47 protein-coding genes and 2 pseudogenes (1 of these 49 running past the window's edge) are annotated in these 57671 nt (G+C 71.3%); 29 read left to right on the top strand and 20 right to left on the bottom strand.

Annotation, left to right across the window (positions count from 1 at the left end; translation table 11 throughout):
• The 4 genes and pseudogenes from NBY69_RS33745 to NBY69_RS33735 form a co-directional block, all read right to left on the bottom strand.
• Positions 1 to 135, bottom strand: partial view of a tetratricopeptide repeat protein gene (locus tag NBY69_RS33745; protein WP_250305836.1) — the 5' portion only. Its footprint begins 846 nt before the window's first position; the window shows 135 of its 981 coding nt (coding positions 1–135); it begins with the start codon at positions 133 to 135; its stop codon lies off the left edge, out of view.
• On the bottom strand, positions 107 to 1813 hold the full coding sequence (locus NBY69_RS33740; protein ID WP_250305834.1) for a BTAD domain-containing putative transcriptional regulator: 1707 nt from the start codon (positions 1811 to 1813) through the stop codon (positions 107 to 109). The genes NBY69_RS33745 and NBY69_RS33740 overlap by 29 nt, the downstream gene beginning before the upstream one ends.
• A 30-nt stretch (positions 1814 to 1843) precedes the next feature.
• Positions 1844 to 2155 (bottom strand): annotated as a pseudogene (locus tag NBY69_RS37760) (winged helix-turn-helix domain-containing protein); the annotation flags it as partial.
• 55 nt (positions 2156 to 2210) lie between these two features.
• Positions 2211 to 2825: a transposase gene (locus NBY69_RS33735; RefSeq protein ID WP_250305832.1), complete on the bottom strand. Its 615-nt coding sequence runs from the start codon at positions 2823 to 2825 to the stop codon at positions 2211 to 2213.
• 111 nt (positions 2826 to 2936) lie between these two features.
• On the opposite strand from NBY69_RS33735, the gene NBY69_RS33730 reads away from it, so the two are divergent.
• Entirely contained in the window at positions 2937 to 3128 is a 192-nt protein-coding gene (locus tag NBY69_RS33730) for a DUF1059 domain-containing protein (RefSeq protein ID WP_250305830.1), read from the top strand.
• A 12-nt stretch (positions 3129 to 3140) separates the two neighbouring features.
• A pseudogene (locus tag NBY69_RS37755) lies at positions 3141 to 3437 on the top strand (IS5/IS1182 family transposase); the annotation flags it as partial.
• Positions 3438 to 3452: 15 nt separating this feature from the next.
• On the opposite strand, the gene NBY69_RS33720 reads toward NBY69_RS37755, so the two are convergent.
• Complete coding sequence (locus NBY69_RS33720; protein WP_250305828.1) at positions 3453 to 3671, bottom strand: hypothetical protein; 219 nt, start codon at positions 3669 to 3671, stop codon at positions 3453 to 3455.
• A 548-nt stretch (positions 3672 to 4219) separates the two neighbouring features.
• Here NBY69_RS33720 and NBY69_RS33715 point away from each other — a divergent pair.
• On the top strand, positions 4220 to 4699 hold the full coding sequence (locus NBY69_RS33715) for a DUF3515 family protein (protein ID WP_250305827.1): 480 nt from the start codon (positions 4220 to 4222) through the stop codon (positions 4697 to 4699).
• 188 nt (positions 4700 to 4887) lie between these two features.
• A complete protein-coding gene (locus NBY69_RS33710) occupies positions 4888 to 7779 on the top strand; it encodes a PQQ-binding-like beta-propeller repeat protein (RefSeq protein ID WP_250305825.1) in 2892 nt (963 codons plus the stop codon).
• A 240-nt stretch (positions 7780 to 8019) separates the two neighbouring features.
• On the opposite strand, the gene NBY69_RS33705 is transcribed toward NBY69_RS33710, so the two are convergent.
• From NBY69_RS33705 to NBY69_RS33695, 3 genes are all read right to left on the bottom strand, one after another.
• Positions 8020 to 9228 carry a low temperature requirement protein A gene (locus NBY69_RS33705; RefSeq protein ID WP_250305823.1) on the bottom strand — a complete coding sequence of 403 codons (1209 nt, stop codon included), beginning with the start codon at positions 9226 to 9228 and terminating at the stop codon, positions 8020 to 8022.
• A 155-nt stretch (positions 9229 to 9383) separates the two neighbouring features.
• A complete protein-coding gene (locus NBY69_RS33700; RefSeq protein WP_250305822.1) occupies positions 9384 to 9803 on the bottom strand; it encodes a GNAT family N-acetyltransferase in 420 nt (139 codons plus the stop codon).
• A gap of 72 nt (positions 9804 to 9875) precedes the next feature.
• On the bottom strand, positions 9876 to 10853 hold the full coding sequence (locus NBY69_RS33695) for an Ig-like domain-containing protein (protein WP_250305820.1): 978 nt from the start codon (positions 10851 to 10853) through the stop codon (positions 9876 to 9878).
• A 328-nt stretch (positions 10854 to 11181) separates the two neighbouring features.
• Here NBY69_RS33695 and NBY69_RS33690 point away from each other — a divergent pair, with 328 nt between their 5' ends.
• Together NBY69_RS33690 and NBY69_RS33685 are read left to right on the top strand one after the other, a co-directional pair.
• Positions 11182 to 15243, top strand: coding sequence for an amino acid adenylation domain-containing protein (locus NBY69_RS33690; RefSeq protein WP_250305818.1), 4062 nt, complete (start codon positions 11182 to 11184; stop codon positions 15241 to 15243).
• Positions 15244 to 15351: 108 nt separating this feature from the next.
• On the top strand, positions 15352 to 15669 hold the full coding sequence (locus NBY69_RS33685; protein WP_250305816.1) for a hypothetical protein: 318 nt from the start codon (positions 15352 to 15354) through the stop codon (positions 15667 to 15669).
• Between the two features lie 31 nt (positions 15670 to 15700).
• Here NBY69_RS33685 and NBY69_RS33680 read toward each other — a convergent pair whose 3' ends face one another.
• Entirely contained in the window at positions 15701 to 18049 is a 2349-nt protein-coding gene (locus tag NBY69_RS33680) for a LuxR C-terminal-related transcriptional regulator (RefSeq protein ID WP_250305815.1), read from the bottom strand.
• Between the two features lie 403 nt (positions 18050 to 18452).
• On the opposite strand from NBY69_RS33680, the gene NBY69_RS33675 reads away from it, so the two are divergent.
• Positions 18453 to 18845, top strand: coding sequence for a VOC family protein (locus NBY69_RS33675; protein ID WP_250305813.1), 393 nt, complete (start codon positions 18453 to 18455; stop codon positions 18843 to 18845).
• Here the strand turns inward: NBY69_RS33675 and NBY69_RS33670 are convergent.
• Together NBY69_RS33670 and NBY69_RS33665 are read right to left on the bottom strand one after the other, a co-directional pair.
• Positions 18785 to 19477: an AraC family transcriptional regulator gene (locus NBY69_RS33670; protein WP_250306018.1), complete on the bottom strand. Its 693-nt coding sequence runs from the start codon at positions 19475 to 19477 to the stop codon at positions 18785 to 18787. The genes NBY69_RS33675 and NBY69_RS33670 overlap by 61 nt on opposite strands.
• Positions 19478 to 19570: 93 nt before the next feature.
• Positions 19571 to 20704 carry a YihY/virulence factor BrkB family protein gene (locus tag NBY69_RS33665; protein WP_250305810.1) on the bottom strand — a complete coding sequence of 378 codons (1134 nt, stop codon included), beginning with the start codon at positions 20702 to 20704 and terminating at the stop codon, positions 19571 to 19573.
• 17 nt (positions 20705 to 20721) lie between these two features.
• Here NBY69_RS33665 and NBY69_RS33660 point away from each other — a divergent pair, with 17 nt between their 5' ends.
• The 15 genes from NBY69_RS33660 to NBY69_RS33590 all read left to right on the top strand — a co-directional run bounded on the left by NBY69_RS33660 (position 20722) and on the right by NBY69_RS33590 (position 37020).
• A complete protein-coding gene (locus NBY69_RS33660; RefSeq protein ID WP_250305809.1) occupies positions 20722 to 22356 on the top strand; it encodes an acyl-CoA dehydrogenase family protein in 1635 nt (544 codons plus the stop codon).
• Positions 22357 to 22596: 240 nt separating this feature from the next.
• On the top strand, positions 22597 to 23889 hold the full coding sequence (locus NBY69_RS33655; RefSeq protein ID WP_250305805.1) for a helix-turn-helix domain-containing protein: 1293 nt from the start codon (positions 22597 to 22599) through the stop codon (positions 23887 to 23889).
• 112 nt (positions 23890 to 24001) lie between these two features.
• Complete coding sequence (locus NBY69_RS33650; RefSeq protein WP_250305803.1) at positions 24002 to 26617, top strand: GNAT family N-acetyltransferase; 2616 nt, start codon at positions 24002 to 24004, stop codon at positions 26615 to 26617.
• A gap of 75 nt (positions 26618 to 26692) precedes the next feature.
• The gene (locus NBY69_RS33645; RefSeq protein WP_250305801.1) at positions 26693 to 27274 is read left to right on the top strand and encodes a GNAT family N-acetyltransferase; all 582 of its coding nucleotides are present in this window, start codon (positions 26693 to 26695) and stop codon (positions 27272 to 27274) included.
• Between the two features lie 92 nt (positions 27275 to 27366).
• Positions 27367 to 27450, top strand: coding sequence for a putative leader peptide (locus NBY69_RS37750; protein WP_323136651.1), 84 nt, complete (start codon positions 27367 to 27369; stop codon positions 27448 to 27450).
• Between the two features lie 193 nt (positions 27451 to 27643).
• Complete coding sequence (locus NBY69_RS33640) at positions 27644 to 29341, top strand: nitrite/sulfite reductase (protein ID WP_250305798.1); 1698 nt, start codon at positions 27644 to 27646, stop codon at positions 29339 to 29341.
• Complete coding sequence (locus NBY69_RS33635) at positions 29338 to 29526, top strand: hypothetical protein (RefSeq protein ID WP_250305796.1); 189 nt, start codon at positions 29338 to 29340, stop codon at positions 29524 to 29526. Before NBY69_RS33640 ends, NBY69_RS33635 begins: the two co-directional genes overlap by 4 nt.
• A complete protein-coding gene (locus tag NBY69_RS33630) occupies positions 29523 to 30254 on the top strand; it encodes a phosphoadenylyl-sulfate reductase (protein ID WP_250305794.1) in 732 nt (243 codons plus the stop codon). The genes NBY69_RS33635 and NBY69_RS33630 overlap by 4 nt, the downstream gene beginning before the upstream one ends.
• A complete protein-coding gene (gene cysC / locus NBY69_RS33625; RefSeq protein ID WP_266640131.1) occupies positions 30254 to 30823 on the top strand; it encodes an adenylyl-sulfate kinase in 570 nt (189 codons plus the stop codon). The genes NBY69_RS33630 and cysC overlap by 1 nt, the downstream gene beginning before the upstream one ends.
• On the top strand, positions 30820 to 31755 hold the full coding sequence (gene cysD / locus NBY69_RS33620) for a sulfate adenylyltransferase subunit CysD (RefSeq protein WP_250305792.1): 936 nt from the start codon (positions 30820 to 30822) through the stop codon (positions 31753 to 31755). Before cysC ends, cysD begins: the two co-directional genes overlap by 4 nt.
• Positions 31756 to 33114: a sulfate adenylyltransferase subunit 1 gene (locus NBY69_RS33615; RefSeq protein WP_250305788.1), complete on the top strand. Its 1359-nt coding sequence runs from the start codon at positions 31756 to 31758 to the stop codon at positions 33112 to 33114.
• A gap of 237 nt (positions 33115 to 33351) precedes the next feature.
• A complete protein-coding gene (locus tag NBY69_RS33605; RefSeq protein WP_250305784.1) occupies positions 33352 to 34464 on the top strand; it encodes an aliphatic sulfonate ABC transporter substrate-binding protein in 1113 nt (370 codons plus the stop codon).
• Between the two features lie 65 nt (positions 34465 to 34529).
• The gene (locus NBY69_RS33600) at positions 34530 to 35318 is read left to right on the top strand and encodes an ABC transporter ATP-binding protein (RefSeq protein ID WP_250305782.1); all 789 of its coding nucleotides are present in this window, start codon (positions 34530 to 34532) and stop codon (positions 35316 to 35318) included.
• A complete protein-coding gene (locus NBY69_RS33595) occupies positions 35305 to 36183 on the top strand; it encodes an ABC transporter permease (RefSeq protein ID WP_250305780.1) in 879 nt (292 codons plus the stop codon). The genes NBY69_RS33600 and NBY69_RS33595 overlap by 14 nt, the downstream gene beginning before the upstream one ends.
• A gap of 6 nt (positions 36184 to 36189) precedes the next feature.
• Positions 36190 to 37020: a sirohydrochlorin chelatase gene (locus tag NBY69_RS33590; RefSeq protein ID WP_250305779.1), complete on the top strand. Its 831-nt coding sequence runs from the start codon at positions 36190 to 36192 to the stop codon at positions 37018 to 37020.
• Here NBY69_RS33590 and NBY69_RS37470 read toward each other — a convergent pair.
• Entirely contained in the window at positions 36995 to 39643 is a 2649-nt protein-coding gene (locus tag NBY69_RS37470) for a fibronectin type III domain-containing protein (RefSeq protein ID WP_284350042.1), read from the bottom strand. The two genes, NBY69_RS33590 and NBY69_RS37470, sit on opposite strands and share 26 nt — an antisense overlap.
• 288 nt (positions 39644 to 39931) lie before the next feature.
• Positions 39932 to 40942, bottom strand: coding sequence for a ketopantoate reductase family protein (locus NBY69_RS33575; RefSeq protein ID WP_250305774.1), 1011 nt, complete (start codon positions 40940 to 40942; stop codon positions 39932 to 39934).
• 36 nt (positions 40943 to 40978) lie between these two features.
• Here NBY69_RS33575 and NBY69_RS33570 point away from each other — a divergent pair, with 36 nt between their 5' ends.
• Positions 40979 to 41821, top strand: a complete 843-nt coding sequence (locus NBY69_RS33570) for an aldo/keto reductase (RefSeq protein WP_250305772.1) — start codon at positions 40979 to 40981, stop codon at positions 41819 to 41821.
• Positions 41818 to 42636 carry an ABC transporter ATP-binding protein gene (locus tag NBY69_RS33565; RefSeq protein ID WP_250305771.1) on the top strand — a complete coding sequence of 273 codons (819 nt, stop codon included), beginning with the start codon at positions 41818 to 41820 and terminating at the stop codon, positions 42634 to 42636. Before NBY69_RS33570 ends, NBY69_RS33565 begins: the two co-directional genes overlap by 4 nt.
• Here the strand turns inward: NBY69_RS33565 and NBY69_RS33560 are convergent.
• Both NBY69_RS33560 and mgt read right to left on the bottom strand, forming a co-directional pair.
• Positions 42608 to 43156 (bottom strand): DUF1697 domain-containing protein, encoded by a 549-nt coding sequence (locus NBY69_RS33560; protein WP_250305768.1) that lies wholly within the window; start codon positions 43154 to 43156, stop codon positions 42608 to 42610. The two genes, NBY69_RS33565 and NBY69_RS33560, sit on opposite strands and share 29 nt — an antisense overlap.
• 100 nt (positions 43157 to 43256) lie before the next feature.
• On the bottom strand, positions 43257 to 44468 hold the full coding sequence (gene mgt, locus NBY69_RS33555) for a macrolide-inactivating glycosyltransferase (RefSeq protein WP_250305766.1): 1212 nt from the start codon (positions 44466 to 44468) through the stop codon (positions 43257 to 43259).
• Positions 44469 to 44658: 190 nt separating this feature from the next.
• Here mgt and NBY69_RS33550 point away from each other — a divergent pair, with 190 nt between their 5' ends.
• Positions 44659 to 45510, top strand: coding sequence for a phosphotransferase enzyme family protein (locus tag NBY69_RS33550; RefSeq protein WP_250305764.1), 852 nt, complete (start codon positions 44659 to 44661; stop codon positions 45508 to 45510).
• 61 nt (positions 45511 to 45571) lie between these two features.
• Here the strand turns inward: NBY69_RS33550 and NBY69_RS33545 are convergent, their stop codons facing one another.
• Both NBY69_RS33545 and NBY69_RS33540 read right to left on the bottom strand, forming a co-directional pair.
• On the bottom strand, positions 45572 to 46306 hold the full coding sequence (locus NBY69_RS33545; RefSeq protein WP_250305762.1) for a 3'-5' exonuclease: 735 nt from the start codon (positions 46304 to 46306) through the stop codon (positions 45572 to 45574).
• A 96-nt stretch (positions 46307 to 46402) separates the two neighbouring features.
• Positions 46403 to 47635, bottom strand: coding sequence for an SAV2148 family HEPN domain-containing protein (locus NBY69_RS33540; protein ID WP_250305761.1), 1233 nt, complete (start codon positions 47633 to 47635; stop codon positions 46403 to 46405).
• Positions 47636 to 47851: 216 nt separating this feature from the next.
• Between NBY69_RS33540 and glgX the strand changes: the two genes are divergently transcribed.
• Positions 47852 to 49987 (top strand): glycogen debranching protein GlgX, encoded by a 2136-nt coding sequence (gene glgX, locus NBY69_RS33535; RefSeq protein WP_250305760.1) that lies wholly within the window; start codon positions 47852 to 47854, stop codon positions 49985 to 49987.
• A 132-nt stretch (positions 49988 to 50119) separates the two neighbouring features.
• Positions 50120 to 52468, top strand: a complete 2349-nt coding sequence (gene treY / locus NBY69_RS33530) for a malto-oligosyltrehalose synthase (RefSeq protein ID WP_250305757.1) — start codon at positions 50120 to 50122, stop codon at positions 52466 to 52468.
• Here treY and NBY69_RS33525 read toward each other — a convergent pair.
• Both NBY69_RS33525 and NBY69_RS33520 read right to left on the bottom strand, forming a co-directional pair.
• Entirely contained in the window at positions 52428 to 53468 is a 1041-nt protein-coding gene (locus NBY69_RS33525) for a cytochrome P450 (protein ID WP_250305754.1), read from the bottom strand. The genes treY and NBY69_RS33525 overlap by 41 nt on opposite strands.
• Positions 53469 to 53516: 48 nt before the next feature.
• On the bottom strand, positions 53517 to 54443 hold the full coding sequence (locus NBY69_RS33520; protein WP_250305748.1) for a LysR family transcriptional regulator: 927 nt from the start codon (positions 54441 to 54443) through the stop codon (positions 53517 to 53519).
• 96 nt (positions 54444 to 54539) lie between these two features.
• On the opposite strand from NBY69_RS33520, the gene lpdA reads away from it, so the two are divergent.
• The gene (gene lpdA / locus NBY69_RS33515) at positions 54540 to 55976 is read left to right on the top strand and encodes a dihydrolipoyl dehydrogenase (protein WP_250305747.1); all 1437 of its coding nucleotides are present in this window, start codon (positions 54540 to 54542) and stop codon (positions 55974 to 55976) included.
• A gap of 20 nt (positions 55977 to 55996) precedes the next feature.
• Here the strand turns inward: lpdA and NBY69_RS33510 are convergent, their stop codons facing one another.
• Complete coding sequence (locus tag NBY69_RS33510) at positions 55997 to 56560, bottom strand: DUF1707 and FHA domain-containing protein (RefSeq protein ID WP_250305746.1); 564 nt, start codon at positions 56558 to 56560, stop codon at positions 55997 to 55999.
• Between the two features lie 125 nt (positions 56561 to 56685).
• Between NBY69_RS33510 and NBY69_RS33505 the strand changes: the two genes are divergently transcribed.
• On the top strand, positions 56686 to 57669 hold the full coding sequence (locus NBY69_RS33505; RefSeq protein ID WP_250305745.1) for a GNAT family N-acetyltransferase: 984 nt from the start codon (positions 56686 to 56688) through the stop codon (positions 57667 to 57669).
• Positions 57670 to 57671 lie beyond the last annotated feature (2 nt).

The raw sequence follows: 57671 nt of genomic DNA, 5'->3' as shown, positions 1-57671 counted from the left end.
GTGAAACCGGCCCTGTCGGGTGAGGTAGTCGACCAGGCCCTCGGCGATCCAACAGGCCTCGTCCAGATGGCCCACGGCCGCCGCCTGACCGATCACGTCGACCAGTTCACCGCCCGTCGCGTCCAGCCAGGTCACGGCCTCCTCCCAGTCCGCGAATGGTCCGGTGCCCTGCGGGCCGGCCGGGGAGGACGACGTGCCCCAGTCGCTGGAGCAGCGGGCAGCGGGCAGCGGCCACGTACAGCCGGAACACACCGCTCCGGGCTGCCGCGACCTCGTCGGGGAACGCGGCGGCGACACGGCGGGCGTAGACCGCCATCAGGTCGTGCAACCGGTAGCGGTGGGCGGTCACTTGCTGCACCAGATTCGCGTCGGCCAGGCTTTGAAGGGTCTGCTCGGCGTCGGAGGGCGTCCAGCCGAGCATGGCGGCCAGCGCCAGGCGGTCGAGCTGCACCGTGGGCGACAGGCCCAAGGCGCGGAAGGCACACTGCTCGGCGGCCGGAAGCTGACTGTAGGAGATCTGGAACGCAACTTCGACGCTGCGGTCCTCCACAGTGAGCTCGTCGAGTCGACGCTCGTCGTCGGTCAGCCGCGCTGCCAGGGCTTCCACCGCCCACAACGGGCGGTCCTGTATCCGTGCCCCGACGATGCGCAACGCCAGCGGAAGCCGATCGCACAACGTGGCCAGTTCACGTATGGCCACATGCTCGCGGACGGATCCCTCTCCGCCGACGATACGGGTCAGCAGTCCCGTCGCCTCGTCGATGTCGAGAGGGGACAGCGAGATCCTGCGGTCCGCGTCCACCCCCGTCAGACGCTGACGGCTCGTCATCAGCACCATGCTGCCGGAACCGGCGGGTAGCAACGGTCGCACCTGCTCGGCGCAGGAGGCGTCGTCGAGTACGAGGAGCAGTCGGAGGGGAGCGGTCGCCGCCCGCCAGGATGCGGCCAACTCGTCCCGATCCTCGAAGTCTTCCCCCTCACCGGCGTCCACCGCCCGCAGCAACCGGCGCAGTACTCGTTGCTGCCCCACCGTCTCACGGTCTTCGCGGTGCCCATGCAGTTCCACGAACAGGCAGCCGTCGGGGTACTGGTCCGACAGCTTTCGCGCCGCGCGCACCACAAGGGCGGTCTTCCCGACCCCGGCCATGCCGTCCACCGCCCGGACGGTGACCACCCGCGCCTCGGCGGGCGCGACGAGAAGTTCGAGCTCTCGGTCCCGGCCCGTGAAGTTGCCGATTTCGACGGGGAGTTCATGGCGTACTCGGCGCCTGTGGTGAGCAGGACCCAGATGCCGCGGTTCGGTTGGCTGTTTCGCCGGTTGGGCCATCGTCCGGCCCTGCCGTGCGGTGGTGCCGAGGAAGAACGCGTCGTCGCCACGGAGGACCGCCTCGTGTACTCGTCGCAGTTCAGCGCCGGGTTCCACTCCTTGCTCGCCCACCAGACGGCGGCGCACCGTGGCATAGACGTCCAGCGCGTCGGCTTGCCGGTTGCCGGCGCAGAGGGCACGCATGAGCAAGGCGGCCAGCGCCTCGTTGTAGGGATGGGTCGCCGTCAGGGAGAACAGTTCGCCCACGGCCTCATGGTGCCGTCCCAAACGGAGTTGGCAGTCCACCTTGTCCTGCACCAGCACGAGCCGGTGCTCCGCCAGCCGTAACCGTTCACTCTCCGCGAAGGGCCCGGGGACTCCGGCCAAGGGCTCTCCGCGAAACAGCCCCAGCGCCTTGGACCACGCGTCCACCGCGGCGTCCAGGTCTCCGGAATTTCTCGCCGAACGCCCTTCGGCGGTGATCTCCTCCCACCGTGGCACGTCCACACACGCGCTTCGTGGGACGAAGCGATAGCCACCGCGGACGGTGGTGATCACTGAGTCCTCCAGGCCCTTTCCGGGAGCATCCAGGCGTCTGCGTAGCCGGTGCACATAGACCGGAATCACCCTGGCGCCCGTGCCCGGGGGTTGCGTACCCCAAACCCCGTCGAGCAACTGCTGCCGACTGACCGTCCTGCCTGGTCGAAGCAGCAAAGCGGCCAGTAGAGCCTGTTCGCGAACCGGTCCGAGCTCCAGACACGCTTCGCCGCTCCAGGCCTGGGGCGGACCGAGCAGAGCGAACCGCAGTTGCTGGTTTGCATTCGTGGACAACTCGCGCGTGATCGGCACGCGGGGAGTTTATAGAGATTCCGGTTACCTTCGGCGACCATCACAAGACCCGCCCCTATCGCGAACAGTGGCACGACACAGGAAGGCTTACCGGGCCGCCTTGTCGGGGGTGGCGCCCATCCCCGACAACCCCCTGCACGAGGAGTTGCGAGCACCACCAGGCGCCCGCACCGAACGCGCTGCGGGAGGTCGCCGATACGTACCGTTCCACAACGTTGCACTGCTTGTAGATTTCGCCAAGGGCATCGCAGACCAGATGAATCTTGCTGGTCAGCCCACCTCTGGAGCGGCCGAGCGCCGGATTTCGGAGCCCCGTTTTCGGGCCCGGCAGCGTGCTGGTGGGCCCGGAGACGGTGGAGTCGACCGACACCGGCCAGTCGACCTCACCCGCCGCATCAGCCCGCGCCTGGGCTTCCCGGAGCATCCGCTCGAAGGTGCCGTCCCTGACCCACCGGCGGAAGCGGGTGTGCAGCGTGGCCCGGCATCCGTACCACTCCGGCACGTCCCGCCAGGCCGTGCCCGTCCAGAACTTCCGGACGATCCCGTTGAGGACCGCCCGGTCATCCAGCCGCTTCCGCCCCCGCCCCGACCGGGGCAGCAGAGGACAGACGAACTCCCGCTCGGCATCGGACAGTTGATGGCGGCGTACCACCCGACCATGATCCACCACACAAGATCATTTGACGACAGACCCTAGCTGTTCTGTCTCGGGAGGGGGTCTCCGGTGCGACGCTCGCCAGCGGACGCGGCGGGTGGATACTGGGAGAAGGAGGTGTGTGACATGCGCAAAATAGCCGACTGCCGAGATTTTCCCAGCGAGACGAAGTGCACCCTCGCCATCACCGGCGAGGAGGACGAGGTTGTCCGCGCCGCGAGTGAACACGCTGTGTCCGTACACGGGCACGAGGACAGCCCTGAGCTGCGGGACCAGATCAAGGCCGCGCTCAAGGACGAGGCTCCGCAGCACGTCTGACCGGCGCCGGACGACCGGGCCCTCGGCCCTCGGTCCGTGACCCGTGGAGCTATCCGGAGCAGGCCCCGGCAGTCCGGTGTGTCCCACCAGGCAGCCGGGCGTAGCGGGCCGGAACCTCTCCGGCGCGGCCGTGCCGGAGGCCGTCCGCCCCGCTTCGATACCGAGACATGCAAAGAGCGCAACACCGTCGAACGCCGCATCGCACGACTCAAGCAGTGGCGCGGTCCGGCCATGCGAACGGACACACTCGCCATCACCTACCAGGCAGCTCTCCATCTCGCCGCCATCTTCATCTGGACCAGGCGGTGACGACGCGGCGGCCATTCAGTCGTAGAAGAAGAGCTCAAGGTCCTCAATGGAACCCGGCCCGGTGAGGAAATCCTCAGCCTTCGGGATCTCGTCCTCCGGGGGCAGTTCGCCCTTCAGGAGCTGTTTCATCCAGATCTCGCCCTGCTCGCCGACTGCGTAGATGCCGGACAGCAGCTCGGCCATGCCGGCGGCAGAGCGATGCTGCAGGCCATAACGATCGCCTTCATCGGCCACCTGCCAGAGAGTGAAAGTCCGGGCCGGTACTCATAGTTACTGAGGTTGAACTGGTGGTGTCGTAAGGGGTGACGGCCGTTCGTTACTGCGGCGCTCGGCCGGGAGCGGGGCTGTGCGTGCGCTCGGATCACGCCAGAGCCGCCGTGCTCGCGGCGCCAGTTCTTCTGCTCCTGGACACGGCGCGACGCCGACCGGCCAGGCATCGTCATGGCGACGACGAGCCACGTGGCAACCTCAGATTTCCCTCAACTCGCCGCAATTGACTCCGCCCTCTCCCTTTACTGAGCGATGACTCCCTGATGCGGGGGGCCAATCGACCTCAACAGCCTTGTCTCGCACAGCCGTTACCGATCGCGTCGGGACGAAGGCACTGTCCGGAGTCGCGGACAGGTCCGGCGTCAGGCCCCGGCCGAGCCCGGCGGCCTGCTCAGCGTCCGCACCGACTGATCGCCACCCCATGCACGGCGTCCCGGGCCGCCGACGCGACCGAAGAACGCGTCTCGCGTTCCGCGAACCGACCATTGCACAACTCGAACGAGGGATGACTCATGAAGACAACCCCTGTCCGGCGTCTGACGCAGGCCGGCGTGATCACCGTCTGCGTCGCCGCTCTCGCGGCGTGCGGGACCTCATCGCGCTCCTACAACGTCTCGGGAGCTCCGGGTGGCGACAGCGCGGCCTGCTCCCGTCTGATGGACAAGGCGCCGCAGAGAGTGGGGGGCCACGGGCGCGAGGACTCCGGCCCGAAGGGCACGGCCGTGTGGGGTGACGGCGACGTGATCCTGCGGTGCGGGAACATCTCGGACGTCCCCGAGTCGGCTCCCTGCACGTCGGTGGACGGCGTCGACTGGGTCGTGAACGAGAAGAAGAGCCAGGACGGGAAGAAGACGGTGCTCTCCTACGGGCGCGCTCCCACCGCCGAGATCGCGGTGTCGGAACGGGTGAAGGACAAGGACGCCGTCGTCCGCGAACTGTCCGCAGCAGTGTCGGGGCTGGCGAAACAGAAGGCGTGCACGGAGCGGGGCTGACGTGTACGGCCATATCGCCCGTCGCCAGGGACTCCGGCTCGTCCTGGCACTGACGAGGGTAGGGCCGTACGGAGACACCCAATCATCGTGTGCAGTACGCCGCTGCAACACCTACCGGACACTTGCCACGGATGTCCTGCGGTCAGCAAAGTTGTCCAGACAAGTTTCCCGTTCACCAGGAGTGCAGCATGCCACCTTCCCGCTTCCGATCTGCACTGACGGCTGGGGCCTGCGCCGTTGTTCTCGCCGTGGTGGGCGCACCCGTCTCGTCCGCCGCGCCGGTCGGCGGGGCCCCGTCGGCCGTGAGTGCGTCCACTCTCACCCTGGTCACCCAGCAGCCCCAGGTCGGTCAGAAACTCAGCTTCGGCTACACCACGGACGCGCCCGGCGCCACGAACTGGATCGGCATCTATCCCGCGAACCGCAAGCCCGGCGACGGGGCTGCGCTCGTCTGGGTCTACGTCCCGAACGCGACCGGCACCGTGGACCTGGACACCTCCGGCCTGCCCGCCGGCTCCTACTCCGCGTGGCTGCTGGCCAACGACGGGTACCAGGCGCTCGCCGCGCCGGTGAACTTCGACATGGCCCCCCGCCCCGCGCGCCACGCCACCGTCCAGGGCACCGTCTTCGACGACAAGAACGGCAACGGCACCCAGGGCAAGGGTGAGCACGGGCTGGCCGGGGTGTCCGTCTCGGACGGCGCGGTCATCGTCCGTACCGACCGGAACGGCCACTACACGTTCTCCGCCGACCTCAACCAGTGGAACCACACGATCGTCAACATCACCATGCCGCGCGGCTATTCGGCCGCCCTCGGCAGCAACCGGGTCCAGCGCTTCTACTACGATCTCGGTTCGCCCGAGGACGGCGCCACCGTCACCCAGAACTTCGATCTGCGGCGCGACAAGGGCAGCGAGCGGCCCGACTTCACCTTCACCCAGATCACCGACACCCACCTGACCAGCCCCGACGGTCCGGAATCACCCGCGGAGGGCGACGGGGTCACGCCGGGCAAGCTCGCCAAGCAGCTGGACGACATGGCCGCACTGCCGACCCGGCCGGCCTTCGTCCTGGCCACCGGGGACCTCAGCGGCGACGGTGCGTCCTCCCACTGGCAGGCGTGGCTCAAGGGCACCGCGAACTCCAAGCTGCCGATCTGGCCGGTGACGGGCAACCACGACCACGGCGGCGGGGACACCGACGGCGTCGGCAACTACCGTTCGCTGCTCGGGCCTTCCTGGTACTCCTTCGACTACGGCAACACCCACTTCATCCAGCTGGAGAACAACGGCGGCCTCGGCGATCCGGTACAGATGGCCTGGTTGAAGCAGGACCTGGCGCTCAACGGCAAGAACGCCAACGGCAGCAAGAAGCAGATCGTGGTCAGTTCCCACGAGCCGCTGGACACCCCCGACACCGGCGGCTCCGCCGGACAGATCGACGCCCTGCTCGGACTCCTCAAGGGGTACGACGTCAAGGCGTTCTTCAACGGCCACATGCACACCAACTTCACCGATCCTCACCTGCTGGACGGCGCGGTGGAGTACAACACGGCCTCGGCGACCTACAACGACGACCACTCCCCCATCGGCTTCCGCGAGATCGCGATGCGCCACGCCGAACTGACCGCCGAATTCCGGATGTTCAACCAGGAACACACGATCGCGGCCACCTCGCCCGCGCCCGGCTCCCAGGTCGGCCAGGGCCGTACCGAGTTCCAGGTGGACGCCTACCACACCTCCAGCCATGTGGTGCGGGTCGAGGTCCGGGTCGACGGCCAGAAGGGCCAGAAGCTGGGCCGGACCGGCAAGTTCTCGTGGTCGGCGCCGTGGGACACCCGCCGGCTGAAGCCCGGCGCACACACCGCCGCGGTCACCGCGTTCGACGACGCGGGCAGGAGCTGGTCGACCACGAGCCGCTTCACCGTCGTGCCGAAGGCCGAACCGGTGCGCGCGGGCGCGGACGTGCCCGAGTTCCACGGGGACGCCCTGCACACCGGAGTACAGCCCGGGAACCTGGGCTCCGGAAACCTCACCAACGCCTGGACCCACCGCAGCGGCGCCACCATCGGCATGTCCTCCCCGGTGGTCGCGAACGGAATCGCGTACATCGGCACCTGGGACACCGACGGGGCCAAGGGCAACGGCGTGGACGCCGTCGACCTCGCCACCGGCCGGACGAAGTGGCACTTCGCCACGGACAGCCTCGTCCAGTCCACGCCCGTGGTGCACGACGGGACCGTCTACCTCACCGAGATGCGTGGCACCCTGACCGCGGTGGACGCGGCGACCGGCGCGGTGAAGTGGCGCCACGCCCTCCCCGGTTCCTCGACGACCGGCGCCTACGACGGTTACGGCTACGGCGGCGCGACCGTCTCCGGCTCCACCGTCTACTACTTCGGCTACACCACCACCGGCAGCCACCTCGTCGCCCTGGACACCGCGACCGGTAAGCAGCTGTGGGACTCCCCGGTGGACAGCGGCTGGTGGAACAGCAGCACCCCCACCGTGGTCGGCGGCAAGGTCTACGTCCACGACAGCCGCGGTGGCCTGCGTATCTACGAGGCCGCCACCGGTGAGCAGCTCGTCTCGGCCGGAGGCGTCGGCGGCGTCCACCACTCCACTCCCGTGGTGGCCGACGGGCAGGTGTTCACCACCGACATGAGCAACACCCTCCTGGCCCGGGACGCCTCCACCGGCAAGGAACTGTGGCACTACCAGAGCGACGGGGTATCCAAGGACGACGCCGCGCAGCCCGGTGGCTCGGCGGCCGTTGACGGGCACACCGTCTACGCCGGCTTCACCAACGGCCGGGTGGCCGCCTTCGACACCAGCACCGGCACCAAGCTCTGGGAGTTCCAGAGCGGCAGGGCCTTCGTCGGCTCGCCGACCATCAGCGGTGGGACGTTGTGGATCGGTGGCACCGACGGCCACCTGTACGGGCTGGACAAGGCCACCGGCGCCAAGCTCCAGGACCTGAACGTCGGCGCGCCCATCCTGTCGACCCCGACCGTCACCGGTAACACGCTGCTGACCGGCGCCTGGGACGGCAACCTCTACGCCTTCACCGCGCGCGGCTGACACCCCCGCCGGAGTGGCGGCCCGAGCCGACCGGGGCAGCGGCCCGCGTCGGACGGGCCGCTACCCCGGCGAACTGTTGCCGCAGGCATAGCAGATGTACCAGCCGTCTTGGTTCCTCGTCATCCGGGCTCCGCACTTGGCACAGGTCATGTACCTATCTTCGGCGGTGGAGCGCGCCAGAAGTCGAAGTCGGGCAGGCCGAGTTGTACGGCGCATATCCGACAGTCTCATCCCACGGTCTCAGGCGGCCCCGTTGCGGGCGGCGGTCCGCGACAGCCGGACGCCGACCGCGACGGTCGCGGCGACCACCAGCCCGGCCAGCGGGACGGCCCGGTGCCCGGCGAAGCCGGCGGCCAGCACCAGGGGCACGCTGACGGGCAGGACCAGGCGCTGGGCGGTGCCCTGCTTGAAGTGGCGGGTGTGCAGCAGGGACACGGTGAGCAGGAAGAGCGCGGTGGGGACGGTGACGGCCATCGAGGCCGCGAGCGTCGAGAGGTGGGCGTGGTGCGTCACCTGTTCCACCGCGACCTCGATGCCGGAGCCGATCGCGGCGGCGGAGGCGAAGACCAGGTAGTGGCCGTAACCCCACAGGAACGCCTGCCGGTTGGAGACCAGGTACTCGTGGATCGGGACGGCGAAGTAGATCCAGTAGGCGCCGAAGACGATGAGCAGCCCGCCCGCCGCGATGGGCAGGAGCTCGCCGAGCGCGGCTGACGCGTCGACCGCCGACTGCACGGCCACGGTCGCGGCGGCGATCGTCTCGCCGAGCATGATGATGGTGAAGAGGCCGTAGCGTTCGGCGATGTGGTGCGGGTGCCAGCTCGTACGGTGGTGGCGTTCGGCGAAGACCGGCACTGCCAGGTCGGCGACCGCCATGGGGACGAAGCCCCATTCCCAGGCCGCGTGGGGCAGCAACAGCAGCACGACCCAGCCGATCTGGACGACCAGCAGTCCTGCCGCGTAGCGCAGCGCCGTGGTCCTGGCCGGCCCGGTCTCCCCGTGTGCGGCCCTGAGCCACTGGAACGTGAGCGCGAGGCGCATGATCAGGTAGCCGACGATCGCTACCGTGAAGTCGGCGTCGTCGAAGGCGCGCGGGACTCCGGCGGCCAGGACGAGGACGCCGGAGATCTGGACGAGGGTGGCGATCCGGTAGAGGATGTCGTCGCTGTCGTAGGCGGAGGCGAACCAGGAGAAGTTCACCCAGGCCCACCAGATCGCGAAGAACACCAGCAGATAGCCGGTGATCCCGTGGACCGGTTCGCCTCCGGCCACGGCGTGTACCAGTCGCGACCCCGCCTGGGAGACGGCGACGACGAAGCACAGGTCGAAGAAGAGTTCCAGCGGGGTGGAGGCGCGGTGCGCCTCGTCGCGGTCGCGGGCCCGCAGCCGGATGCCCGGCAGAACGGCCCGGCCCTGTCCCGCGGCTCCCGCAGAGGTTTCCTCGCTCATCGGCGCGCCGATCCTCCACTCACACCCGGCCGGATCTTCATCGCTCCTCAGAATGGCGCAGATCGTGCGGGGCCGCGCCCTCGCCACGGGTGACGTCCCCGAAACGTCCGACGCCGAGGCGGGCGCCAGGCGAGGCGGGCGCCAGGAGGTGGGCGTCAGACAGCGCGGTACATGCCCACGGACTCCGGTGCCGTCTCCCTGAACCCGAACTTCTCGTAGAGGTAGCGGGCGGCGCCGTCGGCGATGAGGGACACGTAGGCACTGGCCGGTGCGCGGCGGCCGAGTTCCCCGGTCAGTTCGTTCATGATCCGCTTGCCGAGGCCACGGCCCTGGTGCGCGGGGGTGACGCAGATGTCGACGATCTGGAAGAAGCAGCCGCCGTCACCGATGACGCGCCCCATGCCGACGGGCTCGTCACCGTCCATGATCACCACGCTGTGCCAGCTGTTCGGCAGTCCGGCCTCGGCGGCCTCGGCCGTCTTCGCGCTCAGACCGGCCACGGACCGCAAGTGGCGGTAGGTCTCGACGGACGGCACTCCGACTCGGATCACGTAAGGGTCAACAGCAGGATTCATGGCCTACATGTTACGTGACTGCCGGGCCGGGGTGCCGTCCAGCTCGGACGGGAGCGTCCGTGTCGGGACGGGTCAGCTCGCGGTCGTCTGCTGACCGGTGGCGCTGGTCTTCAGCCACTCCGCCCAGGAGAGGTTGAACGAGGCATAGCCGTTGTCCGCGGCGGCCTTGCCTCGGGGGGAACCCGTGATGGTGATCGGGTCGCCCTGCTTGACGAAGTCGTAGAACCACTTGGAGTCGGCCATCGACAGGTGGACACAGCCGTGCGAGCCGTAGCTGTGGCCCGGGTACGGGTCGCCGGTGGAGTAGTGGACGTAGGTGCCCGACGTGGTGAGGTGGACGTCCCAGGGCAGCGTCAGGTCGTAGAAGTCGGGGCTGCCCTTGGTGCAGCTGATGCCGACGCTGCACGAGGTCATGTGCACCTCACGCTCCTTGTCGATCACCGCCATCGTGCCGGTCCAGGAGGGGAAGCTCGGGCTGCCCGCGTCGATCGGCAGGGACCGTACCAGCTTGCCGTCGCGCATGACCTTCATCGAGTGGCCGGGCACCGACGCGGTGGCCTCGACGTCGTCCCCGATGGTGAACTTGTGCTGGTAGTTGTGGGTGCCGTAACGGCCCGAGCCGTTGCCGACGTCCGTCAGATCGGCGTCCAGCGTCACCTTGGTGCCCGGGTGCCAGTACTTCTCCGGCCGCCAGTCGGCCCGGGTGCTGCTGAACCAGTGCCAGGCCCCCACCACCGGTTCCGACGCGGAGACCTTCAGGTGCTTCTCGATGGTGGCACGGGCCGAGGTGGCCACCGGATTGGTGAAGACCACCGAGATCGGCATGGCCACGCCGACCGTCGCACCGGACTTGGGGGCGATCGTCTCCAGCAGCATGGGCGGCCCCGCGGGGTGCGAAGGCTTCGGGTGCACGCTCGCCGACGGCTTCGAGGCCGCTCCGGAGCCGCTCCCGGAGGCCGACGCCGAGGCGTCTCCCCCACAGGCACTCGTGCCCGCCAGTACCGCGCTGACCAGCAGTGCGATCCCTATGCTGCCCTTGACCCGGCCCATGCCCATGCTCCGCTCACGTCACTTCCCGCTGAATACAACATCACTAGAGACAGGGACACCGGGGAAACGGTTGCAGGGCCTTCGTAAAGCACAGGCCAAGTCTGCCGACGGGTGCGACCGGGCCTCCGGCCAGGGCCGTACCGGCCTCTCCGGAGCTGCTCGGCGAGGGTCGCCCGCAAAGAGTTTCGCTTCGGACCAATACACCTGTCCGGTGACGCTCGTTGGCCCTGATGGCCCGTCGGGGCCGAGCAGACGGCCCGTAGGGGCCGAGCACGCGTAGAGACCGAGCACGCGTGGAGACCAGCACCTGCGTCAGGAGACGGCACGCATGAACAGGAAGTCCGGCAGCCGGAACGGTCGCTTGCCGCTGACCGCCGCGCAGACGGGGATGTGGTTCTCCCAGCAGTTGGACGCGGAGAACACCAACTACCGCGCCGCCGAGTTCGTCGAGATCAGGGGCCCGCTCGACCGGGCTCTGCTGGAGGAGTCACTGCGCCGGGGAGTCGACGAGACGGAGGCGCTCCGGGTCCGCTTCGAGGCCGATGACGAGGGCAACGCCTGGCAGCTGACCGGGGATTCCCCCCGGTGGGAGCTGCCGCTGGTGGATCTGCGCGGCGCCGACGACCCGTGGGCCGCGGCCCGCGCCTGGATGTGGGCGGACATGCGCCTGCCCCTGGATCTCGGGCGGCCACCGCTGTTCACCTTCGCACTGCTCCGGACCTCGGACGAATGCTTCCTGCTGTACATCAGCGTGCACCACATCGCGCTGGACGGGTACGGCTTCTCCCTCTTCATCCAGCGGGTCGCCGAGACCTACACGGCGCTGGAGACGGGCACCCGTCTTCCGGCCCCCGCGTGGGGAACGCTGGCCGAACTGCTGGCCGACGAGGCCGCGTACCACGGGTCGGAGCGGTTCACCGAGGACCGGGAGTACTGGGCGGCGCAGTTGGCCGGCCATCCCGTCGGCCCGGACGCCGCCGACCGGCTGAAGTCCGTCCCGCACCGTTTCGTCCGGAAGACCGGCCATGTCGGCCCGGTCGCGGCCACCGGTCTGCGCGCCCTGGCCCGGCAGGCCAGAACGGGTCTGCCGTCGGTGGCGATGGCCGCGCTGTCGCTGTACGTGCACCGGCTCAGCGGCCGGGACGCGGTGACGCTGGACCTCACGGTGACCGGCCGTGCCGGTGCGGTGGCGCGCGGGGTGCCGATCATGCTGGCCAATGTGCTGCCCCTGACGGTGCGACTGGATTCCGGCACGACCGTGACCGATCTCGTACGGCACACCGCGCGGCAGGCGCGGGGGCTGTTGCGGCACCAGCGCTATCCGGCGCCGTACCTCGTCAAGGACCTGGGCGGTGTCCCCGCCACCGGGTATCTGGGCGACTGGGGCATCAACATCATGGGATTCGACCCCCGGTTGACCTTCGGGCAGCTCCCGGCCGTCCTGCACAACCTCTCCAACGGCCCCGTCACCGGTCTCGGGGTGAACGTCTACGACCGGCCGTCGGACGGGTCGCTGCGGATCGACTTCAACGCCGACCCCGCGAAGTACAGCGCCGAGGTCACCGCCGCGCACCACCGCCGCTTCCTGGAGCTCCTCGACACGCTCGCCACGGTCGGGCCGGACCGGCCGGTCGCCGAACTGGAACTGCTGACGGCCGCGGAGCGGCACACCGTGGTGACGGCCTGGAACGACACGGCGCGGCCCGTGCCGGCGACGACGCTGCCCGAGCTGTTCGAGGAACAGGCCCGCAGGGCGCCGGAGTCCATCGCCCTGGTGTGCGGGAAGACCGTGCTCTCGTACGGTGAACTCAACGCCCGCGCCAACCGGCTGGCCCGGCTGCTCATCGCGCGCGGAGCCGGTCCGGGGACGTTCGTGGCGCTCGCGCTGGAGCGCACCGCCGACTACCCGGTGGCGCTGCTCGCCGTACTGAAGTCGGGTGCGGCCTGTGTGCCGGTGGACCCCGAGCATCCGGCGGACCGGATCCGGTATCTGCTCGACGACACGGATCCGCTCTGTGTCATCAGCACCGTCGGGGGCGCGCCCGGACTGCCGTCCGCCGTACCGGTCCTGCGGCTCGACGCCCTGGACACCGTCCGGGACCTGGAGGGGCGGCCCGACACCGATCCGGCCGACCGTGACCGTACGGCGCCGCTGCTGCCGCACCACGCGGCGTACGTCAGTTACACCTCGGGGACCACCGGCCTGCCGAAGGGTGTCGTCGTCGAGCACCGCGCTCTCACCAACCTCTGCTTCGACCACCACCGTGAACTGATCGCGCCCGCCGCCCGGTCGGCGGGCCGTCCGCTGCGGTCCGCGCTGACCGCGACCTTCACCTTCGACACCGCGTGGGAGGGTCCGCTCTTCCTGGCCGCGGGCCAGCAACTGCACGTGATCGACGACTCCGTACGGCTCGATCCCGGGGCCCTGGTCGACTACATCGCCGAGCACGGGATCGACTTCCTCGACGTCACGCCCTCGTACCTGCACCAGCTGATCGCGGCCGGGCTGTTCACCGGTGACCGGCACCGCCCCAGGCTGCTGATGGTCGGCGGTGAGCCGCTGGACGCCGCGCTCTGGCGGACGCTGCGCGACTGCCCCGGCACCACCTCGTACAACTACTACGGGCCGACCGAGTGCACCGTCGACGCGGTGTACTGCCGGCTCGACGAGGAGGGCGGCACGCCGGTCATCGGGCGCCCCGGCCACAATGTGCGCGCCCATGTGCTGGACGCGTCGCTGCGCCCGGTGCCGCCGGGGGTGCCCGGCGAACTCCACCTGGCCGGTGCCCAGGTGGCACGTGGCTATCTCAACGCGCCGGAACTCACGGCCGAGCGTTTCGTCGCAGACCCGTTCGGTGCGCCGGGCGACCGGATGTACCGCACCGGTGACCAGGTGCGGTGGACCGACCGGGGTGCGCTGGAGTACCTCGGGCGGTGCGACGACCAGGTCGAGCTCCGGGGCCTGCGGATCGAGCCGGGTGAGATCGAGACGGTGCTCGCCCGGCACCCGGGGGTGGCCCGTGCGGCGGTCGCGGTACGGGAAACCCCGTCGGGTGAACGGGTCCTGACCGCGTACGTGGTACCCGCGGCGCGCCCCGCGCCCGGAGCCCTGCCATCCCAGCGGGCCGCCGCCGGCGAGGGGGTGGACGCCACCTCGCTGCGCGCCTGGGCGACCGCGCGGCTGCCCGGCTACATGGTCCCCTCCGCCTATCTCACGCTCGGCACGCTCCCGTTGACGGCCCACGGCAAGCTGGACCGGGCCGCGCTCCCCGCGCCGGAAGCGGCGGCGGACCGGGTAGGCAGGCCCGCCCGCAGCGCGCGGGAGAAGGCGCTCTGCGCGCTCTTCACCGAGGTGCTCGGTGTCGTGGACATCAGCATCGACGACGACTTCTTCGCGCTGGGCGGCTATTCGTTGCCGGCTGCCCGGCTCATCGGCCGCATCCGGTCGTCGCTGGGCACCGCGCTGTCCATCGGCGCGGTCTTCGAGGCGCCGACCGTGGCCGGGCTGGCCCGGCTGCTCGACGAGGGCAGCGCGCAGGACCCGTTCGCGATGCTGCTGCCGCTGCGCACCGACGGTTCCCGGCCGCCGCTGTTCTGCGTCCATCCGGCCGGGGGGCTGAGCTGGTGCTACGCGGGGATGCCCCGTCATCTGGCGGACGACCTCCCGGTGTACGGGCTCCAGGCGCGCGGCCTCTCGGGGCCGGGCAGGCTGCCCGCGACCTTCGAGGAGATGGTCGCCGAGTACGTGACGCACATCCGCTCCGTGCAGCCGTCGGGGCCCTACCACCTGCTGGGCTGGTCCCTGGGCGGTGCCCTGTCGCACGCCATCGCGGTACGGCTCCAGGAGCGGGGCGAGCGGGTGGCCCTGCTGGCCATGCTGGACTCCCGTCCCATCGACCCGCGGAGCCGGCTCCGTTCACTGCCCGACGACCGTGCGGCCCTGGCGCTCCTGCTCGAAGCCGCCGGGCACACCCCGCCGGGACCGGGTCTCTCGGCGCTGACCGCCACCGAGGTCGCGGCGATCCTCAGCAGCGACGGCGGCAACGGCCCGCTGTCCGCCTCCCTGGCGGAGTACCGGGGGCTCGGGAAACACCAGGGCCTCGCGGAGCACCATGTGGCCGCGATGACCTCCGTCCTCACCAACTCGGTCCGGCTCCAGCCGACGTTCGTCGAGGGCGTCTTCGACGGGGATCTGCTGTACTTCCACGCGACCCAGGGGAAGTCGGCGCAGGCCCTGGACGGTGAGGCCTGGCGGCCCTGGGTGACGGGACGCATCGAGTCCCACGACATCGCGTGCACCCACCACGCCATGACACAGGCGGCGCCACTGGCCCGGATCGGGCAGTCGGTCTCCCGGCATCTCGACGGAGCCGGCGCGCACTCGGTCTGACGGACGGCTCCGCGGGAGCGGAGCCCCGGAAGAGACATCACCACCACGGAACGGGACACACGCAGAGGTATGAGCACGCCGGAGAGAGAACCATTCGAGGACGAGCACGTGGGCACCAGATACCGCGCGGAGGTGGAAGCGGCGTACCGGAAATTGGAGGCGGCCACCGCCGGGCCGGACGGGCGGACACCGTTCTCCCGCGGTGCGCTGACCGGTTACCGCTGGGCCCTGGGCCGGGCGGACGCCGCCCCGGTCACGGGCGGTACGGACGCGGGTGCGCCGGACCTGGGGCTGCTGACCGCCGAAGTGGACGCGGTGGCCGTGCAGTTGGAGGACACGGCGCAGCGCGATGTGCCGGACGACCACGCCCGCGGGGTGTACGAGGCCCTGGCCTGGATCTGCGGCCAGAGCGACCTGCGGCCCTGACCGGCGGCCGTGACCGGCGGCCCGGTGGAGGTCACGTCGTGCCCCGGGCGCCGTCGGCGCGGCCCGCCAGTGCGGCGATCTGTGCCCGGGAGGAGAACCCGAGCTTCGCGAGGATGTGCTCGACGTGGGCGTCGGCGGTGCGTTTGGAGATCACCAGGCGCTCCGAGATCTCGCGGTTGGTCAGCCCCTGCGAGACCAGTGCCGCCACCTGCCGCTCCCGGCGGGTCAGGACGTCACCGGGCGTCGAGTCGGCCGGTCCCGTCAGGGCCGGGGTCGGGGTGTCGGCGTCGGCGAGCGCCAGCTCCACGGCCCGGTCCAGCGGGAGTTCCGCGCCCTGCGCGAAGAGCGCGGCGAACTCCCCGTCGCCCAGCGCGGAGCGGACGGCGCACTCCACCCGGGTGTGGTCGTCGAGGTACACCGCGGCCCCCACCATCGGGGACCCGACCTTGCGCCACAGCGCTCCGGCCGCACCCAGCAGCCAGGCCGCCCTGCTGGAACTCCCGAGTTCCGCGGCGCCCCAGGCCAGCAGTTCCAGGCTGTTCGCCGCACCGAACATCTCGCTGACCTCGCGGCTGCTCCGCAGGCCCGACCTGGCCAGCGAGACGCACTCCACCGGCTCGCCGCGCGCCCAGGCCGCCATCGCCTCGACGACCAGGATCTGTCCCTTGATGATGCATTCGCCGCTCTCGTCACCGAGCAGCACCAGTGCCCTCTCGCACTCCTCGACCGCGGAGACCGAGTCACGGAGCACGGCGTGCATGTAGCCCTTCTGGTAGTGGAAGACGACCAGTCCGAGGCGGTCGTTCAGCCGGTGCTGGCGGGCCAGCGCGTCGTCCATCAGCTGCTGTCCGCTCTCGGGGTCGCCGAGCAGCCAGCGGACCCCGCCCACATAGCCGGTGGCCAGGGCGAGTTCGAGGTCGGAACCGGCTTCCACGGCCACCTGCCGGGCCTCCTCGAAGCCCTCCAGGGCCGGTTCGAGATCGCCCTGCACCAGCGCGAGGAGACTGCGCCACAGCATCGCCAGGGCCCGCTCCCGGCAGGGGGACGGATCTGCGTCGATGCCTCGGCCCAGCCAGTACCGGCCTTCCTTGGAGAGCCCGGCCGTCACCCAGAACGGCCACAGCCTGGCGGCCATCTCCAGACCGGGCCGGACGCCGTCGGGGCGGGCCAGCGAGTAGTCGAGCGCGCTCCGCAGATCGGCCAGATCCCGGTACAACTGCCAGTACAACGGCACCTGTTCGGACGTGAGGACCGTCTGGTAGAAGTGCTGGACGCGGGCCAGGTAGTGGTCACGGTGCCGTTGGCGGCAGCGTTCCTGCTCGTCGCCGCCCAGCGTGCCGCAGTGGTCCGCTCCGTACTCCCTGATGGTGTCGAGCAGCCGGTACCGGGAGCCGTCCGCGCTGTCCCGCAGCACCACCGACTTGTCGACCAGGCCGATGAGGTGCTCCAGGATCTCGTCGCGCGGCAGGCCCTCGCCCGAGCAGACCTCCTCGACAGCGGTGAGATCGAACGGCCCGGCGAACACCGAGAGCCGCGCCCAGAGCAGCCGTTCCTCGGCCGAGCACAGGTCGTGGCTCCAGTCGATCGCGGTGCGCAGGGTCTGGTGCCGGGGCAGAGCGGCACTGCGGCGTCCGCCGGTGAGCACCCGGAAGCGGTGTTCGAGGCGGGCGGTCAACTGGTCGAGAGGGATGGCCCTGAGCCGTACCGTGGCCAGCTCGATGGCCAGCGGTATGCCGTCCAGCCTGCGGCACAGCGCCAGGACGTGGTGGCGGTTGGCAGCGGTGACCCGGAAGCCGGGGACGACGGCCGCCGCGCGCTGTTCGAAGAGCGTCGTCGCGTCGTCGTACCCCAGCGGCTGTACGGGCAGGGTGTGCTCACCGGGGACGTCCAGGGGTTGCCGGCTGGTGGCGAACACGGTCACTCCGGGCGCCTCGCGCAGCAGCAGGTCGGCGAGGAACGCGCAGGCGTCCAGGTGGTGTTCACAGGTGTCGAGGACGAGCAGCAGCCTGCGGTCCTGGAGGTGCTCCATGAGGACGTCCAGCAGGATCCGGCCGCTCTGTTCGGCCATCCCCAGGGCGCTGGCCAGGGCCTGCGGCAGCAGTTCGGGGTCGTGCAGCGAGGACAGTTCGGCCAGGACGACCCCGTCGGCATACTCCCCCTTGAGAGTGAACGCCGCACGCATCGCCAGCCTGCTCTTGCCCACCCCGCCGGGTCCGACGAGGGTGACCAGCCGTGCCCGGACGAGCAGTTCGCGGACCTGGGCGAGCTCCGCCGTACGACCGACGAAGCCGGTCACCTCCACGGGAAGTTCGCCGGTGCGCCGACTGTAACCGAGTGCCATGCCGCCCCCGCCGCGCTTCCTGAGCGTTCCTGTGTGCACGGCGAACTCCTCCGCGCGCACTGCGCGTGTCTGCCGCGCACCTCAGCGTAAGGGCTGCGCAACGGCTCGTGACACCCGTCGGCGGACATGGCCACCGGACGGGCGACCCCTGTGGCCCCGGGCGCTCATTTTCGTAAGGACGGCGCCAAGCCTTCGCCAAAAGCCGTAACCCGCGGTACCACCTGGTCCGTTACGCCGGGTGGGTCGGCCGCGCGGGATCGGCGTGCGGCGGCTTTCGGTCCGGTGTGCGGCGGCGTGCCGGGGCGAGGATGGTGCCCTCGCCCCGGCACGCCGTCGCCGTCCGGGTGGCGGGAAGCTGCCTGGTGGGCGGGGCGGGACGTGCCCGGTCGGGGTGTCCGATTCGTACAAGACCGTCGGCGCGACCGCTGTTTACGGTGAGCGCATGACTCCACGATTCGACGCGATCGGCCTCGTCGTCGCCGACATGGCCGCATCCCTCTCCTTCTACCGGCTCCTCGGCGTGGACATCCCCGCCGACGCCGACACCCGGCCGCACGCCGAGGCGGTGCTGCCCGGCGGGACACGGATCCTCTGGGACACCGAGGAGACCGTCCGGTCCTTCGATCCGGGGTGGCAGCCGCCGCAGTCGGGGGGCCGGGCCGGACCCTGCTTCGGCTGCGACTCGCCCGCCGAGGTCGACACCACGTACGCGGCGCTGGTGGAGGCGGGCCACCGCGGACACCTCGAGCCCTGGGACGCGTTCTGGGGGCAGCGTTACGCGACGCTGTGGGACCCGGACGGCTGTGAGGTGTCGCTGTTCGCCGACGCCACGTAGGCGCTCAGCGGCATCCCCGCCAGGTCGCGCATCTCACGGGCGAGGTGCGCCTGGTCGGTGCAGCCCGCGGTCAGGGCGGCTTCGGCGTACGGCGCTCCGCCCGCGACGAGGGCGAGCGCCCGCTGGAGCCTCAGCACCCGGGCGAGGGTCTTCGGTCCGTAGCCGAAGGCCGCCAGGGACCGCCGGTGCAGCCGGCGTGCGCCGAGGCCGACCGCCTGTGCGGTGGCCGCGACGGAACGGCCCGCGCCGAGGTGCCCGGCGACGGCCCGCAGTACCGGGTCGGGCGGCCCGGTCCGGGCCGCCCGGTGCAGGGCGAGACGTTCCAGGGCGGCGGCCGGGTCGGGGGCCGCGTCGATGCGCTCGGTGAGCCTGCGGGTGTCCGCACCGGGCCACAGGTCGCTCAGCTCGACCCGCCGGTCGCGCAGTTCGTGTGCGGGTACGCCGAGGTACGCGGGCCCGGTTCCGGGTGCGAAACGCACGCCGGCGTACCGCCCGGCGAGCGCCGGATCCGGGGCGTACGCCCGGGTGTCCGGCCCGGCGACCAGCAGCCTGCCCTCGGTCCAGAGCAGGTCGATGCACCCGTCGGGCAGGACCGGATACGTGTCACCGGCCCGCGCGGTGCGCGTCCACATCACGGCCCCGTCCAGCCGGGACGGCCACTGTGTGTACGTCACGACGGCCGCCGCGTGCGCGTCGGGAGGGCCACCGCGTGCACGTTCCGCAGCTCACTCCCCGCCCTTCTTCGAGCGCAGGCGTGAGGTGACGTCCTCGGGCGGCAGGAACCGCGACCAGCGCTCGGGGAATTCGGACGGCATCTCCGACCCGCCGTCCTCGTCGTCGTCCTCGTCGGTGGTGTGGTCCGGGGCGTCCGGGTGGTGCCCGACGCCCGCGCGAGCGTTCTGTTCGGCGCGCAGCCGCTCGTTCGCGGCGCGGGCCGCCGCGGTCGCCACCGAGGGCCAGACCCGGTCGATGGCAGCGTTGACCGCCGCCCCGGCCAGGACGGCGAAGGCCGACACCCCGATCCACAGCAGGACCGCGACGGGGGCGGCGAGCGAGCCGTAGATCGTCGGGCCCTCGACGGTGCTCGTGAGGTAGATCCGCAGCAGGAAGCTCCCCACGAACCACATGGCGAGGGCCACCAGCGCGCCGGGGATGTCCTCGACCCAGGGCGAACGCACCGGTACGGAGACGTGGTAGAGCGTGGTGAGGAAGGCGATCGACAGCAGGATCACCACGGGCCAGTACAGGAACGCCACGAGCTGTTCGCCGCCGGGAACGAACTCGACGACCCGGTCGGGGCCCGCCACCGCCAGCGGCAGCACCACCGCGCCGATCACCAGGGCGACGACGTACAGCAGGATCGAGAGGAGCCGGGTCATCACGATGCCGCGCCGGCCGTCGAGTCCGTACATCACGGTGATGGTGTCGATGAAGACGTTGACCGCCCGCGACCCCGACCACAGCGCGAACGCGAAACCGATCGAGACGATGTCGGGGCGTTTGCCGTGGGTGACGTCCTCCAGGAGCGGTGTCGCGAAGTCGTGGACGCCCCGGTCGGAGAGGATCGTCCGGGAGGCGTGCAGGAGGTTCTGCTCAAGACTGAAGACGGTGTGGGTGTCGGTCCAGCCGTCGACGTAGCCGAGCAGGGCGATCAGACTGAGCAGCAGCGGCGGCAGCGAGAGCAGCGTGAAGAACGCCGCCTCCGCGGCGAGTCCCAGAATCCGGTACTCCATGCACGAGTTGACGGTGTCCTTCAGTAGCAACCACGCCATCTTGCGCTTGGAGACATTGCGGTAGAGGGCTCTGGCCCTGTGGAGCAGGCCTGGTTGCCGCTCGCCTGTTTCTTTTGCTGCCTGCACCTCCTTACCGTAGCTCCATGGCAGCGAGCACTCACACAGTGACCAACCAGCCTCCACCCCTGGTGGGACATGACGTCTTCACATCCGACCGGGTCCTGGCCGAAGCGGTGGACCGGCACACCGCACCCGAGCTCATCGACGGGGTGAGGGAGGAACTGACTCTGCTCGGCCGCAGCGCCGGATCGGCGCAGGCCCAGGAGTGGGGATTCCAGGCGAACGAGAATCCACCGCGCCTGCGTACGCACGACCGTTACGGGCACCGGATCGACGAGGTGGAGTTCCATCCGGCCTGGCACCGGCTCCTCGGCAAGGCCGTGTCGGCGGGCCTGACGGACGCCTGGGGCAGACCGGCCGGTCATGTGCGGCGCGCGGCCGGGTTCCTGGTGTGGAGCCAGGTCGAGGCGGGGCACGGCTGCCCGGTGTCGATGACCCACGCGGCGGTGCCCGCGCTGCGGGCCGATCCGGCGCTCGCCGCCGAGTGGGAGCCGCGGCTCACCTCGCACCTGTACGAGCAGGAGCTGCGGCCCGCACCGCTCAAACCGGGCGCCCTGTTCGGGATGGGGATGACGGAGAAGCAGGGCGGCAGTGACGTCCGGGCCAACACGACGAGCGCGGTACCGCTCGGCGCGGACGGCGAATACCTGCTCACCGGGCACAAGTGGTTCTGCTCGGCGCCGATGTCCGACGGCTTCCTGGTCCTGGCACAGGCACCGGACGGGCTGACCTGTTTCCTGGTGCCCCGGGTGCTGGCGGACGGGACCCGCAATGTGTTCGCGATCCAGCGGCTCAAGGACAAACTGGGCAACCGGTCCAACGCGTCGAGCGAGGTCGAGTTCGACGGGACCTGGGCGCGCAGGGTCGGCGAGGAGGGCCGCGGGGTGCGCACCATCATCGAGATGGTGGCCGCGACCAGGCTGGACTGCACGATCGGTTCCGCCGCGCTGATGCGGCAGGCCGTGACCCAGGCCGTGCACCATGCCGCGCACCGCAGCGCGTTCGGCGGGGAGCTCATCGACAAGCCGCTGATGCGCAACGTACTGGCCGACATGGCGCTGGAGTCCGAGGCCGCGAGCACGCTGGCGATGCGGCTGGCCGCGGCGTACGACAGCGACACCGACGAGGAGCGGGCCTTCCTGCGGCTCGCGGTGCCGGCGGCCAAGTACTGGGTGACCAAGCGCGCCACGCCCGTGGTCGCCGAGGCACTCGAATGCCTGGGCGGCAACGGCTACGTCGAGGAGTCGGGGATGCCCCGGCTGCTGCGCGAGTCCCCGCTCAACTCCATCTGGGAGGGCTCGGGCAACGTACAGGCGCTGGACGTTCTGCGGGCCCTGCAACGCGAGCCTTCGGCGCTCAACGCCTTTCTGCAGGAGGTCGGCAAGGCGCGCGGCGGGGATCACCGGCTGGACCGGGCGATGAAGGACCTGCTGGGCGAACTGGCCGATCTGGAGGGGATCGAGGCGCGGGCCCGGCGGGTGGTCGAGCGCATCGCGCTGGTGCTCCAGGGCTCGCTGCTGGTGCGCTGGGCGCCGCCCGAGGTGGCTGACGCGTTCTGCGCGTCGCGGCTGGGCGGTGACTGGGGCAGCGCCTTCGGTACCCTGCCGCACACGCTGGACCTGGCGACGGTCGTCGACCGCGCGAGGGTCGAGGCGTAGGGACACGGATATCAGCCGGGGTTGGTGCTGCGCCGACACGGCACCACCCCGGCTGGTCCACCCATCCTCGTACGACCGGCCGGGTGCGCGCGAGAGTTGCAGACAGTTGCAGACCTGGAACCGGATGTGTCGAGAGCGGTGCGCGTCGGCGTCCGGGGATGCACGATGGGGCACCCACCGGGGCGGTGTCCGCACCGTCCCGCACCGATTTGCCCCGCTGGACCGATTCGGGAGTACCTCATGAGGACCGGAGCCCCCCGTACGGCTGGTCTGGACGCCCGGCACACCCAGGAGACGGCGCGCGCGCTGCACGGCCTGCGTGAGGCAGCGCTGGCGGGCGGCCGTCCCGAACTCGCCGCGCGTCCGGTCATCGACGCGTCCTGGCAGCGGATGTTCCGGGCAGGCATCGACCCGGAGCAGGACACCCGCAGCGTGCTGCTGGGCACGGAGGAGTTGGAGCACCGGCGCCGGGCCACCCAGCTCAGCGGCCTGCTGCCGACGCTCAGTCAGGAGCTGGCCCCGGCCGTCGACGCGTCGATGCAGGTCATGGTGGTCACGGACGCCGAGGGCCGGGTGCTGTGGCGCAGCGGCAACCGGGCGACGATGCGCAAGGCCGACCGCATCTGTCTGGCGGAGGGCGCCGCCTGGAGCGAGGGCGCCACCGGCACCAACGCGGTCGGCACGGTGCTGGCGACGGGCCGGGCCGTCCAGGTGCACTCCGCCGAGCACTTCGTCCGTACGCTGCGGAACTGGACCTGCGCCGCCGCGCCGATCCACGATCCGCGTGACGGGCGGCTGATCGGTGTCCTCGATGTCAGTGGGCCCGACTCCACCTTCCATCCGGCCATGCTGGCGCTGGTCGACTCGGTGGCCCGGCTGGCCACGGCGGAACTGCAGAAGCGGCATCTGGTGACGGTCGACCGGCTGCGCTCCGTGGGCTCGCCGATTCTGAGCAGAGTGGGCGGCCGGGCCCTGGTGGTGGACGCGCACGGCTGGCCCGCGGCGGTGACCGGGATGCCGCCGACGGACCGGCTGCCGCTGCCCAAGTCCTTCGCCGCGGGGCGGGTCTGGCTTCCCTCGCTGGGCATGTGCACGGTGGAGCCGCTGCCCGGCGGCTGGCTGATCCGGCTGGACGAGGAGGGTACGGAGCCGGGCGGGGGCACGCCGACGAGCCGCGTCGTCCTCGATCTGAGTGGGCGCCGGCGGTGGTCGGTGACCGTGTCGGGCGCGTCGGGGAGCTGGACGCAGGAGCTGACACCGCGCCACGCGGAACTGCTGTACGTGCTGAGCCTGCACCGCGAGGGGCGCACCGCCGCCGAACTGGCGGACGGTCTGTTCGGCGACGCGACGCGGACGGTGACGGTGCGGGCGGAGATGTCCCGGGTGCGCCGCCGGCTGGCCGAGATCCTCGCGCACCGCCCGTACCGCTTCGCCGAGGGGGTGGAGGTCGAGGTGATCCGCCCGGCGGACCCGACGGATCTGCTGCCGCACTCCACGGCGCCCGCGGTGCGGGGTCCGGGTACACCGCCCTGACGGCTTGCGCCGCGCCCCGCTCGGAATTGTCTCCCCGCCAGACGTACATTAGGTTAGGGCAGCCTTACCTAATGAGGTTGCCCGCACGGGGCCGCCGAGAAGGGAGCCCGAGGTGACAGCCGAGGTCCGCCGCGACGACTGGGGCATACCGCATCTGCGCGCGGACAGCGCGCACGCGCTGGCGCACGCACAGGGACACAACGCGGCCGTGGACCGCGCCTGGCAGATCGAGTTCGAACGCCACAGGTCGCAGGGGACCACGGCCGCGTTCCTGGGCGCGGCGGCCGTCGGCTGGGACAGCTTCGCCCGGCAGTCCCGGCTGGACGACACGGCCCGGCGCTGTTTCGGGAACCTGGACGCGCGGACCGCGGACTGGGTCCGCGCGTACGTGGCGGGGGTCAACGCCGGACTGGCCGAAGGGGCCCGCCGCACACCGGAGTTCGCCTCCGCGGGACTGGCCCCCGGCAGCTGGCGGCCCTGGACGCCGCTGGCCGTCTGGCTGTCCACCCACATCCTCTTCGCGGGCTTCCCCACCAAACTGTGGCGCGAGGAGGCGGCCCGCGCCCTCGGGGAGGGCGCCATCGACCTGTTCGCCACCGACGGTCCCGGCACCGCGGGCAGCAACGGCTGGCTCGTCACCGGGGAACTCACCGCGAGCGGCGCACCGCTCCTGGCGGGCGACCCGCACCGGTTCATCGAAGCCCCCGGTGTCTACCAGCAGATCCAGCTGGCCTGCCCGGAGTTCGACGTCGTCGGGCTGGCCGTTCCCGGCGTCCCCGGCATCGCGCACTTCGGACACACCTCGACCGTCGCCTGGTCGATCACCAACGCCATGGCCGACTACCAGGACCTCTACCAGGAGAAACTGCGGCGCCGGGGCGGGTCCGTGGAGGCACTGGGGCCGGACGGCTGGCGCCCCGCGTCGGCACACCTGGAAACCATCGAGGTGGCAGGGGCCGATCCGGTCACGATCGAGGTGATCGAGACCGTCCGCGGCCCGGTCGTCGTCGGCGGTCCGGAGGCGCCGTCGGCCGTCAGCCTGCGCCACCCGCCACGGGTGAGCGGTGAACTCGGCTTCGACGCCCTGCCGTTGCTGTTGCGGGCCCGCACGGTCGACGACGTGGACCGGGCCTTCGACCGCTGGGCCGAGCCGGTCAACGTCGTACAGGCGGCGGACACCGAGGGCGGTCTGCTGCACCGCGTCGCGGGCACCGTACCCGTACGCGACCCGGCGAACGGCCTGCGTACCGTCCGGGCCTGGGATGCGCGGCACGCCTGGCGCGGGCTGCACGAGTCGCTGCCGCGCGAGGCGGTCGAGGGCTTCGCCGTGATGGCCAACCAGCGGGAACTGGCCGCCCCGCTCGGGGTCGAGTTCGCACCGCCGCACCGCGCGCGGCGCATCCGGCAGCTGCTGGGCGGGGCCGCGGACTGGACGGCCCCGGACATGGCCGCCCTCCACATGGACAGCCAACTGCCCGCACCCCAGCCGCTGTTGGACCTGCTCGCGGGTCTCGACGGGCTGACCCCCGGCGCCGCGCGGCTCCGGGAACGGCTGCTCGGGTGGGACCGCAGGATGGACGCCGGCAGTACGGACGCCGCCGCGTACGCCGCGCTGCGGGCAGCCGTCGTGCGACGGCTGGCGGCGCATCCCGCGCTGGCCGCGCTGGCGGAACCCGCGGTGGCCGACGCCTACCCGGAGGTGTTCCGGCCGTGGCTGGCGCTGACCCCCCGGGTGGCCTTCGCGCTGGACGGACTGCTGACGACGGAGCTGCTGCCGGAGATCGACCGGGCCGCCGTGGTCAGGGCGGCGGCCGAGGAGACCGGGGAGACGGACGGATCCGGGCCGTCCTGGGGCGCGTTGCACCGGCTCGCCCCCTGGCAGGCACTCCCCGACGAGCAGGCCGGCGAAGGGCCCGGCCTGTCGGGCGACCACGACTGCGTCCTGTCCACCTCCAGCATCCCCGGACTCACCCACCGCACCGTCCGCGGCCCGGCCGCCCGCTACGTCTGGGACCTCGCCCGGCGCGACAACAGCCTCTGGGCCGTGCCGTTCGGCGCCTCCGGGGTACCGGGCCACCCCCATCACCGCGACCAGCTGCCGCTGTGGGCCGAAGGCGGACTCGTCCCGGTGGTCAGCGACTGGAACCGGCTGAGGAGCCCCGTGCCGACCGTGTACGAGCAGCAGGTCGACGGTTTCGGAACCGTCCGTGTCGTCCCCGTCGACCCGCAACAGGACTCCGCCCTGATCCACCGCTGGGTCGGCCAGGAACGGGCCCGCTTCTGGGGCATGCGGGACGCGAGCCCCGACGACGTCCTGGAGACCTACACCTTTCTCGACTCGCTGGACACGCACCACGCCTATCTGCTCCACCTCGACGGCACACCGGTGGCGCTCTTCCAGACGTACGAACCGGAGGCCGATCCGCTGGGCGAGTGCTACGACGTCCAGCCGGGCGACTTCGGCATCCATCTGCTGATCGGCCCCGCCGACGGTCAGCAGCGGCGGGGCTTCACCGGCGAGCTGCTGTCCGTGTTCCTGGCCTTCGTGCTGTCCGACCCGGCCGTGCGTCGCGTCGTGGCCGAACCGGACGCCCGTAACACCAGGGCGGTCGACCGCCTGCTGCGCTCCGGGTTCGTGCTCGGTCCCGAGGTGGACAAGCCGGAGAAGCGGGCCAGGCTGACCTTTCTGCTCCGGGACGGGGAGCAGGGGCGGGAGCGGACAGCGTGAGCCGGGGCCGGTGAGCCGCCGGTGGCGCCGGACCCGCCGCGCGGCCCGCCGCCGCCTCGTGATTCTCTGACCCGCATGAGCACCGTCACCGTGACCACCTGGTCCCTGGAACAGACCTCGCCCGCCGATCTGAAGCCCGCCGCCGAGCCCGCGGGCGACATCCGGATCGTCCGGGCCGAGGTCCCCTCCCCCGAGTTCAGCCGGTTCCTCTACGCCTCGGTCGGCGGGGACATCCGCTGGACCGACCGGCTGCCGCTCTCGTACGCGCAGTGGCAGGAGATCCTGGACCGGCCGGGCGCCGAGACCTGGGTGGCGTACGACCGGGGCACTCCGGCCGGGTACGTGGAGCTGGACCCGCAGGACGACGGGGTCGTGGAGATCATGTACTTCGGGCTGATCCCCGCCTTCCGGGGGCGGCGGATCGGCGGCCATCTCCTGTCGTACGGCGTGCGGCGCGCATGGGATCTCGCCGACCGCACCCCCGGGCGTCCCCCGACGAAGCGGGTCTGGCTGCACACGTGCAGCAAGGACGGTCCGTACGCGATGGACAACTATCTGCGCCGCGGCTTCCGGCTCTTCCGGACCGAGACCGAAGAGGAAGCGGAGGTGGCGACTCCGGGGCCCTGGCCCGGGGCGCAGCACACGTCCGGTGCGTGACCGACACCACATCGTCTCATGATGCGGGACCATCTCGTCCACATGACGGATAGTGGTGGACTGGCGCGAGAGTGCCGTGCCACGCTTCCGCCATGCCTGGAACTGGAATTGCCTTGGTGAGTCGGCGCCACGTCGATCTCTGCCGCATGTCCAGCGCCATCTGTCCGGCGCGCTGATCTTCACCAGCCACGCCGTTTTCCGCCGTCCCCGTCGTTGCGGACGAGCGAAGTCCCCTGCTGGGGTCCTGTTTTCTCTCAGCCACCGCGCCCTGCCATGAACTGGCAGGTCACAGGGGTACCTTCAGCCTGATTCGCCGCCCCGAGCCGCTCTTCGAGCCGCCCCCGAGCCGCCACAGAAGGACGAACCATCATGGCCGCCAGCCCGGAAACGCCCCCTCCAGCCGCGCCCCGCCGCAAGGTGAGCCGTCACCGTGGCGAAGGCCAGTGGGCCAAGGGCCACTTCACTCCGCTGAACGGCAATGAGCAGACCAAGAAGGACGACGACGGTCTCAATGTGCGGACACGCATTGAGACGATCTACTCCAAGCGCGGCTTCGACTCGATCGACGGCGGCGACCTGCGCGGCCGGATGCGCTGGTGGGGGCTGTACACCCAGCGCAAGGAAGGGATCGACGGCGGCAAGACCGCGATCCTGGAACCCGAGGAGCTGGACGCCGAGTTCTTCATGCTGCGGGTCCGGATCGACGGCGGTCGGCTCACCACCGAGCAACTGCGTGTCATCGGGGACATCTCGCAGGAGTTCGCCCGCGGCACCGCGGACCTCACCGACCGGCAGAACGTCCAGTTCCACTGGATCCGGATCGAGGACGTCCCGGAGATCTGGCGGCGGCTGGAGGAGGTCGGCCTCTCGACCACCGAGGCGTGCGGTGACACTCCCCGTACGATCCTCGGCTCACCCGTGGCGGGCGTCGCCGCGAACGAGATCATCGACGGCTCGTGGGCGGTCGACGAGATCCAGCGACGCTTCATCGGCAACCCCGAATTCTCCAACCTGCCAAGGAAGTTCAAGACCGCGATCTCCGGCTCGCCGCAGCTCGACGTCGCGCACGAGATCAACGACATCGCCTTCGTCGGCGTCGACCACCCCGAGCACGGCCCCGGTTTCGACCTGTGGGTCGGCGGCGGTCTCTCCACCAACCCGAAGCTCGGCGTGCGGCTCGGTGCCTGGGTTCCGCTGGACGAGGTGCCCGATGTGTGGGAAGGCGTCATCTCGATCTTCCGCGACTACGGCTACCGCCGGCTGCGCAACCGCGCCCGGCTGAAGTTCCTCGTCGCCGACTGGGGCCCGGAGAAGTTCCGGCAGATCCTGGAGGACGAGTACCTGGAGCGCAAGCTCCTCGACGGGCCCGCGCCCGAGCAGCCCGCGGAGGTCTGGCGCGATCACCTCGGCGTGCACGAGCAGCGGGACGGACGGTTCTACGTCGGCTTCGCCCCCCGCGTCGGACGCGTGGACGGCACGACCCTGACGAAGGTCGCCGAGCTGGTGGCGGCACACGGCTCGGGGCGGCTGCGGACCACCACCGAGCAGAAGATGATCGCCCTCGACATCGAGGAGTCGCGGGTCGACTCGCTGGTGGCCGGTCTCGAAGCGCTGGACCTGAAGGTCGACGCCTCGCCGTTCCGGCGCGGCACCATGGCCTGCACCGGCATCGAGTTCTGCAAGCTGGCGATCGTCGAGACCAAGGCGAGCGGCGCCGCACTGATCGACGAACTGGAGCGCCGGATCCCGGAGTTCGACGAGCCGATCACCATCAACATCAACGGCTGCCCCAACGCCTGTGCGCGTATCCAGGTCGCCGACATCGGCCTCAAGGGCCAGTTGGTGCTGGACAAGGACGGCAACCAGGTCGAGGGCTTCCAGGTGCACCTGGGCGGCGCACTCGGGCTGGAGGCGGGCTTCGGCCGCAAGGTCCGTGGCCTGAAGGTGACTTCGGAGGAGCTGCCCGACTACGTCGAGCGTGTCCTGAAGCGGTTCCAGGCCGAGCGCGCGGACGGTGAGCGGTTCGCCACCTGGGCCGCGCGGGCCGCAGAGGAGTCCCTCTCGTGAGCGAGCGTGCCGCACCGTTCTTCTGCCCGTACTGCGGCGACGAGGACCTGCGCCCCTCCGAGGCCGGACACGGCGCCTGGGAATGCGCGGCGTGCAATCGCGCATTCCAGTTGAAGTTCCTCGGGCTGCTGGCCCGTGGACTCCAGCGCGACTCCGCCAACAGCGTTGAAGGAGACCGGATATGACCGACACTCAGGAGACCGCGGATCCGGAGACCGAAGATCCGGAGACCGAGGATCCGAGGGCACTCGCCGAGCGGGCCGGCCGCGAACTGGAGGACGCCTCCCCGCTGGAGATCCTCCGCTGGGCCGCCGACACCTTCGGCAGGCAGTTCTGCGTGACCTCCTCGATGGAGGACGCGGTCGTCGCCCACCTCGCGTCCCGCGCCTTCCCCGGGGTGGACGTCGTCTTCCTCGACACCGGCTACCACTTCCCGGAGACCATCGGCACCCGGGACGCGGTGGAGGCCGTGATGGACGTCAACGTCATCACGCTGCTGCCCTGGCAGAGCGTCGCCGAGCAGGACGCCGAACACGGCCCCCGGCTGCACGACCGCGACCCCGACCTGTGCTGCGCCCTGCGCAAGGTGAAGCCGCTGGAGGACGGGCTCAGGCACTACCGGGCGTGGGCCACGGGCCTGCGCCGCGACGAGTCGCCGACCAGGGCGAACACCCCGGTCGTCGGCTGGGACGAGAAGCGGCAGAAGGTCAAGATCTCGCCGATCGCCCGCTGGACGCAGGACGACGTGGAGGCGTACATCACCGAGTACGGCGTCCTCACCAACCCGCTGCTCACCGACGGATACCCCTCCATCGGCTGCGCGCCCTGCACCCGGCGGGTCGCCGAGGGCGAGGACGCGCGGGCCGGCCGGTGGGCCGGACGGAACAAGACCGAGTGCGGGCTGCACGGCTGATGACGAGTGTTCAGGAGAACCAGATGACGACGGACCAGGGAGCCACTGTCTGGCTCACCGGTCTGCCGAGCGCGGGCAAGACCACCATCGCCCATGCCCTCGCGGAGCGGCTGCGCGGCGAGGGCCGCCGGGTGGAGGTGCTCGACGGTGACGAGATCCGCGAGTTCCTGTCCGCCGGGCTCGGCTTCAGCCGCGAGGACCGGCACACCAACGTCCAGCGCATCGGCTTCGTCGCCGAACTGCTCGCGTCCAACGGCGTGACGGCGCTGGTGCCGGTCATCGCGCCGTACGCGGACAGCCGGGAGGCCGTGCGCAAGCGGCACGGGAGCACCGGCACCCCGTACCTGGAGGTGCATGTCGCCACTCCGGTGGAGGTGTGCTCCGTACGCGATGTGAAGGGTCTGTACGCCAAGCAGGCGGCCGGTGAGATCTCCGGGCTGACCGGGGTCGACGACCCCTACGAGGCGCCTGAGGCCCCGGACCTGCGGATCGAGTCGCACCAGCAGACCGTGCAGGAGTCCGCCGCCGCGCTGCATGCGCTGCTCACCGAGAGGGGCCTGGCCCGATGACGACCGCTGCCGCTGTCACCGAAGGTACGGACAGCCCGTTCGCGCTGAGCCACCTGGACGCCCTGGAGTCCGAGGCGGTCCACATCTTCCGCGAGGTCGCGGGCGAGTTCGAGCGGCCGGTGATCCTCTTCTCCGGCGGCAAGGACTCGATCCTGATGCTGCACCTGGCGCTGAAGGCCTTCGCCCCGGCCGCCGTGCCGTTCTCGCTGCTGCACGTGGACACCGGGCACAACTTCCCCGAGGTACTGGCCTACCGCGACCGGGTGGTGGCCGAGCACGGGCTGCGGCTCCATGTCGCCTCGGTCCAGGAGTACATCGACGCCGGGAAGCTGCGCGAGCGCCCCGACGGGCTGCGCAATCCGCTCCAGACGGTCCCGCTCACGGAGGGGATCCAGCAGCACCGGTTCGACGCGGTGTTCGGCGGCGGGCGCCGGGACGAGGAGAAGGCGCGCGCCAAGGAGCGGGTGTTCTCGCTGCGCGACGAGTTCTCGCAGTGGGACCCGCGCCGCCAGCGCCCGGAACTGTGGCAGCTGTACAACGGCCGGCACGCGCCCGGCGAGCACGTCCGGGTGTTCCCGCTCTCCAACTGGACGGAGCTGGACGTCTGGCAGTACATCGAGCGGGAGCGGATCGAGCTGCCCGAGATCTACTTCGCCCACGAGCGCGACGTGTTCAAGCGTTCCGGCATGTGGCTGACCCCGGGCGAGTGGGGCGGCCCCAAGGGCGACGAGAGCGTCGAGACCCGGCTGGTGCGCTACCGCACCGTCGGTGACATGTCCTGCACCGGCGCCGTCGACTCCGACGCCACCACGCTCGAAGCCGTGATCACCGAGATCGCCGCGTCCCGGCTGACCGAGCGGGGCGCGACCCGCGCCGACGACAAGATGTCCGAGGCCGCGATGGAAGACCGCAAGCGCGAGGGGTACTTCTAAATGACCAGCCCTACTGACCAGTTGGCCGATCAGCTGTCGGCCACCACCCTGCTGCGCTTCGCGACCGCGGGCTCCGTCGACGACGGCAAGTCCACGCTGGTCGGCCGGCTGCTGCACGACTCCAAGTCGATCTTCACGGATCAGCTGGAAGCCGTCGCGCAGGCCTCGCTGGGCCGCGGCCAGGAGACCCCCGACCTGGCGCTGCTGACCGACGGGCTGCGCGCCGAGCGGGAACAGGGCATCACGATCGATGTCGCGTACCGCTACTTCGCCACGCCGCGGCGCCGGTTCATCCTGGCGGACACCCCGGGGCATGTGCAGTACACCCGCAACATGGTGACCGGGGCTTCCACCGCCGAGCTCGCGGTGGTGCTGGTCGACGCCCGCAACGGTGTCGTCGAGCAGACCCGCCGTCATGCGGCGGTCGCCGCGCTGCTGCGGGTGCCGCACGTGGTGCTGGCCGTCAACAAGATGGACCTCGTCGACTACGCCGAGCCCGTCTTCGCCGCCATCGCCGAGGAGTTCACCGCGTACGCTGCCTCCCTCGGCGTCCCGGAGATCACCGCGATCCCGATCTCCGCGCTCGCCGGTGACAATGTGGTGGAGCCGTCCGCGCACATGGACTGGTACGGCGGCCCGACCGTTCTGGAACATCTGGAGACGGTCCCGGCCAGCCACGACCTCACCGCGTGCAAGGCTCGCTTCCCCGTCCAGTACGTGATCCGGCCGCAGACCGCCGAGCACCCCGACTACCGGGGCTACGCGGGCCAGATCGCCTCGGGCGCGCTGCGGGTCGGCGAGGCCGTGACGGTACTGCCGTCCGGCCGTACGTCCACCATCGCCGGGATCGATGTGCTGGGGCAGAGCGCGGACATCGCCTGGGCCCCGCAGTCGGTGACCGTACGGCTGGCCGACGACCTCGACATCTCGCGCGGCGACCTGATCGCGCCGACCGCCCACGCACCCGTGCCGACGCAGGACGTCCTGGCGACCGTCTGCCATGTGGCCGACTCGGCGCTGGTGGTGGGTCAGCGGGTGCTGCTCAAGCACACCACCCGCACGGTCAAGGCGATCGTCAAGGACATCCCCTCCCGGCTGACCCTCGACGACCTCTCCCAGCACCCGGACCCGGGGCAGCTGGTCGCCAACGACATCGGCCGGGTCGTCGTCCGTACCGCCGAGCCGCTGGCCCTCGACGCGTACGCCGACTCCCGGCGCACCGGTTCGTTCCTGCTGATCGACCCGGCCGACGGCACCACGCTGGCGGCCGGTATGGCGGGCGACGCGTTCGCGGTGACGGCGGAGCACGTCGCCGCGGCGGCCGAGACCGCACCGGACGACGCGGGATGGGACTTCTAGCCGTGTCCTTCGACATCTACGGCACCTTCGCGAAGGAGGGCGGCCGGATCGGCAGCGGCGCCCTCGGCAGCGGCCAGGGCGGGGTCGCGCGATGTGCGCGATGACGTACGCGCACTGCCTGCGCGCCCGGAAGCTCCGCTCGCCGTCACCCCACCGGCGAAGACCCCGAAAACCCGCCGACCGCCCGGTCGTGTCCTGAGGGACACCCGCACCGGGCCGACGAGAGGAAACCCTCCCGTGCCTGCCACCCTTCTCCCGCGCCGCGTCCTGGCCGCTGCCGCCGCCGTACCGCTGCTCGCCGTGGCGCTCACCGCCTGCGGTTACGGATCCGACAAGGCCACGGACGACTCGGGGAAGTCCCAGGTCGCCGCCGGGGCCAAGAAGCTCTCCGCCGACACGGTGAAGATCGGCTACTTCCCGAACCTCACCCACGCCACCGCGCTCGTCGGCGACCAGCAGGGCATCTTCCAGAAGGAGTTGGGCGGCACCCGGCTGAAGGCATCGACCTTCAACGCGGGCCCGTCCGAGATCGAGGCACTCAACTCCGGCTCGATCGACATCGGCTGGATCGGCCCGTCCCCGGCCATCAACGGCTACACCAAGTCCGGCGGCAAGAGCCTGCGCATCATCGGCGGCTCCGCGTCCGGCGGGGTGAAGCTGGTGGTCGACCCGAAGAAGATCAAGACCCTGGACGACGTCAAGGGCAAGAAGATCGCCACCCCTCAGCTCGGCAACACGCAGGACGTGGCGTTCCTCAACTGGATCGCGGGCAGGGGCTGGAAGGTCGACGCCAACAGCGGCAAGGGTGACGTGTCCGTCGTCCGTACGGACAACAAGGTGACCCCGGACGCCTACGCCTCCGGGTCCATCGACGGCGCGTGGGTCCCGGAGCCGACCGCGTCCAAGCTGGTCCAGCAGGGCGCGAAGGTGCTGCTCGACGAGAGCGACCTCTGGCCGGACAAGAAGTTCGTGATCACGAACATCATCGTGTCGCAGAAGTTCCTCGAGGAGCACCCGGACGTCGTCGAGGCCGTGCTGCGCGGCTCGGTGAAGACCAACGCGTGGATCAAGGCGCACCCCGACGCCGCGAAGGCCTCGGCCAACGCGGCGCTGAAGCGGCTGTCCGGGAAGGCGCTGCCCGCGGCGGTGCTCGACCCGGCGTGGAAGTCGATCGAGACCACCGACGACCCGCTCGCCGCGACCCTCGACAGCGAGGCGTCCCACGCGGTCAAGGCCGGACTGCTGAAGCAGCCCGACCTGAAGGGCATCTACGACCTGCGACCGCTCGACAAGGTGCTCAAGGCCGCCGGCCGGCCCGAGGTCTCCGACGCCGGTCTCGGCGTCAAGTAGGTCCGATCCCGTTTGCCGGGCGGTCCGAGCCCGGATTCCCCGACCGTCCCCAGGAGGTGACGACCATGGCCACAGCACTCGCCGGGGCCGACGACCGCATCGCGGTGACGCACGCGGCCCGTATCGAGCACGTCTCGAAGTCCTTCGGCGGACCCGCCGGGCAGCAGCTCGTCCTGGACGACATCACCCTCGATGTCGCACCGGGTGAGTTCGTCACGCTCCTGGGGGCGTCGGGGTGCGGGAAGTCCACCCTGCTCAACCTGGTCGCAGGGCTGGACGCGCCCACCGCGGGCTCCATCGAGACGCCCGGCGGGCGGCCGGCGCTGATGTTCCAGGAGCACGCGCTGTTCCCGTGGCTGACCGCGGGCAAGAACGTCGAACTGGCGCTGCGGCTGCGGGGCGTGCCGAAGGCCGACCGGCGCGGGGAGGCGGAGCGGCTGCTCGCTCTCGTACGGCTGGAGGGGGCGTACGCCAAGCGGGTGCACGAGCTGTCCGGCGGTATGCGGCAGCGGGTGGCGCTGGCCCGCGCGCTGGCGCAGGACAGTGAACTGCTGCTGATGGACGAGCCGTTCGCCGCGCTGGACGCCATCACCCGGGACGTGCTGCACGACGAGCTGACCCGCATCTGGCGCGAGACGAAGGTCTCGGTGCTCTTCGTGACCCACAACGTGCGCGAGGCGGTCCGGCTCGCGGAGCGGGTGGTGCTGCTGTCCTCGCGTCCCGGCCGGGTGGCGCACGAGTGGACGGTGGACATCGCGCACCCCCGCCGGATCGAGGACGCCGCGGTGGCCGAACTCTCGGTGGAGATCACCGAACAACTGCGTGGGGAGATCCGCCGCCATGGACAGCACTGACATCAGGGCCGACGAACTGGCCGGGCTCGGAGCGGGCCTGGACGCGCTCGACACCGTACGGGTCGACCGGGTCCCGGTCCGCGAGGTGCTGGTGCGGAAGGTGCTGCCGCCGGTGGTGGCGGTGGCGCTGGTGCTGGTGGTCTGGCAGATCCTGATCTGGGCGAAGGTCACCGACGACTACAAGCTGCCCTCGCCCGCCCAGGTGTGGGGCGAGGTGTCGGACTCCTGGGCGCAGGGCACGCTGCTCGGTTACATCTGGACGAGCGTCTCGCGCGGTCTGCTCGGCTTCCTCCTGGCCCTGGTGATCGGGACGCCGCTCGGTCTGCTGGTGGCGCGGGTGAAGTTCGTGCGGGCGGCGATCGGCCCGATCCTCTCGGGTCTCCAGTCGCTGCCCTCCGTCGCCTGGGTGCCGCCCGCGGTGATCTGGCTGGGGCTGGACGACACGATGATGTACGCGGTGATCCTGCTGGGTGCGGTCCCCTCGATAGCCAACGGTCTGGTCTCCGGCGTGGACCAGATCCCGCCGCTCCATCTGCGGGCCGGGCGCACGCTCGGCGCGACGGGGCTGCGCGGCACCTGGCACGTGGTGCTGCCCGCGTCGCTGCCCGGCTATCTGGCGGGGCTGAAGCAGGGCTGGGCGTTCTCCTGGCGCTCGCTGATGGCCGCGGAGATCATCGCGTCCTCGCCCGATCTGGGCGTGGGGCTGGGGCAGTTGCTGGAGCAGGGCCGGGAGACCAGCAGCATGTCGATGGTCTTCCTCGCCATCTTCCTGATCCTGATCGTCGGTATCGCCATCGACCTGCTCGTCTTCAGCCCGCTGGAGCGGCGGGTGCTGCGCAGCCGCGGTCTCCTGGTCAGGAGCTGACCCGCCGTGCACGACCACCGTCCGGTCCTCCTCGTCATCGCCCACGGCAGCCGCGATCCCCGGCACGCGGCGACGGTGCACGCGCTCACCCGCCGGGTGCGGTCGCTGCGCCCGGGGGTCCGGGTGGAGACGGGCTTCCTGGACTTCGACGCCCCGTCGGCCCCCCGGGTGCTGGACCGGCTGGCGGCGGAGGGGGTACGGGACGTGGTGGCGCTGCCGCTCCTGCTGACCCGCGCCTTCCACGCGAAGTCGGACATCCCCGCGGTGCTGCGGGAGGCTCCGGCGGGGTTGCGGGTCCGCCAGGCGGAGGTGCTCGGCCCGTCCCCGCTGCTGCTGGCCGCGCTGGAACGACGGCTGTACGAAGCGGGCCTCGACCCGCACCACAAACGCTCGACCGGGCTGGTTCTGGCCTCGGCGGGCTCCACGGACCCGGAGGCGATCGCAGTGATCGCTGAAATTGCGCGGGAGCTGCGGCACACCGGTTGGTGCGCCGTGCGGCCTGCGTTCGCCTCCGCTGCTCTGCCCCGTACCCAGGACGCGGTACGGGAGTTGCGGGCGTCCGGGTGCGACCGCGTCGCGGTGGCCCCGTACGTCATCGCACCCGGCCGCCTCCCGGACCGCATAGCCGCGGGCTCCCGGGAGGCGGGGGCGGATGTGCTGGCCGAAGTGCTTGGCGATTCCCTGGAGTTGGCCCGGTTGCTGCTCACTCGTTACGACGAGGCACGGGTACGGGACCCCAGGGCCTTCAGCTGTGCGGCAACGGCCTCGGGCGGGCGTCGTGCAAGCGTCCGCCCGAGACTGTTGCCGGTTGTTATCCGGCCTTGGTCGTCGCCTTGACCGTGGCGGCCGGGCCGACGCCGGCCGCGGTGACGGCGGCGACCGTGACCGTGTACGAGGTGCCCGGGGTCAGTCCGCCGATCACCCGGAACATCCCCTTGCCCGAAGGCTGTCCGACCAGGGCGTCACGTCCGGTGACCTCGATGGTGCGGCCGTCGGAGACGGTCAGCCGGTAGCCGATGACCTTGGCGTCGCCCATGTCGGTGGGCGGTGTCCAGGCGACGGTCGCCGCCTTGGCCTCGGTGCGCAGCTTGGGCCCGGTGGGCGCGGCGGGGAGCACGGTCGCCGCGGTGGGCCGGAGCGGGGCGGAGGCCAGCGACGGGGCGCTGATCCCGTGGGCGTTGGCCGCGGTGACGGTGACCGTGAAGGGGCCCGCGTCCGCGCGGAGTCCGCTGATCCGGATGTACGCCTGCCGCTTGTAGTCGGCCGCGGAGAGGGTCGCCGTGGCGGCCTCGGTGCCGTCGGGGCGCAGGGCGTGCGCGGTGTAGCCGAGGACCGGCGAACCGCCGTCGACGAAGGACGGGTTGAAGATCGCGTACAGGGCGTCGGCCCCGGCCGTGCTCGTGCCGACCCGGGACGGCGCCTCGGGCGCGGAGACCGCTCCCGCCGTACGGCTGAGGATCCCGCGGTAGGCGGGCTCGATCCCGGCGTTGCCGACGATCGCCGCGGGGGCGTCGGAGGGGGCCGTCATGATGTGGTTGCCGGTGGTCACCAGGCCCTTGTTGTCACCGTCGGCGGTGCCTTCCTCCCACCAGTTGTCCTTGATGAGCGTCGGGTCGTGGTTGCCGAGCTGGTCGCGGTAGTCGGTGTGGCTGCTGGCCACGTTGGCGTACGAGGCCCCGTAGAGCACATTGCCCTCGACGGTCTCGTAGGTGCAGCCGTTGTCGGTGTAGACGCTCTTGCCCAGGCCCCACTGGTCGTGGATGACGTTGCCCGTGACCTTCTCGCCGTCGGCCTGTGAGGTGCCGGTCAGGCCCTGGGTGTAGATGCCACCACCGTCGTCGAACATCTGCATGTAGTCGAAGATGAGGTTGTCACGCACCGCGTTGTCGTGGCTGGAGTTGGGGGTCGCGGGTGAGCCGACCTTGTCGGGCCAGCCTCCCCAGCCCATGGAGATCGCGCTGTAGCCGAGGTGGTCGAGCTGGTTGTGCGCGAGGGTGTTGTGCTGGGTGTAGCCGTTGAGGATGCCGACGGAGCCGTGGAACTCCCGGGGCAGCGCGTACAGGTGATTGTCCGTCACCTCCACCCCGCTCGCCGGGGTCCGGCCGTCGACCCCGCCGATCTCCAGGCCGTTGCCCGAGATGTCGGTGAAGGTGCTGCCCTTGACCTGGGAATCGGTGGTGCCGGTACCGAGTTCGAGCCCGGCGGCGCCCAGGTGGGTGAAGGCGTCGTCACTGAATTCGATGTGTGTGCCGTAGGCGAAGGAGACGTTGCCCGGCATCGGGGTCCAGGACGCGAACGGGCAGGTGCCGCCCTCGACGAAGCCGCACAGGCCCTGGGTGGCCCAGCCGGTCGGGCCGGTGACGGTGTATCCGGCCTGGATCTCGGAGAACCCTTCGGAGCTGGAGGGCGTCAGCCAGGTCGCGTAGCTGAACTGGAGCCCGCGGAAGGCCACATCGTGCACGGGGGCGGCAGCGGTGCCGCGGCCGTCGACGAGCTTCTCGGCGGCTGCCGCCTCGACGTCCGCGTGGCGGATGTTCTCGCCCTTGCGCGGCATGTAGTAGACGGTGTGGGCCGAGCGGTCGAGGTACCACTCGCCGGGCTGGTCGAGGAGTTCGTAGGCGTTCTCGATGTACGAGGCCTTGCCGTTGTTGGTGAGGTGGCCGGGGCCGACCATGGAGACGGTGCGCCCGGGGATGTCGGGGAACTCGACCCGCTTGTTGGAGTTGTCCCAGCAGGGCTGGACCATGGTGAGGGTGGTGTCCTTGGCCGCGGCGATCCGGCAGCGCGGTTCGGTCCACTGGCCGAGGCCGTTGCGTTCGACGTTCCAGAGCTCCTCGCCGCTGGAGTAGACGAATTCGGCGTCGGAGGGGTGGCGCCAGTGCGCGAGGGTGTCCGCCGTGGTGGTGTACCCGGTGGCGGTGGGGGTCAGGCCGACGGGTACCTCGCCCCGCGCGCGCTGGGCCCGCACCCCGTCGACGTACAACTGCCGGGTGTCGGTGAGTCCGCGGGGCGCGGGCGCCGAGTAGAGGCCGGGGCGTCCGTGGACCGGCTGCCAGCCCTGGACCTGCTTGCCGCCGCTGATGACGGTGGATCCGGTGCCCTGCCAGACGATGGTGTGGCCGTTGCGACCGGAGTCCCTGGCGTCGAGTACGAGCGGCTTGTCCGTCCGGTACGTACCGGACGCGAGGTGGACGGTCAGATCGCCCTTGGCGCGGGCGGCCCTGGTCCGGGCGAGATCGCGGGCCCGCTGGAGCGTCCTGACGGGGTGGCGGGCGGTGCCTTGTGCGTGGTCGTCGCCGGTCGGGGTCACGTAGACGTCCGAGGCGTGCGTATCAGCGGGGTGGCCGTTGCCTGCGTCGGCTCCGGCGGCGGTCACGCTGCCAGGGACGCCGAGCGCCAGGACGGCGGAGAGAGCAGCGACAAGTGCGGCTCTTCGGGGTGCGAGCATCTTCCCTCTCATGGAATCAGTTTCAGATAGCAGGAGAAAGGTAGGAGGGCTGGCGTGTAACGGTCAACGGTTATGCCAATAACTTCGCAACGGGTCCGAGACTTGACGGTGAGTCATCGGAGCAATCGGCGTGGGTCCGTACGGGTCCGTCGTCGGTTCAGCAGTCAGGTCAGCAGTCAGGTCAGCCGTGGCACGTCGTCACAGAGCATCGGAAGCGCGCGGGACCACGCCACGGACGGGCCCGTGCCGGGACCGCCTCGCGCCGGGCACCGCCCTGTTCAGCTCAGTGAGCCGCCGCGCTCAGCGGGCCGCTTCGGCGGCGACCAGGGCGGCCAGTTCCGCGACCGGCAGGGAGCCCGCGGCACGTCGCTCGCGCGCGAAGGCGTTGGCCGTGCGCTGGAGTACGTCGTTCACCGGCGTCGGCACACCGTGCATCCTGCCGAGGAGCGAGATCTCACCGTTGAGGAAGTCGGCCTCGATCGTGCCGGTCCCCCGGCTGAGGCTCTGCCACGAGGAGCCGCCGGCGTGCGGTTGCCCTTCGAGCGGCTGCAGCACGATCTTCTCGCCGCGGGCCCGCTGCTGTTCCTCGGTGCTCGCGGCCTCGATCCCGGCCGCAGCGTAGACCGCCTCGCCCTCCGCCACCACCTGCCGGGCGAGTCCGGCCCGTACCTCGCCGGGGTCGGAACCGCAGACGGCCTGGATCGAATTGCCGAGATTCGAGAGCAGCTTGGCGTACTTCCAGCGCATCACGTCCGGGACGACCGGTGCCTCGAACGGGGCCTTCTCCAGATCACCGGAGATCTGCCGGGCCGTTTCGTCCGTGCCCGACGGATAGCGGCCGATGTGCAGCATCCCGGTGAGCGGGGAGCCTGCGGCGGCGACCAGTCCGGGCTCCAGGAACGTCGCGGGCAGCCAGACGCACATGCCGTAGACGTGGTGGAAGCGGCGCAGTGCCAGCCGTTCGCCCTCGACGCCGTTCTGCGCGCAGACCAGCGGGAGCACCTCGGCGGCGGTCGCGCCGGTACCGGCCACCGGGCGCGGGGCCCAGGCGTCGAGGGCCGCGGCGCTGTCCTGGATCTTCACCGTCAGTACGAGTACGTCGTCGGCGCGCAGCTCGACCGCCTCCGGCCCGTCGGCCACCGGGAGCGCGAGCGTGCGGGTGCCCTCGGCGGTCGCCATGCGCAGTCCGGCGTCCCGCAGCGCCGCGTAGTGCGCGCCACGGGCGACGAGGACCACCTCGCTGCCGCTCTCGGCCAGCCGGCCGCCGATGATGCCGCCGACGGCTCCCGCTCCGATGATGATGTAGCGCATACGGGCGACTCTGGCACAGTCGGATAGCGTCCAGCCATGATCAGGGACACTTTTCGGCTCGGCGGTGAGCTGCCGGTACGGCGCATCGGTTTCGGTACGGCGCAGCTGACCGGCGCCGGGTACTGGGGCCCGCGCGGCGCACGGCAGGACGCGCGGGACGTACTGCGGCGGGCGGTCGAGCGCGGCGTCACCCTCATCGACACCGCCGACAACTACGGGCCCGACATCGCGGAAGAGCTGATCGCCGAGGCCCTGCACCCGTACCCGGCCGGCCTGGTGATCGCCACCAAGGGCGGAGTCGTCCGTACCGGCCCCGACGCCTGGCACATCGCGGGCCGTCCCGAGCAGCTGCGCGCGATGTGCGAGGCGAGTCTGCGGCGGCTGCGGGTGGACACGATCGACCTGTACCAGCTGCACCGGCTCGATCCGGACGTCCCGATGGCCGAGCAGTTGGGCGCCCTCGATGCCTTGCGGCAGGAGGGTAAGATCCGGTACATCGGCCTGGACACCATTACCGCCGATCAGCTCGAGCAGGCGCTCTCCCTGACCGGGATCGCCTCGGTGCAGAACCGCTTCAATCTCCTCGACCGCGCGTCGGCGGACGTGTTGGCGGCGTGCGAGCGCCACGGCCTCGCGTTTCTGCCCTGGTTCCCGCTGTCCAACGGCGCTCTGACCGGCGAGGCCTCATCGGCACTGACCGCGATCGCCGAACGCCATGGCGCCACCAGGGGCCAGCTCGCGCTGGCCTGGCTGCTGCACCGTTCCCCCGTCCTGCTCCCGACACCCGGCACCGGCTCGCTCGGACATCTGGACGAGAACGTGGACGCGGCAGAGCTGCGCCTGTCCGAGGAAGAAATGAAGGAGCTGAACGACCTGTGAGTACCGTCGTGATCCGGGCGGACGACGTCGATTTCGTACGGGACGGGAATCTGCTGCTGGACTCGGTCTCGATAACCGTGCACAGCGGGGAGCACTGGGCTCTGCTCGGTGCCAACGGCGCGGGCAAGTCGACCCTGCTCGGTCTGCTGGGCGCGGTGACCCATCCGACCCGGGGGACGGTGGAGATCCTGGGGCGCACCCTCGGCCGGGTGGATCTGCGGGAACTCCGGTCCCATCTGGGGCACATCAATCCGCGCCATCCGCTGCACTCGCCGCTGCGGGTCCGCGACGTCGTCCTGACCGGGCTGACCAACTCGATCGAGCCGGTCCCGCGCTGGTCGCCGACGGCCGAGCAGATCGGCCGGGCCGAGCGGCTGCTGCGGATGCTCGGCATGGGCGGCGAGAAGGCCGAGTCCCGCTGGCCGACGCTCTCGCAGGGTGAGCGGGGCCGTACGCTCATCGCCCGCGCGCTGATGCCGAGCCCGCGGCTGGTGCTGCTCGACGAGCCGGCCACCGGCCTGGATCTCGCCGCCCGTGAACAGCTGTTGAGCAGCCTGGACGAACTGCGCGGTGAGCATCCGGAGCTGGCGACGATTCTGGTCACCCACCACCTGGAGGAGCTGCCCGCGTCCACCACGCACGCGATGCTGCTGAGCGGTGGCCGGTGCCTGGGCTCGGGCCCCGCCGACGAGGTGCTCACGACCGACCAGGTCAGCAAGTGCTTCGACCACCCGGTACGGATCACCCGCACGGACGGGCGGTGGGCGGCACGGGCGATGGGCGACGTCAGTCGGCGGTCATCTCCAGCAGTTTGACGACGGTGTTCCAGTTGCGGGACGTGCCGTTGATCCCCCGGTTCAGGCCGGGCCGGCTCAGCTGTTCCGCGAGCTTGGAGCGGCCGAGTCCGTCCGGGGCGTAGAGGTAGAGGGCGCGGTCGCCGAGCCTGAACTCCTCCGGCAGATACGTCTGCGGGTCGAGGGCGGCGAACCGCTCGGGGGTGACGGGGCCCGAGAAGTAGGTGACATGGAGTTGCCTGCCTTCCAGCTCCGCCGCCGGGAACGGACAGGCCTCGGCGACGGCCCGCAGGTACGGGCCGCCGCGCACGAGGCAGTCGACGTGGAAACCGAAGTGGTCCTCGATGGCCTGCTCCACTCCTGCGGCGAGCACGTCCTCGTCCGTCGCGTCGCTGCTGAAGGCCGCGTTCCCGCTGTTGAGGTACGTACGGACATCGCCGTGGCCGAGTTCGGCGAGCACTGTTCTGAGCTCGGCCATCGGTACCTTCCGGTGCCCGCTCACGTTGATCCCGCGCAGCAGAACCGCGTACTTGTTCGTCATGGGACGAACATAGTGCGGGGCACGGACAGGGGTCCCGTGCCGCGACGGGCCGTCCGCTTCACCGGGTGGGCAGTTCGCTTCACCGGGCGGGCCGTCCGCTTCACCGGGCGGGCAGTTCGGCCTCGATGAGGTCGGCCGCCCGCTTCGTACCGCCCTCCCCCGCCATCTCCTCACGGATCCGCGTCAGCCGCTCCGCCACCTCGGGGTCACCGGCCACGGCGAGCACCGTGTCGCGCAGGGTCGCGGCGGTGGCCTCCGCCATCGGTACGTGCCGGGCGACGCCCAGCGACTGGAGCATGTCCGCGTTGGAGAACTGGTCGACGGCCTGTGGGACGGCGACCATCGGTGTGCCGGTGGCGAGGCCCTCCTGGCTGCCGCCCGCGCCCGCGTGCGTGATGAACGCGTCGGCCTGCTTGAGGATCGCGAGTTGCGGCGCCCAGCTCAGCACCTCGAAGTTGGCCGGGACCGGGCCCAGTTCGGCCGGGTCGATGAACTTGCCGATCTGGAGCACCACATGCCAGCCGGGCAGGTCTCCGAAGGCCTTGATGCACTCGCGGTAGAAGCCGGGCTGTTTGGTGAACGTCGACCCGAGCGAGACCAGCAGAACCTTCTCGGCACCGTCCGGCCGCTGCCAGCCGCCCTGTTCTCCGCGGTCGCCCTGGCAGGCGCCGACGAAGGTGTACACGTCCTCGTCGACGCGGTCGGCGTTCGGCTGCATCGCGCGGGGGATGAGGACGATGCTGCGGCGGGGGCGGCCGACGAACGGGTCGGGGTGTTCGTCGATGCCCTGGGACTCCAGCCAGGCGTGGAAGCGGTCGTAGTACGCCCGGCCGCGCTCGGTGGCCATCAGCTGGGCGGTCATCGGTTCGCCGACCTCCTGCTCGTACCCCCGCCAGGCGACCAGGTTGGGGGAGAGCGAGACGTCGGGGACGTTCCAGCGGCGGGACAGGACGATCGCCGGGTAGGAGGTGATGTCGTGGACGATCAGGTCGGGCACGCCGACTCCGTCCGCCCCTTCGTGTGCGTCGATCAGCTGCGGCAGCACGGTGATGGCGTCGCGGAGGAACGGCTCGACGTGCTCGATCACCTCGGTGCCCCAGGCCTCGGGGTCGTCGTCGGTGGGGAGCGTCGAGGTGTAGACGACGGGCTCGGCGCCGGTCTCCGCGACCTTGCCGGCGAACGACTCGGGGATCGCGTACGTGACGCGGTGGCCACGGGCGACGAGTTCCCGGATCACTTCGATGCTCGGGTTCACGTGACCGGAGGCCGCGATGGAGAACATGGCGATATGGGCGCGCTTCGGAGAAGTCATGCCTTCACGGTAGGCGAGACGAGACGTCTCGTACACTTAATATTCGGGGGCAGCCCACGGGGCACCCCGCGGTGCGCCCACCGACCGCCGGCCGCCCGTCGCCGACCGCCCGCCCGCTGCCCTCCGCCGAACGGGCCTGCCCGCACGGATGCGAAACTTGGCCTGTTCCAACGAGAGCGGGAGACATCACATGGACGAGTCCAGGGCGCGGGACGTACTGGCGGCGGCAGGTCTGGCGCAGGACGCGGCGCTGCTGGCCCTGGGCGAGAACGCGGTGTTCGCGTCCGGCGGGCTCGTCGTCAAGGTGGGCCGGGACGCGGCCCTGCTGGAGCGGGCCGAGCGCGAACTGTCCATCGCCGACTGGCTGGCGGAGGCGGGCATCCCCGCGGTCCGCGCGGCCGAGCCGAAGGCGCGGCTGGTCGACGGTCACCCCGTGACGCTCTGGCACCGGCTCCCCGACGCGGTCCGCCCGGCCGGGCCCGCCGACCTCGCCGTACTGCTGCGCGCCGTCCACGCGCTGCCCGCCCCCGCGTTCCCGCTCCCCCGGCGCGAGCTCCTCGGCGGTGTCGAGCGCTGGCTGCGGCTGGCCGGGGACGCCATCGATCCGGCGGACGCCGACTATCTGCGCGAGCGCCGTGACGGGTTCGCCTCGGCGGCAGCCGTGCTGACACCTCACCTGCCGCCCGGCCCGATCCACGGCGACGCGCTGACCCGGAACGTCCATGTCGGCCCCGGGGGGCCGGTCCTCGTCGACCTGGAGACCTTCTCCTCGGACCTGCGGGAACACGACCTGGTCGTGATGGCCCTCTCCCGCGACCGCTACGGCCTGGCCCCGGAGGCGTACGACACCTTCACCCGTGGCTACGGCTGGGACGTACGCGAGTGGGACGGCTGCGCGGTACTGCGCGGCGCCCGCGAGACGGCGAGCTGCGCCTGGGTGGCTCAGCACGCCCCGGCCAACCCCAAGGCGCTGGCCGAGTTCCGCCGGAGGGTGGCCTCGCTGCGGGACAACGACCCGGAAGTCCGCTGGTACCCCTTCTAGGACGTCCGGGACCCGTCCGAGACCTGCCCGGGAGACCTGCCCGCAAGACCCTGTCCACGGCTCAGGACCCGGCTGCCGGTCCGGCCGGAGCCCGGACGGCGGTCGGCGGCGCCTCGCGCAGCGGCCAGGCCGTGTCCACCACCGCGTCCGCGTTCCCCTTCCGCCGCAGGAACTTCTGGAAGTCGGTGGCCCACTCCGCGTACCACCCGATCTGGCTGCGGTGCAGGTCGGCGAGGTCCAGCGCGGCGACCTGCGGATGCCGCTCGGCGATCGCGATCGCCACCCGCACCGCGGCCAGCGCGTCGGCCGACGCCTCGTGCGCCGATTCGAGGACCACTCCGTACTCGCCGCAGGCCGCCTCCAGGGTGCGCTTGCCCCGGCGGAAGCGGTCGACGGCCCGGTCGATGGTGAGCGGGTCGATGACGGGCGCGGCCTCCGCCAGGCGCGGCAGGCCGTGCCGGCGCAACTCGGCGGCGAGCAGCGACAGATCGAACGCGGCGTTGTACGCGATGACCGGCACGCCGAGCGCCCAGTACCCGGCGAGCACCTCGGCTATCTCACGGGCCACTTCCCGCACCGGCCTGCCCTCCGCCACCGCCCGCTCGCTGGAGATGCCGTGGATCTCCGACGCCTGCGCCGGGATCAGCACCCCCGGGTCGGCCAGCCAGTCGTGGCGACGCACCACTTCCGCGTCCCGTACTTCGACGATCGCGGCTGTCACGATCCGCGCCTGAAGCGGATCCGTGCCGGTCGTCTCCAGGTCGAAGCCGACCAGCGGTCCCCGATGCCAGCTCATGGCGGCCCTCCTTCGTGGTGCTTTCCCCCAAGTGGGAACCACCCTCGCATGCGCCACTGACAACGCCCCCGGCGCGACCCGGTGGCGCACCCTCCGTCAGGAGACCGGGCGGGAATCGGCCCATACGGACTCGAACTCGTCGCGGTACGTCTCGAAGAGGCCGTGCTCGGCGTCCTGACCGTGCCGGACCACCGCCCGGCCGCCGCCCCGCAGCACCAGCACCGGGGCCTCCATGCCACGGGCCTTGCGCAGATACGACTGGACCACCGCGAGGCCGTCCGATCCGTCGCCGTCGACCAGACACGCCATGAAACGCGGGGTCTCGTCGAAGACATGGATCTCGAAGGCACCCGGGTCCCGCAGCCGGGACCGGACCCGGCGCATGTGCAGGATGTTCATCTCCACCGACCGGCTCAGCTCGCCCTTCTTCAGTCCCAGTTCCCGCTCGCGCCGCTTCACGGCGCTGCTCGCCGGGTTGAGGAACAGCAGCCGGACCCGGCAGCCCGACTCGGCCAGCCGGATCAGCCGCCGGCCCGAGAAGTTCTGGACGAGGAGGTTCAGGCCTATCCCTATCGCGTCGAGCCGGCGGGCACCGCCGAAGAGGTCCTCGGCCGGGATCTGCCGCTGGAGGCGGACCCGGTCCGGGTGGACGCTGACGACGTCCGCGTAACGGTCGCCCACCAGGTCCTCGACGGCGTCCACCGGGAGCCGGTCGGCGGTGGGCGCGCCGGAACCCGCCCCCAGGATGTCGAGCAGCCGCGAGGAGGCCCGCTCGGCCTGGGCCAGCACCGCCTGGGACAGGGCGCGGTTGCGCGAGACGACGTTCCGGGTGACCTCCAGCTCGTCCAGAGCCAGTTCCACGTCGCGCCGGTCGTCGTAGTACGGCTCGAAGCACGGCCAGTGCTGCACCATCAGCTCCCGCAGCTGCGGGAGGGTGAGGAAGCTGAGCACGTTGTCGTCGGCCGGGTCGAGCAGATAGCCCTTGCGGCGCGAGACCTCCCGTACGGCGACGGCACGCTGCACCCACTCCTGACCGGCCGGGCCCGCCGCGGCGACCACCCAGTCGTCGCCGTGCACCGGTTCGTAGATGGGGCGCAGCACAGCGGCCACCACCGCGCGGAGCCGCTGCTCCACGAGGTTCAGCCAGATGTAGGCGCGCCCGGCCCGCTGGGCCCGGGTGCGCACCTCGTTCCAGGCGTCCGCTCCCCAGTCGAGTTCCGCCCCGATCTCCATGGGCCGCGCCAGCGAGACCGCTCCGGGTGAGACACCTGTGGAGCCCCCGTCGTGACCTGGGTCACCTGGGGGTAGCTCCAGCCCTCCCGAGCCCACCCGCGTACCGCCTCTCACTCCCCCTGCAACGATCAAGGAAGGGTACTCCGCGGGCGGGAGCCGGTGCAGCCGCTTGCACAGGCTCCTTTCTCAACTCCCCTATTCGTGGTGACCGTTCTCACGACAGTTGCGGCCGGGTGAGGGGATTCGTAGTGGTTCGTGGCGAGAAGGCGCTGACACGCCCGACTTGGCACGGAGTGTGGAAGAGTCCTTCCCATGCAGGTCTGGCCGGGACAGACATACCCCCTCGGTGCCACGTACGACGGCGCCGGGACCAACTTTGCGGTCTTTTCGGAGGCCGCCGACCGAATCGAGTTGTGCCTGCTGCACGACGACGGTTCAGAGACGGCGGTGGAGCTGCGGGAGACCGACGCCTTCGTACGCCATGCCTATCTGCCGGGCATCATGCCGGGGCAGCGGTACGGATTCCGGGTGCACGGCCCGTACGCTCCGGAGAACGGGCAGCGCTGCAACTCCGCGAAGCTGCTCCTCGACCCGTACGCCAAGGCGGTGAGCGGGCAGGTCAAGTGGGACGAGTCGGTGTACGGCTACCACTTCGGCCGGCCGAACTCGCGCAACGACCTGGACTCCGCCCCGCACACGATGACCTCGGTGGTCGTCAATCCGTACTTCGACTGGGGCGACGACCGGCTGCCGCGGACGCCGTACCACGAGACCGTGCTCTACGAGGCCCATGTGAAGGGCCTGACGATGCTCCATCCGGCTCTGCCCGACGAGATGCGCGGGACGTACGCGGCGCTCGCGCATCCGGCGGTCATCGAGCACCTGACGGAACTGGGCGTCACGGCCCTGGAGCTGATGCCCGTTCACCAGTTCGTCAACGACCACCGTCTTGAGGACACCGGGCTCTCCAACTACTGGGGCTACAACACCATCGGTTTCTTCGCCCCGCACAACGCCTACGCCTCGTGGGGCGACCGCGGTGAGCAGGTCCTCGAATTCAAGCAGGCCGTCCGGGCCCTGCACGAGGCCGGGATCGAGGTCATCCTCGATGTCGTCTACAACCACACCGCCGAGGGCAACCACCTGGGGCCGACCCTCTCCTTCCGCGGCCTCGACAACGCCTCGTACTACCGGCTCACCGGCGATCCGCACTACTACATGGACACCACGGGCACCGGCAACAGTCTGCTGATGCGCTCCCCGCACGTGCTCCAGCTGATCATGGACTCGTTGCGGTACTGGGTGACCGAGATGCACATCGACGGCTTCCGCTTCGACCTCGCCGCCACCCTGGCCCGCCAGTTCCACGAGGTCGACCGGCTGTCGTCCTTCTTCGACCTGGTGCAGCAGGACCCGGTGGTCTCGCAGGTGAAGCTGATCGCCGAGCCGTGGGACGTCGGCGAGGGCGGCTACCAGGTGGGGAACTTCCCGCCGCTGTGGACGGAGTGGAACGGCAAGTACCGCGACACCGTGCGGGACCTGTGGCGCGGAGAGCCGCGGACGCTCGCGGAGTTCGCCGGGCGGCTCACCGGCTCGTCCGACCTGTACCAGGACGACGGGCGGCGCCCGCTCGCCTCGATCAACTTCACCACCTGCCACGACGGCTTCACCCTGCACGACCTGGTCGCGTACAACGACAAGCACAACGAGGCCAACGGCGAGAACAACCGGGACGGCGAGAGCCACAACCGGTCGTGGAACTGCGGCGCCGAGGGCGCGAGCGACGACCCCGCGGTGCTGGAACTGCGGGAGCGTCAGATGCGGAACTTCGTGGCCACCCTGCTGCTCTCGCAGGGGGTGCCGATGCTGAGCCACGGCGACGAGTTCGCCCGTACCCAGCGCGGCAACAACAACGCGTACTGCCAGGACAGCGAGCTGGCCTGGGTGCACTGGCCCGATCCCGAGCAGGTCCGCTCCGAGGACGGCGGGCGCAGCTCGCTGCTGGCCTTCACCCGGGCGATGGTGGCGCTGCGGCGGGAGCATCCGGTCTTCCGGAGGCGGCGGTTCTTCCACGGGCGTCCGGTGGAGGGCACCCATGACGACCTCTCCGACATCGCCTGGTTCACCCCGGAGGGCGAGGAGATGGTCCAGCGGGACTGGCAGGCCGCGCACGCCAAGGCACTGTCGGTCTTCCTGAACGGGAACGCCATCTCCGAGCCGGGTACGCGGGGCGAGCGGATCGCCGACGACTCGTTCCTGCTGATGTTCAACGCGAGTGCGGACGAGATCGAGTTCGTGGTGCCGGTGAGCCACGGCAGGCAGTGGGAGGTCGTCGTCGACACGGCCCATGAGGACGGTGTGCCGCCCGGCCGGGGGCCGAAGGTCGACGCGGGTGACCGGCTGGCGCTGATCGGGCGGAGCCTGACCGTGCTGAAACGGCCCGCCTGACCGGCCTGTCCGACCGGCCCGTACGGCAGGCCCGTACGGCAGGCCCGTACGGCAGGCCCGTACAGCAGGAGAGGCGAGCGGGTCGGGGCGGAAAGTGACAGGGAGTCGCGGAAACGGGGTACGTACGCTCCCATGACGCCCACTGCGACGTACCGGCTCCAGATCCAGCCGGAGTTCCCGTTCTCGGCCGCCGGGGAAGCGGTGCCGTATCTGGCTGCCCTCGGTGTCTCGCACCTCCATCTGTCGCCGGTCCTCGGCGCCGTGCCCGGCTCCACCCACGGCTACGACGTCGTCGACCACGCGCGGGTGCGCGACGAACTGGGTGGCGAGGCGGGGCTGCGGGCGCTCGCGGACACCGCCAGGACGCACGGTCTCGGTCTCGTCCTGGACATCGTGCCGAACCACATGGCCGCGTCCCCCCGCTACAACCGGCCGCTGTGGGAAGTCCTGCGCGAGGGGCCCGTGTCGCCGTACGCCCGCTGGTTCGACATCGACTGGGAGTCGGGCGGCGGCAAGGTGCTGCTGCCCGTCCTGGGCCACCGGATCGGCGACGAGCTGGACCGGCTGGAGGTCGACGGCGAGATGCTGCGCTACTACGACCATCTGTTTCCGCTGCGCGAGGGAACCGCGGGGCTGCCGCTGCCCGAGCTGCTCGACGCCCAGTGGTACCGGCTCACCTGGTGGCGGCTGGCCCGTACCGAGCTCAACTACCGCCGGTTCTTCACCATCTCCGATCTGATCGGGGTCCGCGTCGAGGACCCCGCGGTCTTCGTCGCCACCCACGCCAAGGTGCTGGAGCTGATGCAGGACGGCGTGATCGACGGGCTGCGCATCGACCACCCGGACGGCCTGGCCGATCCGGGTACGTATCTCCGCCGGCTCGGTGAGGCGACCGCCGGACGCTGGACCGTCGTCGAGAAGATCCTCACCGGCGACGAGCGGCTGCCCGCCGACTGGGCGGTCGCCGGGACGACCGGTTACGACGCGCTGCACCGGATCGACGGCCTGTTCACCGACCCCGCAGGCGTCGGCGAACTGCTCCGCCACTACCGGGACTACGCGGGCCCCTCGGGTGATCGCGGCGGGTACTGGGAGTCGACGGTGCGCCGGGCCGCGTACAAGGTCCTCACCCATGAACTGGCGGCCGAGACGGCGTTCCTGGTCCGTACGGCGGAGCAGATCTGCGCGGCCGACCCGGCACTGCGCGACCACGCGCCGTGGGCGTTGCGGGTCGCGCTGCGCGAACTGCTCGTGCGGCTGCCCGTGTACCGGCCGTACGCGACGGCGGGCGGGCCGACGCCGGACACCGCCGAGGCCACGCTGGATCCCGAGACGGTCCGGCAGGCCGCCGCTTCCTTCCCGGTGGCGGAGGAGGCGGCGGCCGTGGGGGTCGTACGGGACCTGGCGCTCGGCAAGCTCGGCGACGGTCCGGCCCACGCCGCCTTCTGCGCCCGCTTCGCCCAGACGTCGTCCGCGCTGCGCGCCAAGTCCGTCGAGGACACCGCCTTCTACCGCTACGCCCCGCTGGTGTCGGCGGGAGAGGTGGGCGGCGATCCGGGGGCGCCCGCGGTGAGCCCGTCGGAGTTCCACGCGTTCTGCGCCCGGCTCGCCCGCGACTGGCCGGGCAGCGGGACCGTACTGACCACGCACGACACCAAGCGCAGCGCGGACGTCCGGGCGCGGATCGCGGTGCTGACCGAGTGCCCCGAGCGGTGGGCGGAGCTGCTGGGGCTGCTGACCACTCCGGCGCCCGATCCGCATCTGGCGTGGATCGCCTGGCAGACCGCGTTCGGTTTCGGGCGGCCCGATCCGGAACGGCTGGGTCCCGCGCTGCTGAAGTCCGTCCGGGAGGCGGGGCTGCACACCAGCTGGACCGAGCAGAATCCGGCGTACGAGCAGGCGGTGGCCGACTTCGTGGCGGCGGGGCCCGCGGGGCCTCCGTACTCCGCGGTCGCCCGGCTCGCGCGCGCGCTCGATCCGTACGTACGGGCCAACACGCTCGGGGCGGCCCTGGTCCACCTGACCATGCCGGGGGTGCCGGACCTCTATCAGGGCACCGAGGGCACCTACCTGGCGCTGGTGGATCCCGACAACCGCCGTCCTCCGGTCCCGGTGGACCCGTCGGACGAGAAGCTCGCCGTGACGACCACCGCGCTGCTGCTGCGCCGTGACTTCCCGGACGTCTTCGGCGAGTCGGGGACGTACGCACCGCTGTCCCCCGAGGGCGCCGCCGCCGCGCACTGTCTGGCGTTCTGCCGCTCCGGCGAGGTCGTCACCGCGGTGACCAGACTGTCGCTGCGGCTCGCGGACGCGGGCGGCTGGCGGGACACGGAGCTGCCGCTGCCCGCCGGGGTGTGGCTGGATCTGCTGGCGCCCGAGCGGGAGTTCACCGGCCGGGTGGCGGTGCGGGAGCTGTTCGCCGTACGGCCGGTGGCGCTGCTCAAGCGGGTCGTACGCACAGCGCCCGGGGCGCGCGGGTGAGCAGCCCGGTCTCGACGGGCCGGAAGCCGTCGGCCCAGCGGAGGCCGGGCATCGCCTCCAGCAGTGCGCGCAGCCCGTACTGCGCCTGGAGCGCGGCCACCTCGGCCACCGGGCAGCCGGGCGGGCCGAGGGCGAGACGGCCCGGGTCGGGGCGGAACAGGTCGAAGTCGTCGGCTGCCGCGAACCGTTCGTGGTCGCGGCCGGCCGAGCCGATCAGGATGCCGACGGCGGCGCCGGCCGGGACCGTGCCGCCCGCGAGGGGTACGTCCTGCACGGCCCTGCGGACCAGGACATGGACCGGCGGGTTCCGGCGCAGCGTCTCCGCCCAGGCGCGCGGGATCAGGGCGGGGTCCTCCCGGACGGCCGCCAGCTGCGCGGGGTGGTCGAGGAGGTTGGCGATGAGTGAGGCGAGCGCCTTCTCGGTCAGGGCGGCCCGGTCGGCGAGGAGACCCGCCAGCGCGGCGGTGCCGGGCCCGCCCCGCCCGCGCCGCCCGGGTCCGGTACGGGTGGGCGGCAGGCCGCGGTCCCCGCGGGCGAGCGCGTCGTAGGGCAGCCCGGCGGCGGTGGCGACCACTCCGGACGGCAGCCAACGGCAGAACTCGGCGACCAGGTCGGCCTCGGGGCGGCGGGCGAGCCGGCTGGCCAGGACGTACGCGGTCCGCTCGGCGATCTCCCGGAACGCGCCCGTGGCATGCTCACGGACCGCCCGCGGGGCGAGGAGGTGCGGGGCCCCGCACCGGTCGTCGCCCGGTTCGCAGCACGAGACGGAGCGCGGGCGGCCCAGACGCGCGTCACGGAGCGCGCCGACGACATCGGTGTACCGGCTGACCAGCCAGGCGCCGAGGTGCGGGTCGTAGGCCGGCGGGTGGCGCTCGCGCAGCGTGCGGTACAGGGGGTACGGGTCGGGGGCGGCGGCGAGGGAACACTGCGGGGCGGCTGGTCCCGCAGCCGGGCGCACCGGCACCGGAGCGGACTCCTCGGCGGCCGGATCAGCGGTCATCGTGTCACCCGCCCGGTCTCGGTGCCCCGCCGCGCGGCGCTGTTCCTCTCAGCGGACCACCGGAGGCCCGGCCACGCAGTCGGCGTGCGCCCGTACGGGTGACCGCGTGGTGCGCAGCAGCTCGGTGAAGGCCGCTGCCGCGCCGGTCAGCGCGACGCGGGAGAAGACCGTCAGCTCGCGTCGCCACGACGGGTCGACGCGCAGCACCACACAGTCCTCGCCGACCGCGCCCCGCACCACGTGCAGCGGGACGGCCGTGATCCCGACGCCCGCCGCCGCCATCCGTACCGCTGTCGAGGTGTGCTCGGTCCGTACGGCGGTGCGCGGTGCGAAGCCCGCTTTCGCGCAGGCCCGGTCCAGGAACGGCTGCCCTTCGACCAGTGGTTCCATCGCGCACCGCACCCAGGTCCGGTCGGCCAGTTCCGTCAGGCCGACCGTGCCGCGCCCGGCGAGGGGGTCGTCGAAGGGGACGGCGACGATGATCTCCTCCTCGCCCACCGGGACGACGGGACCCGGCCAGTACTGCGGCGACGGGCCGACGGCGAGGTCCGCGGTGCCGCGCTCGACCTGTTCCTCCAGGGCGTCGGTGGAGGCGTACTCGTGCAGGAAGAGCGCGACGCCCGGGTGTGCGCGCTGCCACCGGGCGAAGACCTCGGGCAGGACACCGACGGCTATGGCGTGCACGGTGGCGATGTGCAGTTCCCCGCCCTCCGCGCCCGCGGCGGCGCGGGCCGCCCGCCGGGCCTGGACGGCGCTGCGCACGGCGAGCTGCGCGTGCGGCAGGAAGGCGCGGCCCATCGGGGTGAGCCGGACGCCGCGCGGCAGCCGCTCCAGGAGCGGTCCGCCTACGGACTTCTCCAGTGACTTGATCTGGTGGGAGAGCGCGGGCTGGGTGACGTGGAGAAGCTCGGAGGCGCGGGTGAAGGAGGACGTGTCGACGACGGTCACGAAGTACTCCATCTGTCGCAGGCTCATGCGTCCGCGCTCCCGGCGCCGCCATAGAAGCTGTGCATGGACTCCACACAAACATTGCCTTGGACTCATGACAAGGTCCGGCCGGAGGGTGGAGCCATGACAGCGGCAGAGGCAGCAACAGTGGTGACGGCGGCGGCAGTTACGGACGTGATCGTGATCGGCGGCGGCACCGGTGGGTACTCCACCGCGCTGCGCGCCGCGGCCCTCGGCCTCGATGTCGTCCTCGCGGAGCGCGACAAGGTCGGAGGCACGTGCCTGCACCGGGGCTGCATCCCCAGCAAGGCCATGCTGCACGCCGCCGAACTCGTCGACGGTATCGCGGAGGCGCGCGAGCGGTGGGGGGTGAGGGCGACGCTCGACTCGGTGGACTGGCCCGCGCTGGTCGCCACCCGCGACGACGTCGTCTCCCGCAACCACAAGGGTGTGGAGGGGCATCTCGCGGAAGCCGGGGTCCATGTGGTGCGTGGCAGCGCCCGGTTGACGGGGACGCGGACAGTACGGATCGACGGCGCGGGCGGCTTCACCGCCCGGCGCGGCATCGTGCTGGCCACCGGCTCCCGACCCCGTACGCTGCCGGGACTGGACCACGGCAGCCCGCAGATCGTCACCAGCGACGACGCCCTGTTCGCGCCGGGGCTGCCGGGGTCCGTCCTGGTGCTCGGCGGTGGGGCGATCGGGGTCGAGTACGCCTCCCTGCACCGCTCGTTGGGCGCGGACGTCACACTCGTCGAGGCCGCGGACCGGCTCGTTCCGCTCGAAGACACCGAGGTGAGCCGCCACTTGGCGCGCGGGCTCAAGAAGCGCGGCATCGACGTGCAGGTGGGTGCGCGGCTGGTGGACGCGGCCGTCGACGGCGACGGTGTACGGGCCACGGTCCGCACCGCGCGCGGTGAGAGCCGCACCGTGCGGGCCGAGCGGCTGCTGGTCGCGGTGGGCCGGGTGCCGGTGACCGACGGGCTGGATCTGGCGGCGGCCGGACTGGCCACCGACGGACGCGGTTTCGTGGCGCCCGCCGACTGGTCCCGGCTGGAGAGCGCGGTGCCCGGCATCCACGTGGTGGGCGATCTGCTGCCGCCGCCCGCGCTCGGGCTGGCCCACGCGTCGTTCGCGGAGGGCCTGTTGGTCGCCGAGACGCTGGCCGGGCTGCGGACTCCGCCGGTGGACTACGCGGCGGTGCCCCGGGTCACGTACTCCTCACCGCAGACCGCCGCGGTCGGTCTGACGGAGGCCGAGGCCCGGCAGCTCGACCACGACGTGGTGGTCGGCACGATGCCGTTGACGGCGGTCGCCAAGGGCATGGTGCACGGCCGGGGCGGCATGGTGAAGGTCGTGGCCGAGCGGAACGGGCGGGTGCTGGGCGTGCATCTCGTCGGGCCGAACGTCTCGGAGATGATCGCCGAGAGTCAGCTGATCGTCGGCTGGGACGCCGAACCCTCCGATGTGGCGCAGCACATCCACGCCCACCCGACGCTCTCCGAGGCGGTCGGTGAGACCTTCCTCGGTCTGGCGGGACGGGGGCTGCACCAGCGGTGAGCCAGGACCTGTCCGGCCGGTCAGGCGGAGGACAGCCGGAACTGGATCTGTCCGAAGCTGACCGAGTCGCCGTCGTGCACGATCACCGCGCCCGTGACCCGCCGCCCGTTGACGGTCGTCCCGTTGGTCGAGCCGAGGTCGCGCAGCACCCACGCCCCGGCCTGTACCCCGAGCTCCGCGTGCATCCGGGAGACCGATTCGTGGTTCAGCCGCAGGCCGTTGAGCGGGTCGCGCCCGATGCGCAACGGGTAGGGGCCGGGCGCGGGAAGCAGCAGTTTGGGCAGCCGCTCGGCGGTCCAGGCCCTGCGCAGCCGCCCCGGGAAGGCCGAGACCTGGCCCACCGCGCCCACCAGCCGCTGCGTCCAGCCGCTGTCCCGTTCCAGGTCCGCGGTGAGCACCTCCAGCTCGTCGGACCTGCGGGCGGCGAGGGCCAGTTCCATCCGGCGCATGAAGGTGTCGTGCGACAGCTTGCCCTGCACCGCGCCCTCCCTGAGCACGACGAGTACCCGGTCGCGCTCGGCGTCGGAGAGCCGGACGGGAGAGGTACTGGGGTCGTGCGTGGGAGATTCGGAGGAGGACGTCACACGGATGATTGTCGGGCCGCCCCGCCGGAGGTGTCCAGACGGGTCCCCGCTTTCCGATATCCGTGTGACGGGGACGGACGGCGATTGTTACGGTCCGCGGACATCACCTGCCTCCAGGAGCCGATTTGACCGCGTCACCGCACGACCGCGAGCTGGTGATCCGCCCGCTGACCGGGCCGGACGAGCTCGCACTCTTCCGTACGCTGCCGTACGTACTCGACCACGAACTCGCCGACGACCTGGCGAACGGTCTGCGCCGTCCCGAGTGGATGTGGGTGGCGCTGCGCGGTGACCGCGTGCTGGCGCGGGCCGCCTGGTGGGCGCCCGGCCCCGGCAGCGCGGCGCCGTACATGCTCGACTTCTTCGATCTGGACGACTCGCTGCCCGAACCCGAACGCGGCGAGACCGGGCTCCAGTTGCTGGAGACGGCCATGGCGCGGCTCTTCCCCGGCGGTACCGAACGCCCCGAGTACGGCCGTTACGTACCGCCGGACTGGCGGACGGACCCGGTGGCCAGGGACACCGTGGAGGCCAGGAAGCGGGTCCTGGAACGGACTGGGGCGCGGCTGCTGGTGGAGCGGCTCCGGCTGGAGTGGACGCCGGGGACCGCTGTCCCGGGACCGAGTGGGCGGCTGGTCTTCCGTGCGGTGCGCGACCGGGAGGACCTGGTGTCGTTGATGGCGCGGGTCGTCGAGGGCACCCTGGACGCGCACAGCCTGGCCGCTCAGGCGTCCGGGCTGAGCCCGCGCGCGGCAGCCGAGCAGCAGTACGACGAGGAGCTGACGGGGTACCGGTCGCCGCGCGAGTGGTGGCGGATCGCGGAGCTGCCGGACGGCGAGCCGGTCGGTTTCGTGATCCCCGCGCGCAACAACTACCACGCGATCATCGCGTACATCGGGGTACTGCCCGGCCACCGCGGCCGGGGCCACATCGACGAGATCCTCGCCGAGGGCACCCGGATCCTGGCCGCCGAGGGAGTGCCGCGCATCCGCGCGGCGACGGACCTCGGCAACGTCCCCATGGCGTGGGCCTTCGAGCGGGCGGGTTACGCCAACTTCGAGCGCGAGCTCAACCTGGTGTGGGATCCGCCGCCCGGCGAGTCCGCTTAGGA

This window comes from Streptomyces sp. A 4/2 (assembly GCF_940670765.1).
In the GTDB taxonomy this organism is placed as follows: domain Bacteria; phylum Actinomycetota; class Actinomycetes; order Streptomycetales; family Streptomycetaceae; genus Streptomyces.
This window is presented reverse-complemented; position numbering and strand designations above follow the sequence as displayed.

What these genes read in the sequence shown, in the direction of transcription:
- NBY69_RS33575 (WP_250305774.1), bottom strand. Translation starts at nt 40,942, where the DNA reads ATGCGCTACATCATCATCGGAGCGGGAGCCGTCGGCGGCATCATCGGC.
- NBY69_RS33550 (WP_250305764.1), top strand. Translation starts at nt 44,659, where the DNA reads ATGGACGAGTCCAGGGCGCGGGACGTACTGGCGGCGGCAGGTCTGGCG.
- NBY69_RS33595 (WP_250305780.1), top strand. Translation starts at nt 35,305, where the DNA reads ATGGACAGCACTGACATCAGGGCCGACGAACTGGCCGGGCTCGGAGCG.
- NBY69_RS33715 (WP_250305827.1), top strand. Translation starts at nt 4,220, where the DNA reads ATGAAGACAACCCCTGTCCGGCGTCTGACGCAGGCCGGCGTGATCACC.
- NBY69_RS33710 (WP_250305825.1), top strand. Translation starts at nt 4,888, where the DNA reads ATGCCACCTTCCCGCTTCCGATCTGCACTGACGGCTGGGGCCTGCGCC.
- NBY69_RS33700 (WP_250305822.1), bottom strand. Translation starts at nt 9,803, where the DNA reads ATGAATCCTGCTGTTGACCCTTACGTGATCCGAGTCGGAGTGCCGTCC.
- NBY69_RS33705 (WP_250305823.1), bottom strand. Translation starts at nt 9,228, where the DNA reads ATGAGCGAGGAAACCTCTGCGGGAGCCGCGGGACAGGGCCGGGCCGTT.
- NBY69_RS33525 (WP_250305754.1), bottom strand. Translation starts at nt 53,468, where the DNA reads ATGACCGCTGATCCGGCCGCCGAGGAGTCCGCTCCGGTGCCGGTGCGC.
- NBY69_RS33640 (WP_250305798.1), top strand. Translation starts at nt 27,644, where the DNA reads ATGGCCGCCAGCCCGGAAACGCCCCCTCCAGCCGCGCCCCGCCGCAAG.
- NBY69_RS37470 (WP_284350042.1), bottom strand. Translation starts at nt 39,643, where the DNA reads ATGAGAGGGAAGATGCTCGCACCCCGAAGAGCCGCACTTGTCGCTGCT.
- NBY69_RS33730 (WP_250305830.1), top strand. Translation starts at nt 2,937, where the DNA reads ATGCGCAAAATAGCCGACTGCCGAGATTTTCCCAGCGAGACGAAGTGC.
- NBY69_RS33690 (WP_250305818.1), top strand. Translation starts at nt 11,182, where the DNA reads ATGAACAGGAAGTCCGGCAGCCGGAACGGTCGCTTGCCGCTGACCGCC.
- NBY69_RS33655 (WP_250305805.1), top strand. Translation starts at nt 22,597, where the DNA reads ATGAGGACCGGAGCCCCCCGTACGGCTGGTCTGGACGCCCGGCACACC.
- lpdA (WP_250305747.1), top strand. Translation starts at nt 54,540, where the DNA reads ATGACAGCGGCAGAGGCAGCAACAGTGGTGACGGCGGCGGCAGTTACG.
- NBY69_RS33630 (WP_250305794.1), top strand. Translation starts at nt 29,523, where the DNA reads ATGACCGACACTCAGGAGACCGCGGATCCGGAGACCGAAGATCCGGAG.
- treY (WP_250305757.1), top strand. Translation starts at nt 50,120, where the DNA reads ATGACGCCCACTGCGACGTACCGGCTCCAGATCCAGCCGGAGTTCCCG.
- NBY69_RS33600 (WP_250305782.1), top strand. Translation starts at nt 34,530, where the DNA reads ATGGCCACAGCACTCGCCGGGGCCGACGACCGCATCGCGGTGACGCAC.
- NBY69_RS33560 (WP_250305768.1), bottom strand. Translation starts at nt 43,156, where the DNA reads ATGACGAACAAGTACGCGGTTCTGCTGCGCGGGATCAACGTGAGCGGG.
- glgX (WP_250305760.1), top strand. Translation starts at nt 47,852, where the DNA reads ATGCAGGTCTGGCCGGGACAGACATACCCCCTCGGTGCCACGTACGAC.
- NBY69_RS33570 (WP_250305772.1), top strand. Translation starts at nt 40,979, where the DNA reads ATGATCAGGGACACTTTTCGGCTCGGCGGTGAGCTGCCGGTACGGCGC.
- cysC (WP_266640131.1), top strand. Translation starts at nt 30,254, where the DNA reads ATGACGAGTGTTCAGGAGAACCAGATGACGACGGACCAGGGAGCCACT.
- NBY69_RS37750 (WP_323136651.1), top strand. Translation starts at nt 27,367, where the DNA reads ATGCCTGGAACTGGAATTGCCTTGGTGAGTCGGCGCCACGTCGATCTC.
- NBY69_RS33520 (WP_250305748.1), bottom strand. Translation starts at nt 54,443, where the DNA reads ATGAGCCTGCGACAGATGGAGTACTTCGTGACCGTCGTCGACACGTCC.
- NBY69_RS33675 (WP_250305813.1), top strand. Translation starts at nt 18,453, where the DNA reads ATGACTCCACGATTCGACGCGATCGGCCTCGTCGTCGCCGACATGGCC.
- NBY69_RS33545 (WP_250305762.1), bottom strand. Translation starts at nt 46,306, where the DNA reads ATGAGCTGGCATCGGGGACCGCTGGTCGGCTTCGACCTGGAGACGACC.
- NBY69_RS33670 (WP_250306018.1), bottom strand. Translation starts at nt 19,477, where the DNA reads ATGTGGACGCGCACCGCGCGGGCCGGTGACACGTATCCGGTCCTGCCC.
- mgt (WP_250305766.1), bottom strand. Translation starts at nt 44,468, where the DNA reads ATGACTTCTCCGAAGCGCGCCCATATCGCCATGTTCTCCATCGCGGCC.
- cysD (WP_250305792.1), top strand. Translation starts at nt 30,820, where the DNA reads ATGACGACCGCTGCCGCTGTCACCGAAGGTACGGACAGCCCGTTCGCG.
- NBY69_RS33695 (WP_250305820.1), bottom strand. Translation starts at nt 10,853, where the DNA reads ATGGGCCGGGTCAAGGGCAGCATAGGGATCGCACTGCTGGTCAGCGCG.
- NBY69_RS33660 (WP_250305809.1), top strand. Translation starts at nt 20,722, where the DNA reads ATGGCAGCGAGCACTCACACAGTGACCAACCAGCCTCCACCCCTGGTG.
- NBY69_RS33615 (WP_250305788.1), top strand. Translation starts at nt 31,756, where the DNA reads ATGACCAGCCCTACTGACCAGTTGGCCGATCAGCTGTCGGCCACCACC.
- NBY69_RS33645 (WP_250305801.1), top strand. Translation starts at nt 26,693, where the DNA reads ATGAGCACCGTCACCGTGACCACCTGGTCCCTGGAACAGACCTCGCCC.